The sequence below is a fragment of the Alkalibacillus aidingensis genome (assembly GCF_014595945.1).
Lineage (GTDB): Bacteria > Bacillota > Bacilli > Bacillales > Alkalibacillaceae > Alkalibacillus > Alkalibacillus aidingensis.
Genome location: NZ_JABXWU010000001.1, coordinates 922,747 through 980,417, shown reverse-complemented (window position 1 = coordinate 980,417; position 57,671 = coordinate 922,747). Strand labels below are relative to the sequence as shown.

The following is a 57,671-nucleotide window of genomic DNA, read 5'->3' as shown; positions in this document are numbered from 1 at the left end:
GCAATTACCGTCAATTAGAAGCAGTCTAATTAACGTTCCACCACTTTGTGAAGCAATTACCGTCAATTAGAAGCAGTCTAATTAACGCTACACCACTTTGTGAAGCAATTACCGTCAATTAGAAGCAGTCTAATTAACGTCCCACCACTTTGTGAAGCAATTACCGTCAATTAGAAGCAGTCTAATTAACGTTCCACCACTTTGTGAAGCAATTACCGTCAATTAGAAGCAGTCTAATTAACGTTCCACCCCCTTACGGAAGCCCACAATACCACCTATATTATTTAAGTTGGTCTGCATTTAACGCTTCCAATTCAGGAATGACAAACTTTCCGTCTTTACGGATTAGCTCGCCGTCAAAATACATCTCTCCACCACCATAATCCGCTCTTTGAATATTTACCATATCCCAGTGAATGGATGAGTCATTACCATTGTAGGCATTATCATAAGCTTGTCCAGGTGTGAAATGGAAACTTCCATCAATCTTTTCATCGAATAGAATATCCTTCATTGGATGTTGAATATATGGATTGATTCCTATAGCGAATTCGCCAATATAGCGAGCACCTTCATCTGTATTAAACACTTCTTGAATACGTTCTGTATCATTAGCTTGTGCATCAACTATTTTACCGTTTTCAAATGTAAGTTTAACATTTTCATAAGTAAACCCTTGGTACGGAGATGGAGTATTATAAGTAAGTGTTCCATTAACGGAATCTTTTACAGGCGCTGTATAAACTTCACCATCAGGAATATTCATTTCACCAGCACACTTGATCACAGGAATATCCTTAATCGAGAAGGTCAGGTCAGTACCAGGTCCCTGGATTTTCACTTCATCAGTGTTTTCCATTTTTTCTACTAATGCATCCATAGCTTTGCTCATTTTGGCATAGTCTAACGTACAAACATCAAAATAGAAATCTTCAAAAGCTTCAGTGCTCATTTCTGCTAACTGGGCCATTGATTCGTTAGGGTAACGTAAGACACACCACTTAGTTTTAGGAACGCGAATGTTACGGTGTACATTCATCACAGTTTGACCAAACAGTTTATTTTTCTCACCCGGAACATCTGATAATTCATTGATGTTGTCACCGGAACGGATCGCTATGTACGCATCCATGTCTTCCATAACAGTGGACTCATATTTCTCCCAAGCTTTTAACTGTGTTTCATTGGCACCTTTTAAAAGACTACGCATAATTTTTGGATCCTTTAATTCAACGAATGGATGGCCACCTGCTTCGTATGCTTTTTCAATAATGGCAGAAACTAATTCACGTTGCATGCCAGTGTTTTCAATTAATAACTTTTCATCTTTTTGCAGTTTGACTGAATAATTGACTAGTAGATCGGCTAGTTTATTGATTCTAGGATCACGCATTTTTTTGCCTCCTTTGAAATGTATAACAACTTATGAAACCATTATACTGAAATTATGGCGTAAATTCACTAATAAGTTTGACAAGATTGTCGTCCGGGTATAGATTAAATATAACAAGAGTTGGAAGGAAGTGATCTAGTTTTGAATTTATTACATATCGCTGCACTAATTGCTGCTATCGCTTTTGCTATAGGATTTATTGTTCTTGTTATTTATATCTCGAGAACCTTGAAATCTGTCACCAAAACATTAGATAATGTGGCAAGTACGGTCAAGGGATTTGAGGAGCAAATGGAAGGTGTTTCTAAAGAAACAGAACGCCTACTTAATAAAACAAACCGTTTAGCAGAAGATATAACTGAAAAAACCGAAAAAATGGATGTTTTATTTGATGGTATTAAAGGAATAGGATATACTGTGAACCAATTTAACGAATCGTTACAAAAACTATCTGAGGAAATTCAGGACCAAGCTAATGAACATGCTGCTCAGACTTCACAAACCATTAAATGGGGGGAAGCGGCAATTCATTTGTGGAAAAGATATAAGGAAAAATAATAGGGATTATAAGGAGGAGTTGGAATGAGTAAAGAAAACCAAACACAAGAGGGTAACATTAACAGCAAAGATTTTATGATTGGATCATTAATCGGTGGGATTGTTGGTGCATCAGTAGCCTTGTTATTTGCTCCAAAGTCTGGTAAAGAATTACGCCACGATATCAACACAGGTGCTCAACATGTAAGAGAACGTGCTGATGAGTGGAAAGATGTTGCATATGAAAAGGGAACGGAGCTTTCTCATCAGTTTAAAGAAACAAAAGATCAACTCCAGGAAAAAGTAAATGAATTTAAGGAACAGCGAGAAGGACAAGGCGTTGCTCAAGATGTAGCTGATGCGATTGAGGAAGTAACAGAAGAATTAGAACGTCAAGAGGCAAATCAATTATTTGAACGTTCTCAACAAAACACATAAAATAAACTATAAGTTGTTGGTTGACTCTAACCAGCAACTTTTTATTTGATGAGGAGGTTTTAGAATCATGACAGTTAAACAACTTACTGTAGAAGATGAATTGCAAACAATGGTCGGTCAAGATGAAGCTTTACTTCTAAAACATAGTCTTACCTGTCCAATTAGCGATGAAGCTAAGAAACAGTTTGAAAAATTTACAGAGGAATCGGATATACCAGCTTATATTATTCACATTCAAGAAAATCGTGAATTATCCAATTTAATTGCTGAGCAATTTGATATTAAGCATGAGTCTCCACAAGTTTTTTACTTTAAGAATGGACAAGTTGAATTTCACGCTTCTCATTGGGATGTAACGGCCAAAAAATTAACTGAAGTTACACAATAAAAATATCCCCTTAAGAGATGGACATTAATCTCTTAAGGGGATATTTAATCTTGATTACTGTTTCGTTTTTGGACCTTTTCTAAGGCTTTTAGACGCTCTGGATCCTCTTGGAAGTATTCGACCAGATCACCAATTCTGAATATACTATCCCAGCTTAAATGATGTTCAATCCCCTCAACTTCCTCATAGATACTATGCTCTTCGGTACCGATAATGGCCAAAAACTGTTCAAGAAGCTCATGACGATATACAAGCCTTTTGCCAATCTTCTTTCCTTTATCAGTCAGGACTAACCCACGATACTTTTCGTAATGAAGGTAGTCCATTTGATCAAGTTTTTTTACCATCTTTGTAACGGATGAAGGGTGAACTGATAACCTTTCAGCTATATCTGAGGCACGCGCGTAGCCTTTTTGATCAATTAAGATATAAATTTGTTCAATATAATCTTCCATACTTGGAGTTGGCATGTCTTACCTCCGAAAAAGTTGATTACACCTTATTTTATCAAATTATGACTGATTGAAAAAGAATTAATAGGACAGATTTAAAGATATTGACAATTCACATCATTTGTATTAAATTTTACTTATGCAAATAAATTTGCCTGAGGGCAAAAAGTGTAACCATTAAAAATGAGTGACATAAACATAAGATAGATTTTTTTAATTAAGAATTTGCCTTAGGTCAACTTTTGAGATGACAGAAAGGAAAGATGATTGGTGAAAAAGTTTATGATGATGTTTGCCATTGTGATGATCCTGTTCTTGGCTGCTTGTGGTAGTGGTGAGAATAATGGAAAAGGACAAAATGGTGAAATTGTTATTACAACAACAACGGGCCAAATTGCAGATGCAGTGACGAATGTTGGTGGGGACTTAGTAGAAGTGGAGGCACTAATGGGGCCTGGAGTTGACCCACACTTATATCAGGCAACTCAAAGTGATATTCGTAAACTCGGAAATGCGGATATGATTTTTTATAATGGGTTGCATTTAGAAGGCAATATGGGTGATATACTAGAACAAATAGATAGTGAAAAACCAACAAAAGCTGTAGCTAATGGTCTTCCAGACGACCAACTGCAGCAGGATATGGAAAATCCAAATGAGGTAGATCCCCATATTTGGTTTGATTTAGATTTATGGGCTCTTGTTGTTAACTACATTGCTGATGAATTGAGTGAATTTTCACCAGAGAATGAGGAAATCTTTAGGGAAAATGCGGAAAATTATCAAGAAGAGTTAGAAGAATTAAAAACGTATGCTGAAGATGAACTTGCAACAATTCCTGATGAAAGTCGTATACTAGTTACAGCTCACGATGCTTTTGGGTATTTTGCAACTGCATTTGACTTTGAAGTCATTGGAATACAAGGGTTAAGTACAGATTCTGATTATGGCGTGGCTGATATTCAGGACATTGTTTCTGTATTAGTTGATCACGAAGTCAAGGCTGTCTTTACTGAAAGTAGTGTGTCAGAGCGTGCTATGGAATCAGTCATTGAAGGAGCAGAAAGAAGAGGCCAAGAAGTGACTATTGGTGGGGAGTTATTCTCTGATGCTATGGGTGAAGAAGGTACAGAGCAAGGTACCTATATTGGCATGTTTAAACATAATATTGATGTCATTGTTTCATCATTAAAATAATCTGAAAAAAGAAGGGATCTTATGAATGCTATTGAATTGCAGGATGTCTCAGTAGCTTATCAAAAACAACTCGTACTCCGGGATATTAATGTCAACATTCCTACTGGGAAACTTGTTGGAGTAGTCGGCCCAAATGGTGCTGGTAAGTCCACATTTATTAAATCGATCTTAGACATCGTACCTAGAGTCTCAGGAGATGTAAAAATACTAGGTGACTCTTACCGTAAACAGCGACAAAAAGTCGGGTATGTGCCACAGAAAGAAGAAGTTGATTGGGATTTCCCAACAAATGTTCTAGATGTGGTGCTTATGGGTATGTATAGAAAGCAAAAAAGATGGCATCGCAATAGTAAAGATGATATTGATACAGCGAAAAGTTGTTTAAAAAAAGTGGGCATGGATGGATATGAGAAAAGACAGATTAATGAGCTTTCTGGAGGTCAACAACAAAGAGTCTTTTTAGCGCGAGCTTTAGCACAAGATTCTCCAATATATTTAATGGATGAACCTTTTACAGGTGTTGATGCCGCAACTGAAAAGGCCATCGTTAAACTTCTAGAGGAGATGAAAAAGCAAGGTAAAACAGTCATTGTGGTCCATCATGACTTGCAAACAGTTAGTGAATACTTTGATTGGTTAATTTTGCTCAATCAAAAGGTCTTACATGCTGGTCCAACTGAGAAAGTATTTACCTTAGAGAATATCCAGCAAACTTACGGTGGAAGTTTACAGGTTTTAAATACAAATCAGTCCAATCCATCTGTATTACATTCGTGAGGATGATTTGATGTTTGAATGGCTACAAGATCCAAATTTACAATGGGTACTCTTAGGGACCACTATTTTAGGAATTACAAGTGGAATGATTGGTTGTTTTGCGGTGTTAAAAAGACAAAGTCTGATCAGTGATGCTGTTGCCCATGCAGCATTACCAGGGGTTTGTCTTGCCTTTATCGTTGTTCGAGATAAAGAACTTATTTATTTATTAATTGGCGCTGTAATTGCTGGATATATAGCCACATACTGTATCCAGTATATCGTTCAACACTCTAAACTCAAAGAGGATACTTCAATCGGGGTTGTTTTATCCGTTTTTTTTGGGTTTGGGGTTGTATTATTAACATATATATCCAATAACTTAGCAGGAAATCAAAGTGGCTTAGATGAGTTTGTTTTCGGGCAAGCTGCATCGTTATCAAGTCAGGATGTACAGATTATTTCCATCGTTTCTCTAGTATTAGTCACTGTTTTAGTTTTGTTTTATAAAGAGTTTAAGTTGATCACATTTGATCCCAACTTCGCAAAAGCCTTGGGGCTCTCTTATAATAAGATTAACAATCTACTAATGTTGCTAATAGTCGGTGCTATTGTTATAGGGATCCAAACAGTTGGGGTAGTACTTATGACAGCTATGATCATCATTCCACCAGCTGCAGCAAGATTATGGACGGAAAAATTATCTGTGATGCTTTTATTAGCTGGAACGTTTGGTGGTATAGCCAGCTTATTGGGGACGTATTTTAGCACATTGGCTTTAAGAGTGGCGACTGGACCTGTTATTGTCTTATGTGAAGCAGCGATTTTCTTCCTATCATTATTATTTGCCCCTAAAAGAGGTATTGTTTATAAGAATTGGGTATTTAGAAAATTGAGACGCTCACATAAGAACCAACAAACCACAAGAAAGCATAAGGTGATCTAGATGAGTTATGAAATGTGGATTATATTAACTGGTTCCTTAGTAGGGGTGACTTGTGGGACGATTGGTTGTCTATTAATCATCCGAAAGATGGCCATGTTATCAGATGGAATTAGTCATACTGTGTTACTAGGAATAGTTTTAGCATATTTAATCAGTCAAAGCTTATCATCAATTTATATGTTAATCGGTGCGCTAATAATTGGTATGTTAACGGCGTTTTTAGTACAGTTTTTATACAATCGAGGGATTCATACTGACGCCTCGATAGGAATTGTTTTTACTAGCTTATTTGCCTTAGGAGTGTTCTTAGTTTCCATTTACGCTCGCCAAGTCCATTTAGATATTGATCATGTGCTTATGGGAGAGATTACCTTTGTTCCTTGGAATCGACTCACATTATTTGGTGTGGATCTTGGACCACAAGCAGTATGGATGTTAGGAACAGTATTAGTGATTAATACGGTCATATTGATTATCTTTTACGAACCAATTAAAATCAGTTCATTTGACCCAGTTTTGGCAACGGCATTAGGAATTAATGTTGTGTTCATCCACTATTTATTAATGGGGATGGTCTCCTTGTCAATTGTGGCGTCATTCGAAAGTGTTGGCTCGATTTTAGTTGTAACCATGTTGATCGTACCTGGTGCGACAGCCTATTTAATGACTAAACGACTTAGTACTATGATTGCTGTCAGTGCGATGGTAGGAATTTTAGGGTCAGTAGTTGGTTATGCAATCGCCTATTGGTTTGATGTATCTATTGCTGGTGCTATGTCAGTAGCACTTGGTTTAATTTTCGCGATTGTGTTTATCTTACAATTAATAATCAAAAAAATGTATCAACGCTCACATCGAGGGAAGATACATGTCACATAAGTGGGTTCCGACGAATGCCAAATTCATCTGACGTTCGTCGGAAAATCACTTACATAAGATTAATCATTGGTTAACATTTACTAAACATGACTGATCCAAGCAATTTTTAGTTGATCTCCCTCTTGAATGGGGGCCGAGAAACCAACCTCTTCGTCATTGCGATAAAGTTTAAATCGTTTCCCCTTAACCTCATCTAAATCAAACTCGACAAACCTAAAGATATCCTGAAAGATAAATGGTTCGCTGTCTTTTGGCTTGATTTTAATATCATCATTTGGATAGATGATGTCATCAGGATTAAGAGATTGTCCGTTTCGCTTAATATCATAAGACCACTTCGTTATGTCAACAGGTTGGTTATTGAAAAATATTGTTAGGTTTGTATAAAGAACAAGGTCTAAGCGTTCAGCTAGTTGATCTAGTGTAATATAACGGAAAAGTTGATATGATAATTGATCTCCATCTTCTAATGTTTGATCTAACGTTGTTTTCTGATCATTAAGTGTTAAATCAACTTGTTGTTGGAAGATGGTTAGTGGCTGATTATTATATGTTATTTCAAAAGGCTTCATTTGCTCGATCACATGCTGAAATCCGTTATTTTCTAGAAAGCTTCTAACAGTAACTACATTTGACCAGGAAATGTGATCTCCATCTAATAGCTGATGGTCTAGATGGGTTGGTTGATCATTAACTTTAATTAATGAATCAGCTTGTACTTTTTGATCGATTACCCAAATCGTTTTACCTTGTTGTTCCCCAACTACATCTTTAACTGTATAGCTTGGTGTTTCACCATCAATTCCTGGGATCACTTCTATTTTATCTCCGTGTTTGATTGGGTCTTGGATGGAGGCAGCCTTACCATTCACTTTAATGGTTGGTGCTTTTCCGTATGTGCCAGGAAGAGTGATTTTTCTACTATTAAAATAAACCATCATGGCCATTCCTGGTTTACCATATAATTTTTTGAGTTCCAAACCTGCAGCTAATAAGCAGTCCCCAATCGTTAATTGTTTGACATCAAATAATCTAACCATCCGGTCATTAACCTCCACGCTTATATAGTGGACGGGGCTCTTCTTAGCTGCGATGGCGATCCCAATTGGAGTTACGAACTCAGGGCTCATCGGAAGTTGGTCATGCCCTTTTAACCCTTGAATCGCATCAATCCCCCTAACAGCGACGCGTTGATCAGGTAGCTGTAATTTGGTTGCAATACTTGATGTTAGATTAGGAGTTAAGCTACCACCCCCTACTAACATAACAGCTTTTGGTGATTGGTTATTGAGGTGGAGTATCTTTTTACATATTGCTTCTGCCAGTTGGTCAATAGAATCACGGATGTCTTCTGTGACTTGTTCAATAGTAACTTCAGATTTGAAACCTAAAATGTCCTCTATTTCCATTGAATAATCCCTGACCAGTTGTTTTTTAGCTTCTTCAGCTTGGTGAAAATCTAGTAGATACTGTTCGCTAATGGCTTCAGTGATCTCATCTCCAGCTTTAGGCACCATTCCATAAGCTGTAACTGTTCCCTTATTGGTAATCGCGATGTCACTTGTGCCGGCACCAATATCGACTAACGCGACATTTAATCGGCGCATAGAAGGAGGAATCAATACTTGAATGGCCGCAATTGGCTCAAGTGTTAAAGCTTCCATCTCTAAGTCAGCTCGTTGTAATGCCGAAAGTAAAGATTCAACCACCACTTTAGGTAGAAATGTGGCAATAATATCAACTTTAGCTGTTTCCCCTTGTTGGTCGATTAAAGAGCCAATTTTTTGGTCATCTAAATAATAATGTAAAACAGAATACCCAACACAATAATACTGGGTACTTGAGTCCCCTTGTTCTTCTTCGGCTAATTGATACTGAGCTTCTTGTACTGCAGCTAACTCTAAGTGAAAGATGTCATCCTCATTCATAAGGGGCTGAGTGGCAATATCAACCTCAACTGTGGAAGTTTTAGTTTTAAGTGCGCGACCGGCAGCAGCTACACATACATGGGTTAGGGAACCGTGTTTGCATTCGAGCTCTTCTTTTACCTCTTGAATCAATTTAGAAACAGCTAACACATTATGAATTTGACCATCTAACATGGAACGCTCACGGTGCTCTTTGGCCACCATATCAATAACTTGGTAATGATCATCAGCTTTTCGTAAAATAATCCCGACAATGCTTCTTGTTCCTATATCCAGTGCGAATAATTGATCAGTCATGTTCCTTTCACCTCGACATTTTGTGGTTCTCAATAAGAGATATGGTGGTTCTTACATAGACTTAATGACAATTTCCTAATCGTTCGTTATAATTATAGGTTAAGGTAGATGATTGCATTAAAGGACTAAACTATGTAAATGTGATTGATATACTAAATCCCCCCTGAAAAAGTGAAGTGTGTTCAGTTTTCCAGGGTGGCGACAATAACTATGTGGAAACAGTCTTCATTAAAGATAATGTACCATAAATATAGTTTCATATAAACTAGGAGGCGTATAAGATGAGTAGTTATGATTTGGATCAATTAAGAGATGAGTTAGATAATGTGAATATAAAAATATTAGAATTAATCAATGAAAGAGGAAAATTAGTAAAACAAATAGGTGATATTAAAAAATCACAAGGGATGAAAGCATATGACCCAGTTAGGGAAAGAGAGATGTTGGATCACATTATTGAAAAACATCAAGGTCCCTTTGAATATTCAACGATTGAGCATTTATTTAAAGAGATTTTTAAAGCAGCCAAGGAATTACAAGAGGATGATTATCGTAAAACATTGTTAGTTTCACGCAAGAAGAAGCCGACTGATACGGTTGTTTCTATTGACAATGTTGATGTGGGTAACGGCCATCAACAATTGGTTGTAGGCCCATGTTCAATTGAGTCGTATCAACAAGTTGATGAAGTTGCTCAAGCTGTAAAGAAACAGGGAATTAATCTTTTACGTGGTGGAGCTTTTAAACCTAGAACGTCGCCTTACGACTTTCAAGGGTTAGGTGTAGAGGGTTTGAAGATTCTTCGTCAGGTGGGGGACCAACATGATTTAAAAGTAGTTAGCGAGATCGTGAACCCGAAAGATATCGAAGTGGCTCATCAATATCTGGACGTTATTCAAATCGGTGCCCGTAATATGCAAAACTTTGAGTTGTTAAAAGAAGCAGGTCGATCTGAAAAGCCGATCTTATTAAAAAGAGGTCTAGCCGCTACCATTAACGAGTTTATGAATGCAGCTGAGTATATCATTTCGCAGGGGAATGGAGATATCATCTTATGTGAACGTGGTATTAGAACGTATGAAACAGCAACTCGTAATACGCTAGATATAACAGCTGTTCCTGTATTAAAACAAGAAACACACTTGCCTGTGATGGTCGATGTTACTCATTCAACGGGAAGAAGAGATTTGTTATTACCAGCTGCCAAAGCAGCTCTAGCTATTGGAGCAGATGGGATTATGGCTGAAGTCCATCCTGACCCTGCAGTCGCTTTATCTGATTCACAGCAACAAATGGACATACCCACCTTTGAACAATTTATGGAAGCTTTGAATCTTTAATATTAATCATTAAATAGATTACTGTTTGTGGTGAATTTAAGCTAATGTGGAGCCCAAGACTATTGCAGCACATAGAATATTGGCATATGCTTACAATATGATCAAACAATAACCAACTTAAAATAAGGAGTCGAGAATATGGGAGTAACAATATATGATGTTGCTAGAAAAGCAAATGTATCTATGGCAACCGTTTCACGAGTCATAAATGGGAATACAAATGTTAAACCAACAACCCGTCAAAAAGTATTAGATGCCATTAATGAATTAGGTTTTAGGCCGAATGCAGTTGCACGAGGATTAGCGAGTCGAAAGACAACTTCTGTAGGAGTAATTATCCCTGATATTTCTAACTTGTTCTTTGCTGAGTTAGCTAGAGGTATAGAAGACATTGCCACCATGTATAAGTACCACATTATTTTAAGCAGTTCAGACCAACAGCAAACGAAGGAACTCGATTTATTAGACAATATGCTTGAAAAACAAGTTGATGGCGTTATATTTATGGGGTCCTCAGTTACTGATGAACATATCGAGGCATTTGAACGGGCGAGTGTACCCGTTATTTTAGCAGCTACGGTTGATCAATCTAATGTCCTACCATCTGTCAATATTAATTATCAGCAAGCCATGCAAGATGCGGTTGCCGAATTGGTTAATCAAGAAATCGAATCAATCGGCTTTGTAACGGCACCATTGAACGCTCAAATTAACGAGATGAAAAAGCAAGGATATTTAGAAGGATTAAAGGAACATAACCTCGAACTTGATGAGACAATGATCTATGCAGGTGATGAAAGTTATCAGTCTGGAATGGATGCAGTTAAACATTTTCTTAACTTAGTAGAACCCCCAAAAGCTATTATCGCTTCATCAGATGAAATGGCATTAGGGGTCATTCATGGTGCGCAAGACCAGGGGATTCGAATACCAGAAGATCTTTCAGTTATCGGTTTTGATAATACGAGATTGGCGACTATGGTTCGCCCTACTTTAACAACAGTTGTCCAACCTATGTATGACATTGGTGCTGTTTCAATGCGTTTGTTAACTAAGTTACTAAGAGGCGAGTCGATCGAACAAGAACAGGTAACCTTACCTCACCGAATTATAAATCGGAACTCAACAAAAGAAAAATAATGTCGATATATAGATTAGACAGGTTTATAGAAATAGGGTGAGAAGGAATGAAAAAGAGAGATTTGTTAACACCGATTGGAATCGCACTAGGTTCCACCATGATTTTATTTGGTATATTTTTTAATGATGGTTTATCAGGAGTAAGTTCGTTTGTTCAAGTTAGTTCAATCGTTGTTGTACTTGGAGGACTAACTGGAGCCTTATTAGTGAACTTTAATTCTAATGAAATGAAATTGTGTTTTAAAGTTTTTCGTGAAGCTTTTAAGAAAGATCATCATAACCTAAGGGAACTTATTCAATTATTTATATCTTTATCAGAAAAGGCACGCCGTGAGGGATTGTTATCCTTGGAGAATGAAGTTGAAGAAATGGAAGATAACTTTATAAAGAAGGGTATATATTTGGCTATTGACGGGATTGAGCCGGAAGTGATTAACGATATCATGAATGCTGAAATTGCCGCAATGGAAGAACGTCATCAACGAGGTCGAGCGATTGTTGAAAAGGCTGGTGAGTATGCACCTGCCTGGGGGATGATTGGTACGTTAATTGGTTTAATCCTCATGTTAAATTACTTAGATAATCCCGAAACGATTGGACCAAGTATGGCTGTTGCTTTATTAACGACATTTTATGGGATGGTTTTAGCTAATTTAGTTTTCTTACCTATTGCAGGAAAACTAGTCATCAGAACTGAAGAAGAAGTGTTTATGAAGCAGGTGATTGTTGAAGGGGTCATCGGTGTTCAGTCTGGACAAAACCCTAAAATCCTTGAAGAAAAACTCAGTGCTTTTCTATCAAATGAAGACTTAAAAGAAAAACAACAAGAGGAGCTAGTAGGGGAGACGCAAAATGAAGCGTAAAAAGAGAACACAACCTAAACGATCAGCTCCCGTATGGATGGTTACTTACTCGGATATGGTTACCTTGATTTTAGTATTTTTTATTTTACTCTTTTCCATGTCACAAATTGATGCGGTTAAATTCAATGCCGTTGCAGAGTCTTATCGTGATAATGTGATTTTTGACTTTCTTCCATCAGCAGTACCGTTGGAGAACCCTACTGATCATGAAGATCAAGAGGATAACGGGGGATTACTTGATGAAGAGGATTATGCAGATTTAAGTGACGAGGAATTAGCAGAGGAAATTGCTGAAGACCAGGAGAACTTAGAAGAGTTACATGATGAAATACAAGATTACTTGGATGAACACGAACTAAATGATGTTGTTTCTGCAACCAGAACAGAGCGTGGGATTGTCCTCGTTTTAGAGGAGCGGGTACTATTTGAATCAGGCCGAGCTAGTTTAATAGATGACTTCTTGCCGTTTCTAGATAAAGTAGCTGTTTTGCTGGATAATATTCCAAATGACATCAACGTTGAGGGGCATACCGATGATGTCCCGATGAATAGTTACCGATACCCATCAAACTGGGAATTATCGACTGCTCGAGCTAGTAGCGTTCTCCGTTACTTTGTGGAGGAGCAAGGTTTAGATCCGACACGTTTTAAGGCGACAGGTTATGGAGAATATCGTCCTGTTGCTGAAAATGATTCGGCAGAAAACCGACAAAAGAATAGAAGAGTCGAAATTATAATTCTTGAGTTGAATTATGAACGTCGATAAAATTGATCACAAATAAACCCAGTTAGCGAATTACTTATGAATACGCTGCTGGGTTTATTTTAGTAGATTATTTCTCTCTTTTTTTTAGGCTCTGTTAAAGTTTAGTGTTGATAATAAGAAGATTTTCGCTTAGTTGTTGTATGGTGGGAGCGAAGGTGGCGACTCCTGTGGGAACAGCACGAGCTGAAGATCCACTTGGGAAACGCTTTTCTTCCCAAGTTAGCTGAAGCCGTGCCCACGGAAAGCGTCCACCGGATGCGAATCACCATAACAACAACGGACTTTAACAGAGCCTTTTTTTAAAAAGCTCTATTCATTCATCATTCTTCTTTATACATGTTAAACTATTTCAAAAATAATTCTTCTACACGTTGCTTTAAGTGTTCACGATCGTAATCTGTATATAATTGATTTGACAATCTCATAGGGTCGCCAAAGAAAAAGCGTTCATAGAGAGTTTGCCTTGTACCGAATGCACTCATACATATATCCCGAGCGAGCCTAAAGAGTTTTACTCTACTAATCGCATCTCTATAGTTCGCTTGTAAGTACTGGTCCAAGTCATCTCTTATATCGGATTTGAAATCGTTTTCTGTTGGAATTAATACCATTCCACTTGCCCCCAATAGCTCTAATATTTCTGTCATTCTAGGATAAACTTTGGAAAATGTATTAATAGCTGCAAATAAAGGGTTAATACTAGGTAGCATAACGCCATGCTCATCTTTAGTCGCTTTCTCTTCAGATGAAATCAAAAAAGCCTTCATCGTTTCTAACGCAACAATAATTTCTGAAATTTTACACGGAACATGCTCATAATCACTCGTATTAATCGTATCTACAATTAATTGGGCGACACCTAGAACAAACTCCATTTTCACGACCTGTCGAGAAACAACTTGGTGTAAGGTTAACTGAGTATATGCACCTTTCCTTTTAAATTGGTCAGCGATTTCAACATTATCATAGTAAAAAACTCGTTCCCATGGTACTAGTACTTCATCAAGTACTACAATACTGTCTGGTTCTTCAAATTGAGAACTTAACGGAAAATCAAAGGTAGAGTCTTTATGACAAAAAGGCTCACGGCATATGAATTTTAACCCTTTTGTATTACTCGGAATTGAAAATGAGTATGAATAAGAGGAATCGATGACACCAGGAGTTGAATAGATTAAAATTTCATCCGTCATTCCTCCTTGTGTAGCAAGAAGTTTAGCTCCTTTAACGACAATCCCTTCTTGATTTCTATCCACAATCTTAGCGGCAATAATGTCATCAGTATTCTCTATTATTTTGAAACGACTTCGATTAACTTGAGGATTTATAAAAGTATGGGTAAAAGTCAAGTCTTCCTCTCTTGCCTTTTTGTAAAAGGAATACAAATTGTTAGGAAAGCAATTTTTTTGCCCTTCAAGAAGATGTTTAGATGCCGCAAAGGATGTGAGGATCGTATTCATATAATCAGGGCTACGTCCCATCATGCCAGCGCTGGTTTTAGCCCATTCTTGGGTCATTGAACGTCTTAGGATAAGATCTTCTTTTGTTTTGGGGATTAAAAAGGAAATACCTACTCGGTCATTAGTTTCAGGTGATATGTAGGTCATGGTATCTTTGATTGCTTCTTGATGTTGTATGTCATAGAGTTTAGCCTGACTATTCATAACGCCTTTAAATGCAGGGTGCTCTGATATTTTTCCATCTATTTGATGACCATCAACCCAGACGTCAGGATTTAATTGATCAATTCGCCGAATATAATCTGCCCCTGTTATCACGCCCAACTCAATTCACCTCTCCTAAACAGGTTTTGTAGAAAATTTTAACTCGCTTTAAAAATTATGAGACTTATAATGAAATATGAACCTTGATGTATAAAAAAGAGTCTGGTACCAAACGAGAATAGCCCAGACTCAATAATAAATTATGAATATTTTTGCTCGTTAATTATGGGTGTTAATAGCTTATGAAGTAATAACCGGTTTTTTTCGGTGATTTCTTCCTTCCGTGGAATTGGCTTATATAGGTTATCAGGGTCTTGCCATGTAGACGGTAAGTTAACTGGGCTTTCTTGTTGCCACGTGTTTAACCAATCCTTTGAAAGGTTACCGGTAAGGATGTTACCATTATTGGCTACTTCCCAAACTTGTGCCCATGCACGGGGAACGACTCTCCAGATATCATAACCACCACCACCTAAGGCAACCCATTTTCCATCACAAAATTCGTGAGCAATTTCATGGGCTAATTTAGGAATTTCCTCATACACTTTCATCGTGCAACATAAGTGGGTTAGTGGATCAAACGCATGGGCATCTGCCCCGTTTTGCGTAACAATAATATCAGGTTTAAAATGGTTTGCAATTGCTCGTAGAGATGTTCTATAAACTTCAAGAAAGGATTCGTCTTCGGTAAAAGCATCGATAGGAACGTTAAAAGAGGTTCCGTAACCTTCATTTTGTCCTCGCTCATTGACATTTCCGGTACCCGGAAACAAATATCTTCCTGTTTCGTGAATTGATAGTGTACAGACATTTGGGTCATCATAAAAAATCCACTGTACCCCGTCACCATGGTGAGCATCTGTATCGACGTATAGAACGCGATAATCATATTTACTCCGAATATATTGTATGGCTATGGCTGCATCATTATAAATGCAAAACCCTGAGGCTTTTCTTTTAAAGCCGTGGTGCAGACCACCACCAAAATTAACAGCATGTATGTAATCGCCACTTAAAACGGCATCAACTGCTGTCAATGTCCCACCGACGAGCTGAGCTGCAGCTTCATGCATTTGTGAAAACATCGGTGTATCCTCTGTTCCTATACCAAACTCTAACCCTTCTTCTTCTTTCAATTGGTCTCGACTTGCTAATTGGACTGCCTCGATATATTTACGATCATGAACAAGTCCAATTTCATCCTCAGAAGCGATCCGTGGTGAGAGTACTTGTTTATTATTTAAAGCATCACTTTTCATTAGTAGATCATAAGTTAATTCAACACGCTTTTGGTTAAATGGATGATCATCACGAAATTTATAGTTCTTAAAATTATCGGAATAGACGAAGGCAGCTCTACTCATCATTTTGATAACCCCGGTATATTTGGCCATATCACTTCATAACCATGTTGTTTCAATTCATCGATCAGAGGCATTGGATTCATCGTTTGAACACGTAGGACTATAATTTTCTCTTTAAAACTATCTTGATAGGGGTAAATAAATACAGATGAAATATTCGTATTTCGCTCACTAATAATCCTAGTCACATCAGGTAAAACGCCTACTTTATGTTGAACCTTAATTTCAATTTGTGAGCTTTGTTCGTGTATACCTGTTAGTTGGATGAGTCGGTATAGTAAATCTTTTTCAGTAACAATTCCAATTAATTCATTGTTTTGGGTTACAGGTACACAGGCAATTTCGTGTTCATAAAAAATAGAGGCAATATCTTCGATGAAATCTAGTGGATGTACGGTAATTACAGGTGTTGTCATGATGGTAGATACATCATTTTGAAGGATATCGAGATTTTGTTCTTCTTCTAAAATTGAAGGAGCTGCATCCCGAACATCACGGTCTGATAAAATTCCTATCACATGGGAGTCATCATTGACGACTGGGATGTGACGAATTCGGTGTTTATTTAGCAGCTCAACTGCTTCCTCAATTTTATGAGTAGCATTTAGAGTTATTACTTCTGAGGTCATAATTTCTTCGACTAACATGTCTTTCACCTCTCAATTAAATCCAAAGATCTTTTCTTCCCATAAAACGCATTGAATCAAACTTCTCAATTGAAGACTTGGGTACGTGATCCCCAATCCTAACTAATAAACAATTAGCGGGGTGTGACACGATTTCGGGATCATCTGTGGACATAGGTTTTAATCCACCTTTTCCCATCATTTTCTCCATTATTTTTCGATACTCCCAAACGTTTAGTCCAGTTGATTTCATATCCCAATGCCAGTAATACTCAGTGGTTATAATGATATAATTCTCCATTTGTTTATCCATCATGGATACTTCTAGGATGGTTGAGCCAACTTTCATGCCACGGTAATCATTTGAGACTTCGATGGCACCTAATTCAATTAAATCATCCATCTTGATATGAGACCATCTTTCTAATGGGTCAGGGTGTAAATAAGTTGCATAGCCAACGATTTTATCTTGATCACGGGCGATGATAATTCGGCCTTCTTCAAAGTCTGCAATAGACTTGACAGCTTCAAATTGTTTTTGTGGAGGGCGAAATGCTGTTAAATGTTGATCAAAGTAATAGCTTTCTAATTCTTCAGACGATATAGGCCCTTCTACAATAACACTCTTTCCATGCTTATTTAATTCCTTTTGATGATATGTTTTTGGATGTTTCAATCCGACACCACCTAAAATCCATCATATATAGTTAAATTATAACATGGTAATTGTAGGACTTATATACAAAAAAGCCACTGATTTTGAATAAATCAGTAGCTTTTAATAAACTAGTCAAGAAATGGGATGTCTTGTTCATCATCATCTTCGTCATCAGTTTCATCGTTTTCGTCATCTGCTTCATGTTCATCTTCGTCTTCATTTTCTTCTTCATCATCAACAACATCTTCATCTTCATTTTCATCTTCTTCGTCAGAGTTGTTTCTATCATCATTTGGGTCAGATTCATCCTCATCTTCACCACGATTATCATCACGCTCATCAGAGTCTTCTTCATCATCTTCCTCATCTGGAACTTCAATGGTTCCATAGGTAGCAGGGTCAGATAAGTCGGATTCATGTCCGAATAGACTAACTGCTTGTACGGCGTAAAGTCGATTTTCGGTTGGTAAGTCGAAAGATGTTTCAGTGGTATGATCAACCAACTCATATTCATCTTCCTCAGAATCAGCAGCATAAATTCTATAGCCAATTACCTGACCACTAACTTCACTCCAGCTTAATGTACCACTGCTAATGGTGACATTTTGTGGTGTTTCAGGTTGACCTTCATCTTCGGGTTCCTCGTTTTCAATGACAAATAAATTCGACCATGAATCATTATCTGGAATTAATTTACTTAAATCCTCTATATTGTCCCAACCTTTGTCTTCAATGAATTCATGTCTAATAAAGTATCCTTCTTGTGTAAATTCCTCTGGTGTCCCTTCAACGGCTTCATAGACTTCATCCTCTATTTCAACATATTGACCTGAGACAACACTTTCATCTTCATCGGTCGGAACATCATCAATATTGAATAAATCAGTTGAAACAAGCCCTAGTTCATTACATGCATCACTTGGTAAGTCGCCTGATACCTCGCAATAACTCCGGGTAACAAGGCCACCTGGACTTTCATGAAATCCTTCAGGGGCCATCAGCTCTGGGTTAATCTCAGTTGCGACGTTTGCCAGTTGAGCCCAGAATGTTAAGTTTCGGTTACTATGGTTATGCGTACAGTTTGAACAGTTTAATGTTAGGTCGCCTTGAGTATACTCCAAACTTCTATATCCAATCCAGGAACCTAAAGTGACATTTGGATTGGAGCCAATGAACCATGCATCTCTCCACTCTTGTGAAGTACCTGTTTTTCCTGCCCAATCAACGTTAGGTTGATCTAGATTATAGTTCAGACTTGTTGCTGTACCTGATTCAACCGTGTCACGAAGGATGTCAATAGTGAGATAGGCCGTTTGTGCAGAGAACACTTCGACTATTTCAGGTTCATGCTGATAGATAACATTTCCATCACGATCTAATATACGTTCAATCATATAACCTTCTACAAATTCTCCACCATTTGCAAATGTCGCATAGGCATTTGTATTTTCTTCAACAGTTGAATCTTCTGTACCAAGGATATCTGGACGATACGTATTTTCGTTACTTAAATGGTCAAAGCCCATTTCTCTTAAATAACTTTTTGGATTTTCTCCTTGATCTAAGACATCGCCCATTAATCTAATAGCTGGTACGTTATCTGAATCATATAGTGCTTCTCTAGCACTAATAATTCCTTTTTCTTGAAGTGGGTTGTAGTTCGTCGGTGTGTACCCGTCTTCCTCACCGTCATTAGGATAAGAAACAATGACGTCTGGTATAGGTGAACCTGGTTGAATCAAGCCCAATTCAATAGCTGGGGCGTAACCAAGTAAAGGTTTCATCGCACTACCATTTGATGTATAGTTCCAAGTTGCATAATTAATTTCATTTCGTTCAAAATCACGACCACCTACAAATGCAATGATCCTACCTGTTTGATTTTCCATAAGCATCGCACCAGTTTCAACAGGTACTTCGACATTTCTAGACTCACCAGTTTCAGAATCTGTTACCGTGACGTACCGAGTGGGCTCAAAATATTGGTACTCGGAAGTGACTTCTTGGAAACGGTCGTATATTTCTTTATCGATAGTGGTATGAATCTCTAAACCACTATATCTTAATTCTCGCTCAGCTAACTCTTTATAATAACTCTCGGTATCGGAGTTGTTCTCGTACTCCTCTAATTCGCCTTCATCTTCTGCTAATTGTTTGGCTAGTATGTCTCTGGCCCGACGTTCCACTTCATCATTTAAGTAAGGATACTCTGATCTAATCGATTCTTTTTTATCAGTTAGATTGGCAACGACGTCATAATTGATAGCTTCTTCATATTCCTCTTCCGTGATTTTATCTGCAGAAAGCATTCTATTTAGTACAACTTGCATTCGATAAATACCACGTTCAATTGCTTCTTCAGAACGTAAATTCCCTCCTGATTCAAAAGGGGTGTAAGCATATGGGCTTTGTGGGAGGCCTGCGATATAGGCAGCTTGGGGCAAGTTTAATTCACTTGCGTCTACATCGAATAAACCTTCCGCTGCGGCTTGAATTCCAGCAATATTACGTCCCGAGGAATCTCTGCCAAATGGAATAACATTTAAATAAGCTGATAGAATTTCATCTTTTTCAAAGAAGTTCTCTAATCGTAAGGCGATCATAATTTCTTCAGCCTTACGTTCGAAGGAAACCTCGCTCGTTAAGATTTGGTTTTTTACTAACTGTTGAGTTAACGTACTGCCCCCAGTTTGACTAGAAGAACCGGCAAACTCTTGAAACAATGCACGCATAACTGCTTTTGGTACGATCCCTGGGTGTTCATCAAAGTACTCATCTTCTGTAGCAATAATCGCATCAATTAAAACATCAGAGACGTCTTCTAATGCTACCTCTTCGCGATGAATGTCACTTCGAAGTTCACCCAAGCGAACGTTGTCAGCAAAATAAACTTCGGAAGTCTCTTCATAATTATAAATAAGCTGCTCCATTTCATCTTTATCATCGATTGTGACCCCTTGTACAAGTGAAGCAAAGTATCCTGCCCCTACACCACCCATAAAAAAGACAGTAACAAGGCCAAGCACAAGAAAGAATAGAGTAATGTTCCAAGTTACATCTAATGAAATTCTAGTATACTTTGGGAACTTCCCCCTTTGAAAAAATGCTAGAAATTTATTTTTATTTGAACCATTTTCACTCATTTCCGAACCTCCTAAATGTCGAATATATTATAGCATAATCTAAGTCATAGTCATATCTTTTATAAGTCATTAAATAGTTGCATTTTTTCTGGAATCATGCTAAAAATAGATCATATCCAATTAAATATTTAGATGCTTGGAAGAGTTGAAGTAGGAATATGTCTCAATGCTAAAGAGAGCTGGTGGTTGGTGCGAATCAGTGCAAGACATAGGACGAATTACGGCTTGGAGCATTCTCTGCTGTAATAAATAGAGAACGGTTGAAAAATCGTTAACGTAATGAAGTGGTAGCAAGAAATGAGCTACAACTAGGGTGGTAACGCGAGTCCCTCGTCCCTATGTGGATGAGGGGCTTTTTTATATGTATTAAAACATCAATAACAACCTATAGGAGGAAAAAGGCATGAGTTTATTACAAGAATTATGGGACCGAGGTTTAGTGAACCAAATAACTGATGAAGAAGGTCTTGAGAAACATTTGGATGAAAATCAAGTCGCATTATACTGTGGCTTTGATCCAACTGCTGATAGTTTACACATTGGGCATTTACTACCTGTTTTGATGTTAAAACGATTCCAAGATGCAGGGCATCGACCAATTGCATTGGTTGGTGGAGGTACTGGGTTAATTGGTGACCCCAGTGGACGTAATGAAGAACGTCAGTTGAATGAAGCTTCTGTTGTTCAAGAATGGAGTCAAAATATTAAAGATCAATTATCGAACTTTATTGATTTTAATGACCATGAGAAAGGAGCTATGGTCGTTAATAACTTTGACTGGCTATCTAAGATGTCTGTAATTGATTTATTACGAGATGTTGGTAAACATTTTAGTGTTAATTACATGCTGGCTAAAGAATCCGTAGAGACTCGTATTGAGCATGGTATTTCTTATACAGAATTCACTTATATGTTACTGCAATCACTAGACTTTTTAAATTTATATCAGAAAGAAAATTGTACTCTACAAATTGGTGGTAGTGACCAATGGGGGAATATTACAGCTGGCCTAGAATTAATTCGTCGATCTAGTCAAGAAGGAGAAGAGGCTAAAGCATTTGGCCTGACTGTTCCACTAATAACTAAAGCGGATGGCTCGAAATTTGGTAAAACAGCGGGTGGCGCTGTATGGTTAGACGAGAAAAAGACTAGTCCATATGAATTCTATCAATTTTGGATTAACACAGATGACCGTGATGTGATTAAGTTCTTAAAGTCCTTTACATTTTTGCCACTTGAAGAAATCGCTAAGCTAGAGCAGGAAGTTCAAGATAGACCAGAACAACGTAAAGCTCAGCGTCGACTAGCAGAAGAAATGACAAAGTTGGTTCATGGTGAAGAAGCTTTAAATCAGGCTATAAGAATCACAGAGGCTTTATTTAATGGAGACATTAAGAGTCTGACCAAAGAAGAAATTGAAGTTGGCTTTAAAGATGTTCCTTCATTTGCTCTAGAAGAATCAGAAAAAGGGTTAATCGACTTATTAGTAGAAGCGAATATTTCATCATCAAAACGACAAGCTAGAGAAGATATTAAGAATGGTGCTATTTATATTAATGATGAACGTCAACAGGACCTGCAATATGTTGTTGATGAAAAAGATAGAATTGATGATTCGTTTACTGTTATTCGTCGTGGAAAGAAAAAATATTTCTTAATTCGTCATGTATAAAATTTAAATCTAAGTAGGGGATGCTCTAATAGTCAATTATGCTGACTATTAGAGCATCCCTTTTTCAAAACACTTATACCTTATAAAACTCATCGGATTTATTGACTTAATAATGACTTTTATATTATGATTTGATAGGTTACTAAACTAAAGAAGGCTGATACATAGGTGTTTTTGCTAAAGGAATTCCGAACGGACTGGTTCAAATACCACCTGCCTAATGTTCGTCTTTATCGATAAGACACTTTTACATCTTAGCCTTCTTAAAAACATCTAAGAGGTGAAAATTATGAAAAAAATCATGTTAGGGTTATTAGTCGTCACTCTTTCTATTTTATTAACTGCTTGTGCCGACAGTGAAGAAGTTGACGATTCAAAGGAGCTGGATGTTGACCTTGGTTCATTACCGACTTCTTTAGATCCTCATGCAGCTAATGATGGAAACTCACTTTATGTTATGACTAATATTTATGATACGTTAGTTCAAATGAATACGGATCTAGAAATTGAACCAGGACTAGCAGAAAGCTTAGAACCGATTGAGGATACAGTTTGGGAAGCAAAGATTAGAGAAGGTGTAACTTTCCACGATGGAAATGAGCTTAATGCTGAAGTAGTTAAAGCTAACTTAGACCGAGTTCTGGATCCGGAGGTAGGATCACCACTAGCTTTTCTATTCGATATGATTAGTGACGTAGAAGTAGTAGATGAATATACTGTACATATTCATACTGATTATCCTTTCTCTGCCCTTCCTGCACACCTAGCGCATCCAGGTGGTCATATCATCAGCCCAGAGTCCATTGAAGCGGATTACCAGGCGATGGAAGAAGGAAATGAACCGTTAACAGAAGTCAATCAAAATCCTGTAGGAACTGGATATTTTAAGTTTGAAGAGCGCGAGTCTGGTGACTATATTGAACTCGTCAAGAATGAAGATTATTGGGGAGAAGAGGCGAAGGTAGACTCTATTGTGTTTAAAGAAGTTCCAGAGGATAGTACAAGAATTGCAGAGTTACAAACAGGTGAAGCCGATTTAATCTATCCAGTAAATGCTAGCGATGTAGATATGATTGATGAACAAGAAGATATTTACGTAAAGCAATCAGAAAGTGCAAGTATGTCATATCTTGGGTTTAATGTAGAGCGTGAACCTTTTGACGATGATCGCGTTAGAAGAGCTATAAGTATGGCGATAGATAAAGAAGGGTTAATTGATGGTTTACTTGAAGGAATTCCATTACCAGCAATTGGACCATTAGCACCGACTGTATTCGGTTATAGTGGGGAAGTTGACCCTATCGAACATAATAAAGAAGAGGCAAAACAATTGCTTCAGGAAGCAGGATATGAAGATGGATTCTCAGCCGATATCTATGTCTACGATCGAACAACAGCTGATACAGGTGTCTACATCCAATCAGAGCTTGCAGAGATTGGTATAGATGTTGAAATTGAGCAAGTGGAACAAGGTGCTTACCTGGAATTAACTGGTCAAGGCGAACATGATATGCTAGTAGGAAGCTGGGGAACAGTTACGTTAGATGCTGACTATGGCTTATATCCTATGTTCCATTCAGAAAATGTAGGCGCCCCAGGAAATCGCTCATTCTTCAAAAATGATGAAGTTGATCAATTATTAGAAGACGCACGTCAATCAACTGATGACGAGGAAAGACTACAACTATATCATGAAGCTCAACAATTAATTATTGATGAAGCTCCGATTGTACCACTTTACCATTCGGTTTTACTAGCTGGTTTAAGTGAACAACTTGAAGGTTTTTACCAATACCCAAGTAGTTTTCCATTTTTAAGAGATATAGATTTTAAAGAGTAAGATATAAAAAGCTGCCTCAAAAAGTCATTGTTCTGACTTTTTGGGGCAGCTATATTTTTGAGATATTATTCTATATTACTTAACTGTTGTTCAATTTCATTCATGATTTGACCGGCACGTTCCCAGTCGCCACTTGAAAGAGCTTGTTGGTATTCATTAAACAAGTCAGATACTTCTTGTAAGGTTTCTTCAGCGTTTAGAATAGGTAAGTCAGGCTGTTCAGTGTCTGAGTCATCATCTGGTTCAAGATTATCCCCAATATCACCGATTTCATCACCTAACTCCTCATCATCAATATCTGGCATATTTCCAGGTACTCCAGCTTCGATTAAGGCTAAGATTTGTTCAAGTGACTCTTCGAACGTTGCCTCCATCACGATATAATCACCATATGCCACAACAACCTGTTTGACTTCTGGAAGTGAAGTAGCATTTGAAGACTCGATATAAATCGGTTCAACATACATAACCGTATCCTCTATTGGGATGGTTAATAGGTTACCCCGAATCACTTGTGATCCACCTTGTGACCATAGGTTTAACTCTTGAGATATTCGACTGTCTTGATTAATTCTGTTTTCGATTTGTTGTGGTCCGTATATATTCTCTTGTTTTGGGAAGCGGTAAACAACTAATTCGCCATAATTATCTCCATCGTTTCGTGCTCCCATCCATGCAATCATGTTTTGTCTATTTCTTGGTGTATATGGAGACATTAACACAAACTCTTCATAATCCTCATCAGGTAGTTGCATGGTAATGTAATACGGATCCATCGTTATGTCGTTATCAAAGTATCGTTCAGTCGCAAATTCCCAGCGATCCTCACGGTTATAGAACACTTCTAAGTTCGACATGTGATAAGTTCCATACATGTTAGACTGAATCGTAAACAAATCAACAGGATATCTGAAATGTGCTCGAACATCCTCTGGAATTTCTGTATTAAATAATTCAGGGAAAATATTTATATATGTTTGTAATAAAGGATCGTCTTCCTCGACTACATAAAAGTCAACTTCTCCACTATAAGCATCAACCACTACTTTAACAGAATTACGTATATAATTCTCGTCTTCCTGATGGGGCTCAGAGTAAGGATAGTTACTTGCTGTTAAGTAAGCATCAATCATCCATGCGAGAGAGCCATCTTCTCTTACGAAGACATACGGATCTTGATCGTAATCAAAGAAAGGTGCAATACGATTAACACGATCCATAATATTACGTGTTGCTAGTAACTGGCTTTCGTCATTAAGTTGATCAGAAAATAACATTCTGAGTGATCTTTCATCGATGGCAAATAGTAATCGATTTATACCACTTAGAGAGATTCCAGTATCTTCTTCAAACCTTGTTGTCATGTTTTCGTCACCAGTAGGATAATCAAATTCATCTACTTCTGTATTGACAATTACATTCTGGGAAGATTCTTCACCAAAGTAGATTTGTGGCCTTGATATATCCATGTCTCCACGAGGAGGTAGGTCCTGTAAAATGAACTCTGGTTGTCCTTGTTCAGTGATTTCATTAACATGGCTCATCGCAATACCATACCCGTGTGTATACCGTAATTTTTCATTAACCCAAGTTCGTGATTGGGGTGGTAGGTCAGATGTATTTAACTCCCGTGTTCCAACAAATACTTGTTGGTATTCGCCGTCTATATGATAACGGTCAATATCGACATCATTGAATTGGTAGTAAGTTCTAATTGTTTGTAACTGATTATACACATCTAAAATAGGTCGTGAATCATTAATTCTAACATTATCAATTGTTAACTGATTGCGTTCAATCATATCTTCATCAAGTGTTTGTGAGCCAGGGTGTTCCCGTTCTGTAATGTTATCTAGAGCGTACGCTTCTAACGTGTAGTTTAAATTATGTTCTAAATAGGGCGCTTCACGTTGAAATTCATTAGGTGACACGACATAGTTCTGAACAACAACAGAAACCAATTGCCCAGCCAATGCAATCGTGATATAAAGAGCTACTGGAATAGCCATCCAAATTAAATTACCACGCAGTAGTGCTGTAATAATCATAATAATCCCGATAACGGCTATACCTGCTAGGACATAGGCTTTTGGAATATTTATGACTGCATCAGTATAACTTAATCCATGAACGACGCTCCGTTGAAAGACATTTACTTGGTCAGTTAATAGTGTGCCGTATGGCTCTAATAAATGGTTGGCTGCCAGGAATAGGCCAATTAATGCAATACTAATTCCTAAATGAAGTTGTGCTAAACGACTTTCTCTATACATATTAAATACAGAGTAAGCTAATCCAACGATGATCGTCATGAAAACCGTTAAACCTAAAAGTAGATTAATAACAAACTCTAAGAAAGGTAAAACATAAATATAGAAAGAAATATCAAGATTAAAGTGAGGATCAGTTTGTCCAAAAGATTCGAAGTTTAAAACTTTAAGAGCAGGTTCCCAACCAATTCCTTGAACCATAGATGTTCCGATAACTCCAAATAGTAGTGCGATTAAAAATATAAGTGTGTGTGCAGATTTCTTATTAAGAATGATCCTTGGAATCATCGCGTGATCTAAAAAGTGAATGTAAGCACGATGGATCCAAAATAACGTGGTAAAAGTAACTAGGAAATAAAGAACAAAGCCTATTACCCCTAGTGTAATTCTGCTGAATAATATCGTCGTAAACACATTTTCAAAGCCTACAGATTCCATCCAAATATATTCGGTAATCCAATTGAGGCTTAATAAACCGATAATGACTAATGGAATAAGGATCATACCTATCCATTTCAACGGTTTTAGAAAGCGACGAAGGTTTTGTTTTTGTTTTTTATTTAGTTTTTCATAAAACTCGTCTTCGTTCCCCATATAATCCCCCTTTTTGTTAGAAACATTAAGCACTCGAGAAAAAATCCCTATGAAAGATTATATCAAATCCTTCATAGGGAATATACTATCATTCACTATTTTGACTTTTTGCACACCTGATTTTTTTAACAGATTAATCTAATGATTTTTTAGTTAAGTACCAATCGACCACTTCATACTGATTATCTTGTGCTCTTTTATCAGCTTCTTCTTGTGTTGCAGGTGGTGGAACAATTACCTTATCACCTTTGCGCCAGTTAGCTGGTGTAGATACTTGATGGTTAGCTGTCGTTTGTAGAGCTTCTACTAAGCGAACAATTTCATCCATATTCCGACCAGTTGTTAATGGGTAATAAATGATGGATTTAATAACTTGCTTATCATCAATAACAAAAACAGCACGATTCGCCTCAGTCGTACTTTCATTTGGATGGATCATTCCATACTTTGAAGCAACTTCTTTATTAAGGTCTGCAATAACCGGAAATTCAATCTTTACACCAAAGTTTTCTTCAATGTTTCTTACCCAGGCGATGTGTGATTGGTTACTGTCAATACTAAGTCCTAGAAGCTCAGTATTTAATTGGCGTAGGTTTGGATATATTTCCTGGAACGCAACGAACTCAGTTGTACAAACTGGAGTGAAATCAGCTGGGTGTGAAAATAAAACTAGCCATTTCCCTTTATAGTCAGATAACTTCTTTGGTCCGTGTGTCGTGCTCACCTCGAAATCAGGTGCAGGATCACCGATTCTTGGTAAACTAAGTGGTTGATTATTCTGTTCTGTCATACAATTACCTCCTTAACTTATAATTCCTATAAGTTTAATATGATTTAATTATATGCAATATTCTATCATAATGGACGAAACTTTTGAAATATTTTTATTTTAGATAAGGATTTAGCTTTTTAGTTGTTGGGTGCACTAACCATTAAGGCAAAAATGGTTATAAAGCTCTAAATGTGTGTGAATTAATCTTAATTTTATTGCTTAAAATCATTTGGGAGATATATAATACGGATATATACGTGGTTTACTTATAAGGAGAATGAATCATCATGAATTTAATCGATTTAATTGAAGATATACCTTATCATTCTATTCAAGGCGACATCCAGGATACCGTCATTTATAACCTAACAGATGATTCAAGAACAGCTCGTGCAGGTTCGTTGTTTTTTGCAATTAATGGGTATGATGTTGATGGACATATGTATATTCATCAGGCCATTGATAAAGGGGCAGTTGTGATTATAGGTGAGCAGGAGTTTGAAGATTTACCTGTGCCATATATCAAAGTCCCTAATAGCAGGAAAGCAGTAGGTCAATTGGCTAAAAGGTTTTATGGCAACCCTTTAAAAGGTAAAAAGGTAATTGGTGTAACAGGAACAAATGGGAAGACGACGACCACATCATTACTAAAACATATTTTTGAAGAGAATGGGAAAGTTTGTTCTTTAATTGGAACAAATGGCTATTCCGTTAATGGTGAAAGTCTTCCAAGTCAGAATACCACACCAAGCGCTTTAAGGTTATATGAAATTCTTAAAGATTGTCAGGACGAAATTATTGTGATGGAAGTGTCATCACATGGATTAACTCAGCACCGTTTAGAAGGTGTTGAATTCGACGTGTGTGTCTTTACAAACTTGACACATGAACACCTTGATTATCATGACAATATGCATGACTATTTTAATGCTAAAAAAAAGTTATTTGATCAAATGAAAAAAGATGGGTTAGCTGTTGTCAATGTAGATGATGAGTGGGGAGTTAATCTGTATCACGACTTAAATAAACAGCATAAAAAAGTCTGTACAGTTGGAAGGAAGGATTTAGCAGACATATCAATCTCAGCTACACAAACGGTTAATCAACCTGTAGTCACGTTATCTGAACAAGGTGAGGAAATCGATATTGAAGTACCATTGCCAGGTCTTCATAACCTATATAATGCAACACTAGCCTATGCTGTTGCTAAGAATATACTTGGTGAACGAAAGCAAATTATTAATACCATTAAAACGATTAAAGGAGTCCCAGGTAGGTTTGAAATATTACAACACCCATCAGGAGTAAAAGTTGTGTTGGATTATGCGCATACACCAGATGCGATCTATCATTCGTTACAAACTGCTAAAGACGCAGCTAAGAATAGGTTAATTCATGTCTTTGGTTTTCGAGGAAACCGTGATCGCTCAAAAAGGCGAGATATGATTAATTTATCAAGCCAAATTAGTGATTTTTATATATTAACGATGGATGATCTTAATTCCGTTTCATTTGAAGAGATGTTAAAGGAGTTAAGTGAACTTAACCTAAGTCATGGGCGAGGGAAAGGTGAAGTTGTGCCCGACCGTACTTTGGCGATACAAAAAGCAATTGACATGTGCCGGCCAGGTGATTGGGTCATCATCACTGGAAGAGGGCATGAAGCTTATCAACAGGCTTATGAATTAGGAACAATGTCTGATCGAGAAACAATCATGCCAGAAAATATTTAGAACAGGACTTGTATCTAGCTTATTCATTCATAAAAACGCTCTCTGTGGGGTCTAAGTGGCTTCGTTTTCCCACAGGAGCGTTTTTATATTTACTATGCTAAATGGGTCTAGCTTTGCTTGATTAGTTAGGGTCATACAAAATTGGTGAACCTGGACCTAAGTCGATTCCAAATAACATCCATACGATTAACATCAGCGTCCAAGATATTAAAAAGGCAATTGAATACGGAAACATAACCGCAATAAGTGTTCCGATTTCTGTTTTTTTATCATATTTTTGTGCAAATGCAATAATCATAGCAAAGTAAGTCATTAATGGTGTAATAATGTTAGTGGCAGAATCGGCGATACGATAAGCCATTTGTGTAAGTTCAGGGGAATAGCCTAATTGCATCATGATTGGCACGAAAACTGGTGCAATCATGGCCCATTTTGCAGAGGCACTCCCTATAAATAAGTTGATAAAACCAGCAACTAATATAAAAGCGATAATTAACGGTACCCCTTTTAAATTTGCAGCTTCTAAAAATTCGGCACCATAGACACCTAAAACCATTCCCATGTTAGATTCTCCAAAATAGGCAACAAATTGACCAGCAGTAAAGGCTAGAACGATAAACATCCCCATCGCTGCCATCGTATCTGATAGCTGGTCTGCTACATCTTTGTCATTTTTAATTGCCTTGGTTGCAATCCCATAAAATAGTCCAGGGACGAAAAAGAAGATTAAAATAATCGGAACTAACGATGACATAAACGGTGATTGAATAATTCCACCATCATCTGCCCTTAAAGGTGCGTTTGGTGGAGCAACTAGTAAGGTAATCGCTACTACTGTGATCAGTAAAGATACTCCGGCCCATTTTAATCCCTTTTTCTCTATAGTATCTAAACCACTCATTGATTCACGGTATTCACCTTTATATTCGCCAAGGCGAGGTTCAACAATCTTTTCGGTTACCCAGGAACCAATAAAGGTTAGTAAGAATACCGAAACGATGATAAAGTACCAGTTCATCGCGACGTTCATGGTTTCTGCATATTCCCCATCGATGATCGTGGTTGCGGAAATAGTGATTTCTGCAAGCATTGGATCAGTTGCAGATAGTAGTAAGTTGGCACTAAATCCTGCAGAAACACCAGCAAAGGCCGCAGCTAGTCCAGCAAGTGGGTGACGACCTATAGCTGCAAAGATCGCTGCTCCTAGTGGTGGTAAAACAACATAACCTGCATCAGAAGCTACACTAGACATAATCGCAGCAAATACAAGGCCTGCTGTAATTAATCGTTTTGGAACAGACATGACAAACCCGCGTAAACAGGCACTAATTAATCCGGATCTTTCAGCGATTCCAATCCCGAACATAGTTGCCAAGACGACACCTAAAGGAGCAAATCCGATAAAATTCTCAACCATATTTTCGAATAAATACCTTATTCCATCAGTACTTAATAAATTGGTAACTTCTACGATTTCTCCTTCTTCACCTGGGTGTTCAACACGGATCCCTATACTTGAAAAAACAGCAGAAGCTATAACGGCTAATACAGCGAGTATTGCAAATAACGTAACGGGATGGGGAAGTTTATTACCTGTACGTTCAATGACGTTTAGGAAGCGTTGAAAAAACCCGTTGTTTTTCTCTTTCACCATAAATCCCCTTTCTACAACCTGAGTTATAAATAGGTTATATAAAATTAACTTTATCCAATATGGAAAAATCATACGGAACAACAGGGAACCGAAAAATTTACCAAAAAAAAACACCCTCAAAAAATGAGGGTGTTTTATGAGATCTATGAATGAAATACTGCTTATCTTGAGTACCACTCAACGATTAACGCTTCATTAATCTCAGATGATAGCTCTGAGCGCTCTGGGAAGCGGTTATAAGTCGCTTCTTTCTTGTCCGCATCAAACGTAATATACTCAGGTACAAAGTTGTTAACTTCGATTGCTTCGTTAATGATATCTAGGTTTTGAGATTTTTCACGAACACCAATTGTTTGACCTGGCTGCACACGGTAAGATGGGATGTCGACGCGACCACCATCAACAGTGATATGACCATGAGTTACTAATTGGCGTGCTTGACGACGAGTACGTGCAAGACCTGAACGGTATACAAGGTTATCAAGACGTGATTCTAGTATTGTCATGAAGTTTTCACCATGAACACCTTTCATTTTTGCTGCGTCATCAAAGATACGACGGAATTGACGTTCTGTTAAACCGAACATGTAACGAAGTTTTTGTTTTTCTTGTAACTGAAGACCATATTCAGTTAACTTTTTACGTTGAGTTGGACCATGTTGTCCTGGTGCGTAAGGGCGCTTCTCTAATTCTTTACCTGTACCACTTAGAGAAATCCCGTAACGACGTGATTTTTTCCAAAGAGAGCCTGTGAAACGTGCCACTGAGCATCTCCTCCTTTTATTTTATTTTGCATAAAATAAAAACAGTGTGTTCCATGGCTATGCACATTTTGCTTTCATGTACCATCGCTCCAGCAGCAGAGAGTTACGCGATACACCTCTTAATAGAGGTACAAAATGCAAACATAGTAGGTTCACCTAGGCTGCCATTTATTTTACACAAAGGATATTATAGAATGAATAGACTCATACGTCAAGGATTTATTCTTTAATGTGTTTGATTAAAGTGTCTACGAATCTTTCTAAATAAGTTTTGTCTATCTCATCAAAACGATTTTTTACAGGGGCATCAATATCTAAAACGCCAAAGATCTTGTCGTCAATGATGATTGGAACGACGATCTCAGATTGACTTTGTGCATCACAAGCAATATGCCCTGGAAATTCGTGAACATCAGGGACAAGTTGTGTTGTTTGTTCAGCTGTAGCTGTTCCACAAACTCCTTTTCCGTTTGGAATCCTCACACAAGCAGGTAATCCTTGAAATGGACCTAATACTAACTCTCCCTCTTTCATGAGGTAGAAGCCAACCCAATTGACCTGATCTAAAAACTGATTTAGTAAGGAACTGGCATTAGCAAGATGAGCTGTTACATCATTTTCTCCTTCTAAGAGGCTATCAAGTTGCTTAATTACTTGTTCATAGTTTTCTTCTTTAGTTCCGTGGTAACTTTGTGTTTCAAACATTAATTATACGCTCCTTTAAATTAGACCTTAATTTTAAAAAGGTTTTTTGCTAAAATTATCGAATAATATCCTTTAAGGGGTGATAGGATGACGGATCAAACGACAAAAGAAAAAATTATGCAGGCTGCTGGCGAATTGTTTTACTATAATGGATTTAAGGGTACGTCAATCCGAGCTATTACCGACAAAGCAGATGTCAATGTATCACTTATTAGTTATTACTTTAAAAATAAACAGGGTTTGTTAGAGCATATGACTGTTGACTACTTTGAAGGTTATATAGCTCTTTTAGAAAGTTTAATGGAGGGCCATCCATCTAAAGGTTCACCCGATCACTTTTTTCAAGTAATTGAAGAAATTATACATTATAAGAAACGTCATTTTCAATTCACTTGTTTTATTCAACGCGAATTGTCTTTAGATAATATTTTTATTCGCGAACTATTTTCGACATATGTAGCTAAGGAGACCTTCTTACTAAACTCTTTAGCTGATCAGGTAACAGAAAAGTACAAGTTAAATCGTGTCCAGAAAGAAGCTTTTTATATTCAATTAAAAAGTTTGATTAATGCTCCTTTTACATATGCCAACGATTGGAAGAAGGAGTATCAGTGGGATGATAGTCAAGAATTATTTGTGAAATCTTATATTGAAGTGCTAAAATTATGGTTCATCGAATAAGATTCGAGTGTATATACAAATTTTAGTCATTTTTAGCAATAAAATTGCAAAATATTTATCAAAATTTCACTTAAACATGCTATCATATGGTTAAGTATATTAACGGAATGGTTTAGGTGAGGGGGCTTTCGATGGAATACATAATAGGTCTATTTATAATTATAGTTATTTTTGTTTTAGTCGGAGTGGTTGCACGAAAGAAAATATACAACCGTGTCGACGGGTTAGAGTGGCGAAAAGTCCAATTAATGGAGCGACAAGTAGCTGAGGAGTTAGGGAAAGTAAAACACCTAAATTTAACTGGAGAAACAGAGGAGTTATTCGAGGCTTGGCGAAGCGAGTGGGATGAAATTAATGACGAAGTGTTCACGTTGTTAGAAGAATATCTGCTTGATGCCGAGGAGTTGGCAGAGCGATATAAGTTTGGAAAGGCATCCCGTGTCTTAAATCATGTAGAACAACGTCTTAATAAAGTCGAGCAGACCATTGAGGAGATTTTTGAAGAGGTTGATCGGTTATTACATTCTGAGCAGGATAGTCGAGAAGAAGCTGAAAGAATCCCCCCTCAGATTAGTGAAGTGAGAAAAAAGGTTTTACAAAATGGCTATCAGCTTGGGAAAGCAGAAGTTGTCTTTGAAGTGGAGTTGGATGAGATTCAACAGGAAATGTCTAGATATGAAGAGCTTACGAGTTCGGGAAATTATACAGAGGCAAACTTGTTGATCCATGATGTCAAATCACGTTTAGAAGAGTTGAATCGCAAAGTTGATCATTTCCCGGAATTATATCGCTTATGCAAACACACCATCCCAGATGAATTAGATCAGTTACAAAATGGGTTGAGAGAAATGCGAGAAGAAGGCTATCGAATCCAGCATTTAGGAGCTGATAAAGAAATTCAGGTACATCATGAAACACTGCTTGATTTAGTGGAACAGTTAAATAAAGGAAATGATGAATCAGTAAATGAACAATTGCAGCAAATAAAATCAAGAATGGTTGAGATTTACGATCAGCTAGAAAAGGAAGCGTATGATAAAAACTATGTGCTTCAAAAGGCTGGAGCTATTGATGAAAAACTAGATGAAGCCCACAAGAATTTTACCAAGACTAAGGAAAATGTGATGGCCGTAAAAGAAAATTATCATCTAAAGGATGAAAAGTATGACTTACAATATCATCTTGAAAAATCACTCGATCAGCTAGAAAAAAAGGCAGCTAGAATAAGTACCTTAATTGAAGCAGATGAAGAACAGCCATTTTCAACCATTCGTTTAGAGCTAGAAGAGTGGTTGAATGAATTTGCAGAATGGGATGAACAACGTGCTGAATTTGACGATTATCTCTATAACTTAAGAAGGGATGAGCTTAGCGCACGTGATGATATTGATGAGCTGAAGCAAAGAATTAGTCATGTACGTCAGCAACTTCAAAAAAGTAATTTACCAGGGATACCAAATTATTTACTGGATTTAGTTGAACAAGCTCTTGAATTGATTGAAGAAGCGAATTCACACTTGAATGCTCACCCTCTAGATATTGATGTTTTGTCGGGATCCTTAAAAAAAGCTGAAAAATGTGTGGATCATGCAATTGAACAAACTAACTTAATTATAGACCAAGCTCAATTAGCTGAACGTGTGATCCAATATGCTAACAGGTATCGAAGTCAATATCCTGTTTTAGCAGCAAAGATTTCTGAGTCTGAGCAATTATTTCTCAATTTTGAATATGAAGTAGCTCTAGAACAAGCTGGTGAAGCTTTAGAGGAAATTGAGTCTGGAGCGTTGAAGAAAATTGAAGAAACACAGAGCTTTGCTGTACATAGATAGGAGAGGTGCGAGTTGGAAAAACTTATTCTAGGACTTAGTTCCTTCTTATTTCTTGTTACATGGATTGTAGTGATTGTTTTGTATGTTGATATGAATCAACCTACATTTACTGCAAAGACCAGTTATATTTCCGAGGAAATAATGTTACTTAATAAAGAAAGCTTTAACATTGATCGTTTAGTTAGCCAATCTGCTGATGAGCACCCTGATAATGAGGATGAATCTGATTATAGCTCAGAAAGCGTCCATTCTGCACAAGCCATTAATCAAATGCGCGAAATTGATGACAGTTCATTGGATCTATGGCGTGACTATTTTAAAGATGGTAATGATGGAATATCCATTGACGAATTATATGAAATATTTGAAATCATCGATAAAGAAGCTATCTCTGGATCCTAGTGAGGTAGCTTCTTTTAATGTTATACATTCGTTTTTCCTAATTGAAATAGGCTAGCTTTTCATGGTAAGATAACTTGATGCAATGAAGTTAAGAGAAGGGGTCTTAATTTTATGATATATTTGGATAATAGTGCAACAACCAAACCACATATAGAGGTACTTAAAACGTACCAAACAGTAGCATCAGAATACTTTGCTAATCCGTCTTCAATCCATCGTCTTGGTGGGGAAGTAGAGAAGCTAATTAATAAAGCAAAAGAGCAAGTTGCATCAATTTTAAAGGTTAAAAGCAGTGAAGTTTTTTTTACTTCAGGAGGAACAGAAAGTAACAATCTGGCTATAAAAGGAATTGCTTATCGTTATCAAAATCGAGGAAAACATATAATTACCACTCAAATTGAACACCCTTCTGTTTTAGAGGTGTGTAAATTTTTAGAGGCGAATGGGTTTAAAGTAACTTATTTACCTGTTAATGAGCATGGGGAGATCTCCCTTCAGGATTTAGAAAAGGCACTAACTAACGAAACGATTCTTGTAACGATTATGCATGTCAATAATGAAATTGGAACGGTTCAACCTATTTCAGATATTGCTGATATGTTAATTCAATATCCGAAAACGTTTTTTCATATTGATCATGTTCAAGGTTTTGGTAAATTACCACTTCCATATGACCACAAAGGAATCGATTCAGTAACCATTTCTGGCCATAAAATACATGGTTTAAAAGGTACAGGATGTCTGATCAAAAAGGAGTCTGTATCATTAGCGCCACTATTCCATGGTGGTCAACAAGAACAAGGGAACCGACCTGGAACTGAAAACGTTGCTGGTGCTGTGTCCTTAGCTAAAGCAGCTAGGCTGGCAAAAGAAAGTCAAACAAATTATGATCAATTGTACAGATATCAAGCCAATCTTCGTGAGGTATTAGAGCAGTACGATCAAGTAACGATCAACTCCCCTAAACACGGTGCAGCTCATATCCTAAACTTTTCAGTGAAAGGTTTTAAACCAGAGGTCTTGATCCATGCCTTTATGGATGAGGGAATCGTGGTTTCAACTAAATCAGCCTGTTCATCCAAGCAGAACGAACCAAGTCATGTTCTTCTAGCATGTGGTATTGATCAGAGTGATGCATCAAGTGCAGTAAGAGTGAGTATGAATCTTGACCAAAAAGCAGAAGACATCGAATCTTTCTTACAAACTTTTAATAATATTATACGACAATATGAAAATGTAATGGGGTAATGCTATGATTTATGATCATGTTTTAATACGTTATGGTGAATTAGCGTTAAAAGGAAAGAACCAAAAATTCTTTATTAATAAGTTAAGATCTAATGTACAAAAAGCTTTATCTGATTTTCCTAACCTATCCATAAAAGGTAAACGAGACCACATGTACATTTTGTTAAATGGGCAAGATTACGAAGAAATCATTGAACGTTGTAAAGATATTTTTGGTATTCAATCATTTAGTTTAGCAATAAAAGTGGAAAATGATGAAGAGAAAATTAAAGAAGCTGTATTAGAGGCGATACTTTTAGAAGAAGGTAAAACTTTTAAAATCACAGCTAAGAGACCTAACAAGAATTTTCCTATCCCTTCACAACAAATGAATCAAGTGTTAGGTGGGCATATTTTAAGAAATACAGAAGGCTGGACGGTTAATGTTCACAATCCTGATGTTGAAATTCGCGTTGAAATAAGACACGATGCTACTTATATTACATCTAAGAAAATTCCTGGTAAAGGTGGATTACCTGTAGGTTCAACAGGAAAGTCACTATTGTTGTTATCTGGAGGAATTGACAGCCCAGTTGCTGGGTACTTAACGATGAAACGTGGCGTTCAACTAGAAGCCATTCATTTTCACTCACCACCGTTTACATCTGACCGAGCAAGACAAAAGGTGGAGGATTTAGCTCAAACATTGACTAAGTTTGGTGGAGAAATTAAACTACATTTAATCCCATTTACGGACATTCAACAAAAGATCTTTCAGAATGCACCCGAAAACTACGGGATGACGATTATGCGTCGAGTTATGTTGAGAATTAGTGAGCAAGTAGCTAGACAACGAGAAATTCTTTCGATAACAACTGGTGAAAGTCTTGGACAAGTCGCTAGTCAAACAATGGAGAGTATGCATGCTATTAATGAAGTCACTAATTACCCGATTATTAGACCATTAGTTGCGATGGATAAGGTTGATATTATTAATATTTCAAAACAAATCAACACCTATGATATATCCATTAGACCGTATGAGGATTGTTGTACAATTTTTGTCCCTAAGGCACCTAAAACAAGACCAAGAAGAGAAAAAGTCAATCAATTTGAAGCACCCATTGACTTCACCGACGAGATCGAAAAAGCCATTAATGATATGGAAACCGTCACGTTTAAATCATCTAAGCAAAATCAGGGAGATATCTATGATGAGTTATTTTAATTTACTTCCATGATTTGCATTGTATTATATTAACCTCACCTTCTCACAATAGTTAGCGAGGAGGTGAAAGAAATGGCTACTCGTAACAATAACTCTAACAACTTAGTAGTACCTGGTGTAGCAGCAGCGCTAGACCAAATGAAAACTGAGATTGCACAAGAGTTTGGTGTACAGTTAGGACCAGATTCAACATCTCGTTCTAATGGTTCTGTAGGTGGAGAAATCACTAAACGTCTTGTTCAACAAGCACAACAACAAATGAATCAACAGTAAATTGAATAAATGGTGGTTGAAGCTTAACATTTAGTCGTCTGTAAAAACGATGAACACGTTTTGTTAAGCATCATCAAAAGCGTATGTTTTTACAGTGGATGACTAATGGTGGAAGGGGACAGTGAATGCAGTAGCTGTCCCTTTTCATATTTAATATATTTAAGGGGGAAATCTTAATGGGGAATTTATGGTATGGCGGTACAATTTATACGATGGAAGAAGAAGGGCATCGTGTCAATGCCATTTATGAAAATGATGGGAAGATTATGGCTGTTGGAGAACCAAATGTATTAAGAGAACAGTATCCAATTGAACAAGAATTTAAATTTGATGGTGTTATGCTACCTGGTTTTATCGATAGTCATTTACATATTATCGGTCATGGTGAACGATTATTACGCTTAGATTTAACTTATTCACAATCAAGAGAGGAATTACTTAAGCAAATTGAAACCAAAGTTAAACAATTGGAACCAGGTGAATGGTTAGTTGCTGAAGGGTTTAATGAAAATAATTGGGATAACCCGAAAGTTATTCACCGTAATGAGTTAGATGCAATTAGCCCTGAACATCCAGTTGTCTTAACAAGAGTTTGTCGTCATGCTTTAGTTGCCAATAGCAAGGCAATCGAAATAGCAGGTATTCATAATCAAACTACCACTCCAGAAGGTGGTGTTATTGAATATGATGAAGATGGTGGATTAACTGGATATTTCTTAGATCAAGCTCAAGAATTGATTAAAGAGTATATGCCAGAAGCTGATCAGGCTTACCTTGAAAAAACGATCAACACCTCAGTAAATGATTTACTGTCTCATGGGATTGTAAGTGGTCATACAGAAGATTTAGCTTATTACGGTGGTTTTCAAAAGACTTATGAAGCTTATCAGAACACGGTAGGAACCATAAACAATTTCAGAGCTCATCTTTTAGTTCACCATGAAGTCGTGGATGATTTTAAGCAAGCTGGTTATAACACAGATCAAAGGGATGACTGGTTAGAATTTGGGGCTATGAAAATCTTCTCAGATGGTGCATTGGGTGGACGCACAGCCTATTTATCGCAACCATATGCTGATGATCCAACAACTAAGGGAGTATTGATTCATTCAGATGAAGAACTATATGACCTAATTAAGAAAGCAAGAGCATATAACATGGCCATTGCTGTTCATGCAATTGGCGATGCCGCAGTAGAAATAATAGTGGAAATCCTTGAGGAGATCCCTGCTCCTGAAGGAAAGTACGATCGAATTATTCATGCGCAAATTATGAGGCCTGATATCATCAAACGTCTTACACAGTTACCTGTAATCTTAGATATTCAGCCCACTTTTGTATCATCTGACTTCCCATGGGCTATAGACCGAGTAGGTCAGGATTTGATTGAAACCTCATATCCTTGGAAAACTTTTATCCGTGAAGGGATTTTATGTGCTGGGGGCTCAGATGCTCCAATTGAGGAGGTTGCTCCGATCCGAGGTATCTCAGCAGCTGTTAATCGACAATCATCCTTTGATGGCAACGTTTATTTACCTGAAGAAAGCTTAACTGTTTTTGAAGCAATTTCTTTATATACAACTAAACCAGCAATGGTCATTGGAAAAGAAGACCGACAAGGTAAATTGAAACCAGGTTTCTTTGCTGATTTTGTTATATTAGATCAAGATCCATTTGAAATAAGCGCATCTGACCTTGAAAGGGTTGAAGTGAAGCAAACGGTAGTTGGAGGACACCCTGTTTATAACAAATAAAAATACAGAGTTGAGCCTTGGAGGTTGGGACTTAATTAAGTGAAATAGTGCTTGTTTAAGCAGTACACTTTGTCCCGACTCCTTTTTTATTGCTAATCCTACCAACATTTTCATCTGTGAGTGTATAAATTTCCAATTATTGCTGAACTATAAGTTAAGAAGGCAGGTGAAAATGCTTGGCAATTGCAATAGGTATCCTTTTACTCATTATCGTCCTAATTGTTTTGATCCTTTCGACTAAGGTGACTGTTCAATTTATGCTTACATATGCGAATAAACAGAAGGATCTCTTCATTACAGTGTCATGGTTAAGATTTAACATTTTCGAGCGTACCATTCCAGTAATGAATTTGGATGAAGATTTTAACTTAGATGTTGTTGAAGAAGATAAAATGTTAAATCATCATATGCCTGAAAAAGAAAAAGAGTATAGCTACGACGATTTAAAAGATCAGTATAAAATTATTCAACAAGTTATTGACATTACTAAGGATGTCATTCCTCATTTAAAAAGATTAATTCAATCCTTTCAATTACACCATTTTCATTGGATAAGTGAATTAGGTGTTAAAGCGGCTAATCAAACAGCCATTATTGTAGGTACTCTTTACACACTTAAAAGCTTGGGTTGTCGCTGGATGACGAGTTTAATGAAAAGTGATTTAAACCCTGAATTAAAAGTTATTCCTAACTATCATAAGAGCATTTTACAGTCTGAATTAGAATGTATATTATCGGTAAGAATCGGTCAAATTATGCGTAATGCCCTTGTTTTAGCATGGCAATATAAAAAAATAAAGAGGTGGAACTTAAATGAGTGAACATCCAATTCAAGATATGTTGGTCACAGCAATGGAAAATTTAAAAGACATGATTGACGTCAATACCATTGTAGGTGATCCAATTGAAACTCCTGACAAATCAGCTGTCATTCTAACTGTTTCTAAAGTTGGATTTGGTTTTGCTGCTGGAGGAAGTGAATTCAATCAAGGTAGTGGAGGTCAAGACTCCGATAGCCAATCCTCTAATCTTCCTTTTGGTGGAGGAACAGGTGGTGGTGTATCAATTACACCAATCGCTTTTTTAGTCGTTTATCCTCATGATATTAAAATGATTCATTTAGATGAGGGAACGCATCTTGTGGAAAAATTAATTGATTTAGCACCTCAAGCAGTTGATAAGGTGCAAAATATGATCCAACAGAATCAAAATCAACAAAAACAAAACAATCAGTTTCAAAATCAAAACTTTGCTGGTGGAACCACACCTCCAAATACACCTGAATAACTCATATCTCTATCAAAGTCCACCTGAATTTGCTAAAATATAACATGGAACCTAGAAGACGGAGGGACTTTGATGGAGCAACAAATTAATCAGTTATTTAAGTGGTTAGATGAAACAACACAATTAATTGAAAAGAAAGAAGAAACACCATATATTGAAGCACTTATTGCTTCAAGTCAGCTACTATTCGACCAGGATTTACCTGAGGACTTAGAGCCGAAATATGAACAACAATTACGTAATCAAATCAATCAAATAACTTTTGAAGAGTTTGACCCTGAAGTTCGTCGTAAAGCTATGCAACTAGTTATATTAAAGGGAATGAAGGGTGCAACACAACAACACCATTATATAACCCCTGATACGATTGGAATGTTCATGGGTTACTTAATTCAAAAGTTTATGGAAGGTACCCAGCAATATCGATTATTTGATCCAGCAGTTGGCTCTGGTAATTTGCTGTTAACATTACTTAATCATCAAAAGAACTTTAATATTGAGGCTTATGGAAGTGAAGTCGACCCCACATTAATACGCTTAGCTTTTAATAATATTAATTTACAAGAAAGAGAAGTGGAGCTGTTCCATCAGGATAGCTTAAAACCGATCTTACTGGAACCGGTAGATGTGATAGCTTCTGATTTACCGGTTGGTTTTTATCCTGATGATGAAACAGCTTCTTCTTATGAATTAAAAGCAGAGGAAGGTCATTCATTTGCTCATCATCTTTTTATTGAACAAAGCATCAAATATACCAAAGACGGTGGTTATTTATTTTTTGTCGTTCCAAGCTTTTTATTTGAAAGTGAGCAAAAAGATCAGCTGCAAGCTTATTTAAAACAACATGCGCATATAGTCGGAGTTCTTGAGTTACCTAAATCAATGTTTAAAAATGAGAAGTTCTCTAAGAGTATTCTAGTGCTTCAAAAGCAAGGTGCAGCTACTCAAGACCCTAAAAATGTGATGCTAGCTCAACTCCCGTCTTTTAAAGATGTTCATGCAATGAATAACATCATTAAGCAAATAGAACAATGGTTTAAAAATGATCGTTAAAAGGGGTCGTTGTTCATGGGAGAGGATCGTGTTTTAAAAGCGATACAAAAGTGGGAAAATGAGATTTCATCGTATGTTGCTAATGATTTTGAACAGCTTTACGAGTTATGGATAGAAAACCAGTTTAGTAAGTTGCCTACAAGTTTAAGGAAAAAACTTATTAAGAGTATTGATGATTGGTTTATTTACACCTACACCTTTCTTCAAGGAACAAACACACAAACTGAGGAATATAATCGTGTACTACAATTCGGAAGAACATATGACGAAAGAATTGAGAAGGTTGAAGATTTAAAAACATTATCAATCGAAAAGCTTACGTACTTAGCCAATCAACAGGTGGCAAAGAATCGTGTCTATAGTTTTATCCAAGGTGGTATAACAGGTTCAGGTGGTTGGCTGTTTCTTGGAGCTGATTTACCTTTATTGACCGCTCTTAATTTACGAACATTACAGCTCATCGGAACCTGTTTCGGCTATAATATGAATAATCCAATTGAGATGGTATTAGCCTTGAAAGTTCTCCAAGCTGGGGCTTTGCCAAGGAGATTACAGTATAAGGCATGGAAGGATTTGAAATCACAAGTAAAAGATTATAATTCCATTATGAATCAACAGTCACAGTTGATTGACGAGGAACTTATTGAAGTACCAGCCAAAAATATCTTTAAAACTTTGGCCATTATGATGTTTCGAAAAAAGTTATTTCAGGGGATTCCGATTATTAGTATTGGTATTGGAGCATCCGTAAATTATAAAACTTCTAAAGAAATTTGTGATTTTGCTACTCGTTTTTATCAGTATCGATATATTAAAGAGAAGGGTAGCGATTCTTAATAAATAAATTGGGGGAATCCCCCAATTTATTCATTCTCAGGTCGTACAACAAGTACATCAACTTTAGAGTATCTTGTTATATGTTCTGATACACTCCCGATAAAAAAGCGTTCAACAGTATTCATACCTGTTGCACCACATATGATTAAGTCTGCACCATGTCTTGGTGCTACTTCTTTTGCGATTTTCACTTTAGGTGATCCATGTTCGAGGTCAGTGATGACATTTTCAACACCTGCTTCTTCTGCACGTGTTTTGTATGCACGCAATAATTCAAGGGCATCGTTTTCTACACGATCAGAAACGCTGCGATCATACGCTTCAATTGTGGAATACACTCTAGTGTCAACGACATGTGAAATAATTAATTTTGCATGATTTCTTTTAGCGATGTCAATGGCCTTATAAAAGGCAAATTCCGAAGCTTTTGAACCGTCAACTGCTATAACAATATCATGATATTCAAATGCCAAACAGAACACCTCCTTAACAATGTAATCTTTATTATAACAATAATTTCTGAATATTTACAATAATATGAATATACACTTTGAGCTTGTTTCGTTCATTTCCCAAAATATTCATGATAGAATGGGATTAGTTAATCAGAGGGAAATGGAGGTCCTTTGATGAGACATGTTTTTATTACAGCTGGAACTAAAGGATTAGGTCGTAAAATGACTGAATACTTCTTAGACAATGGCTATTCTGTTACAGCTACTTTTCGATCAGACCGTCAAAAAGCTGAAGCATTAAAACAAGAATTCAAGGAGCATCAATCTCACTTGCATATTACTTATTTAGATACCCTAGATATAGAAAGTATAAACCAAGCCATAGATGAAACGATTGAACGCTTTGGAAGAATCGACTGTTTGGTAAGTAATGCGGGTCCATATATATTTGAACGTAAGAAATTGATCGATTATACTGAAGACGAGTGGAATCATATGGTAAAAGGCAATCTAGATTCATCGTTTTATCTTTTAAAAAAATGTTTGCCTATTATGCGTCAGCAACAATTTGGACGAATCGTCTTTTTAGGTTTTCAAGGTGTTAATCATAGTTCAGGGTGGATTTACCGGTCTGCCTTTGCATCTGCAAAAGTGGGACTCGCATCTTTAATGAAGACAGTAGCACTTGAAGAAGCTGAGCATCAGATCACAGCCAATATGGTCGCTCCTGGGAAAATTGTCGGTGAGATGAAGGAAAGTAGCATTGAAAGTAGTAGGAAGGTCAAACAAACAGAAACACCAATTGGTAGACCAGGCTCTGGTGAAGATATCGCTAGAACAGTAGCTTATCTATGTGAAGATAATTCAGATATGATTACAGGGTCTGTTATTGAAATTACCGGAGGCTTAGATGTTATTCACCAACATTTGTAGAAAATGATACCACAACTATCTACCCACATGTTATAGTAAAAGCGGTTACATAATTTTTAATAATGAATGGATTTGGAGGTTAAATCATGAGAATTGGTATACCTAAGGAAATTAAAAACAATGAAAACAGAGTTGCTTTAACGCCTGCAGGAATTGTTGCTTTAAAGAATGCAGGTCATGAATTATTTGTTGAAACAACGGCCGGAGAAGGTTCTGGTTTTACTGATGAACAATATCAGGAAGCCGGTGCGGTTATAGTATCCACTGCCAAAGAAGCGTGGGAACAAGAAATGGTGATGAAAGTTAAGGAGCCTTTACCTGAAGAGTATGATTATTTCTATGAAGGCTTAATTCTTTTCACTTATTTACACTTAGCTGCTGAACCTGAATTAACTAAGGCCTTAATTGATAACAAAGTTGTGGGAATCGCTTATGAAACTGTTCAATTAGATAATGGTTCACTTCCATTACTAACACCGATGAGTGAAGTGGCTGGCCGTATGGCTTCACAAATTGGAGCACAATTTTTAGAAAAATCCAAAGGTGGAAAAGGTATACTACTAAGTGGTATTCCAGGTGTTTCACGTGGTAAAGTAACAGTTATTGGTGGTGGTGTTGTAGGAACCAACGCTGCTAAAATTGCGATTGGTTTAGGAGCCGATGTGACGATTATAGATTTAAATCCTGCACGCCTTCGTGAGTTAGATGATATCTTCGGTAACCAAATTAATACTGTCATGTCTAACCCATTAAATATTGAAGAAGCCGTTAAGGAGTCTGATTTATTAATTGGAGCTGTACTAATACCTGGAGCAAAAGCGCCTAAGTTAGTAACAGATCGTATGGTAGAACAAATGAAGCCGGGATCTGTTATTGTTGATGTAGCTATTGACCAGGGGGGCATCGTTGAAACAGTAGACCGTATTACCACTCATGATGATCCGACTTATGATAAACACGGTGTTGTTCACTATGCAGTCGCTAATATGCCAGGAGCAGTACCAAGAACTTCAACTATCGGATTGACAAATGTTACCGTTCCTTATGCATTGCAATTAGCTAACAAAGGCTATAAACAGGCCGTTTCTGATAACCCACACTTATTGAAGGGGATTAATACATTAGACGGATATGTAACATATCAGGCAGTCGCAGAGGCTCACGATTTAGACTATAAAGGTGTCAATAATTTACTTTAATTTAGTGGAATGATGGTTTTAAAAGGTTGGAATATAGTTAAGTGAAGGTACACTTAAAGTTAACCACACACTGGGCTAGCAAAGTATATTTCTAAAGGATTTGAATCAGCTATACAGAATATTCTTTAGCTAAATTACTTTGGCTTAGCCTCTTTTTTATCTTCATTAATGCTTGTAATTAGACTAAGGGAATCCTTGATATAGGATTGACCTTAGTTTTTTTTATGTTTTTTAAACCCTCTATTGAATTTTTATGCATTATTATGTATTATTATAAACCATAAATTGATCGGTTATTTGGAGGGATGAAAGATGCATCAAGAAAATCAGAATTGGATTAAATTGACAGAAAGAATTGGTGATTATTTAGCTCCGGGAATGGCTAAGGACCACCCAAATTTGCCAGTCGAAAAGGCAGAGGGGTGTTACTACTACGGTGTTGATGGCAAAAAATATTTAGATTTCACCTCAGGTATAGCAGTTGAAAATGTTGGTCATAGACATCCAAAAGTAGTATCTGCTATTAAAAATGCTGCTGACCATTTAGTTCATGGGCCATCAGGAGTTATTATTTATGAATCTATTTTGAAGTTAGCTGAAGAGTTGCAAAAGGTTCTACCAGATCCATTAGATAATTTTTTCTTTGGAAATAGTGGTACAGAGGCTATTGAAGGTGCAATCAAGTTAGCTAAGCATGTAACTAAACGACCATATGTGATTTCATTTACTGGAGCATTTCATGGTAGGTCTGTTGGTGCCTTAAGTGTTTCTACCTCCAAGAGTAAATATCGTAAATATCTACAGCCATCTTGGTTAACTTATCAGCTACCTTATGCTAACCCGGCTGAATGTCCGGATGAACTAAATTACGATGAATATTTCGCACACAAGCTAGAGAAAGATACTGAATCACTTTTTAAACACCAGGTAGAGCCGGATGAAGTGGCTTGTATGATTGTAGAACCAGTTCTTGGTGAAGGGGGATACGTAATTCCACCAAAAGGTTGGTTAAAGAAAATGAGGGAAATTTGTGACCGACACGGAATTCTATTAATTTTTGATGAAGTACAAACAGGGTTTGGTAGGACAGGTGAATGGTTCGCTGCACAAACTTTTGATGTGACACCAGATATTATGGCTATTGCAAAAGGGATCGCTGCAGGTATGCCACTAAGTGCGACAGTTGCATCTAAGGAGTTAATGGAGCAATGGCCTTTAGGATCACATGCTACTACATTTGGTGGTAATCCAATTGCCTGTTCAGCTTCAATTGCTTCTATAGAAGTTATTAAAGAAGAGCAACTAATTGAACACACAAAAGAGGTTGGTCAGTTTGCCTACAGTTTATTAAATGAATTATCCAATAAACATGATGCTATTAAGGATGTGCGAGGCATTGGTTTAATGCTCGGAATTGAGTTAAAACAAATTGATGTTCGGCCAGTTGGTGACTTAGTCATGGATGTATTAAATAGTTGTCTAGAAAAAGGAGTATTGTTTTATCTTTGTGGCAACGAGGGAGAGGTTATCCGAATGATCCCTCCATTAGTTGTGTCTAAACAAGAAATAGAACAAGGTCTATCTATTTTGGATGAAGTATTGTCAAATATTTAACTGAATAGGGGAGTTTAATATGGAGGAATTAGAACAAAAAGTAGATGTAGGGATTGCAGCTTCAAAGGATAAGTGGAGATTTCTAATACCTGCATTGATTGGTGTCTTGTTATTCTTAGTACCTGTAAAGTTTGATGGCGAATTTACCATTGGTATCGGTATTTTAGCAACAGGGTTACTTAATGTCTTTGAATCATGGATTGCTCATTTTGTCGTATTATTATTAGGTGTTTCCTTCCTGACAACGGTCGTTGCCAAGACGACTAATGGAAAACTGTTTAAGAAAAATGAATTTCTTAATGAGTTATTTATGGTTACTCCGTTTGGTTTAATAATTCGGGGATTCGGTTTTCTGGTAGGGATTCTCACATTGATTGAATTTGGGCCAGAAATGATTATCTCTAGGGATACTGGTGGAGTTGTGTTATATGATTTGGCACCAGTCCTGTTAACTTGGTTTTTATTTGCAGGGTTATTCTTGCCGTTATTAATGCAATATGGCTTAATGGAATTCATAGGTGCTCTATTAAGAAAGATTATGCGTCCGTTATTCACTTTGCCAGGCCGTTCTTCAATAGATAGTATGGCCTCTTGGATGGGTGCTGGCACAGTTGGTGTACTAGTCACTACCAAGCAATATGATGAAGGTTTCTATAACAAAAGGGAGTCTGCAGTAATTGCAACAACTTTCTCCGTTGCATCTATTGCTTTTAGTTTAGTGATCGCTAACATGATTGGTGTTGGGCATTTATTCATTCCATTCTATATAACAGTCGTTGTAGCTTGCTTAGTTGCAGCGATCATTATACCTAGAATCCCACCACTATCCCGTAAAGATGAGACATATTTTGAAGAGGTTGGAAAGCAGATTAATGAATCCAATCCAAGAGGGATCTCACCCGTAAAATGGGGATGGATTCAGGCATTAAACAAGGCTAGTCATGCAAAAGGCCTTAGTGATCAATTTAAAAATGGCATCAAAACAGTGATGGATATTTGGTTAGGTTTAATCCCACTTGTCATGAGTCTAGGAGCAATTGCTTTAATTATTGTTGAGTTTACACCTATTTTCCAAGTATTATCGTACCCATTAATCCCACTGCTAGAGTTAATGAATATTCCAGAGGCAAGTATTGCTGCTCCTGCTATGCTTGTGGGGTTTGCGGATATGTTTTTACCTGCTGTTATTGGAAGTGGCATTGAAAGTGAATTAACTCGCTTTGTGGTCGGTGCTTTGTCAATTACACAAATAATCTATATGTCTGAAATTGGTGTCCTTATTTTAAGGTCAAATATTCCATTAAAATTACACGAGTTATTTATTATTTTCGTTCAGCGAACAGTCATTACATTACCAATCATTGTCCTTATTGCACAATTTATAGTTTTTAACTAGCAAATAACACCTCTGGCAATTTCCCTGCTGGAGGTGTTATTTTATGGTTCTAAAATAATTATTGGGGTAATAACACTAATTTAAATTCCTTCTTAACCTAAAAAAAGAGTTACCAGGTGTAGACATATCTAATTTCTATTTGAGAGACGATGTCTCAATTCAAAATAAGGTTATTATAAAATAATGAGCTCTTTCGGGTATTTAGTTAACGTTTTAGCTCCCTGTTTTGTCATTAGGACATCATCTTCAATTCTAACTCCACCTGCACCAGGTAGGTAGATTCCAGGCTCAATCGTAAAGCTCATTCCAGCTTGCAGTGGGTCTTGGTTGTTTGAAGCCATGGAAGGGAACTCATGTACATCAATACCTAGTCCATGTCCAATTCGATGAGTAAAATATTCTCCATAGCCAGCCTTTTCGATGACATCACGTGCCGCACGGTCAATTTCCCCGAGTGGCGTCCCTATTTGGCAAGCGTCTAATCCAGCTAATTCAGCATTAAGAACAGTATTGTAAATTTCTTTTTGTTCATCAGAGATATCCCCTACTGCTACGGTTCGGGTGATGTCTGAACAGTAGCCATTATGAATAACACCTAGGTCCATTAAGACAAAGTCACCAGATTCAATGACTTTAGTGCTAGGGTTTCCATGAGGAGCAGCAGTTTTGTCTCCAGAAAGAACTAATGTTGAGAATGACATATGACGTATGCCTTCTTTCTTTAAGGCGTATTCAACTTGAGCAATAATTTCTAATTCTGTCTTGCCAGGTTGAATATGCTTGACAGCCGTCTCAACACCAAAATCAGCAAACTTAGCCGCCTCTTGTAGTATACTTGCCTCAGATTCATCCTTTATAACTCTCATCTGGTTAAGTAACAGTTGTCCATCGACCAATTCACTAGTTGGTAAATGCTTCTGTAGGAGTTTGTAGCGTTGAACATTCAAGCTTTCTTCTTCAATCCCTATTGATGAAGGAGTGAACCCTGTTTTCTTAACCCATTCGTTGAATTTCTCCCATGGGTCTTCATGGTCATAATAGGTGATGATCGCTTCTTTCCATCCCGTATTTTTAACGTCTTCAAGTTCAAGAGCAGGCACAACTAACACACGATTTCCTTTTTGGTCTATGTATAAGGCGATGAGGCGTTCATGTGCTTCTGCATAAAGCTGACTAAAATAAAAAATGTTTGCCTTTGAAGTTATAAACATGCTGTCGATACTTCTTTGTTTTAATTCATTAATTAGTTGATCAATTCTATGATTCATTAAATCACCTCTAAAATTCTTATTTGTTATGTGTTATCTTAACTGAAAAAGGGAAATAAATGAATGATGAAGAAGTAATTAATTGAGAAAATTTTAAAAATGGAGGTTTTATGATGAAAGTATCCTACCACGGACATTCTGTTGTTAAAGTTGAAAACAATGACACATCGATCTTGATCGACCCCTTTATAAGTGGAAACGATTCTTGTGATTTGAATGTAGATCAGGTTAAGCCTGATGTAATCCTTTTGACACATGGACATAATGACCATGTTGGTGATACTGAACAGCTTGCTAAGAAAAATGAAGCTTTAGTGGTTGCCCCATTTGAATTAGCAACTTACTTAGGCAATAAAGGTTTAAACACTCACCCTATGCATATCGGGGGTTCTCATCAATTTGATTTTGGAAAGGTAAAGTTCACACAAGCCTTTCATGGTTCAAGTTATAATGAAGATGATGGAACGATCGTTTATACAGGGATGCCAGGTGGAATCTTATTAACGATTAATGGTAAAACCATCTACCATGCAGGTGATACGGGTTTATTCTCTGACTTAAAGCTAATTGGTGATTTAAATGATATTGATTTAGCTTTTCTTCCAATCGGTGATAATTTTACGATGGGACCTGAAGATGCCAAGCTTGCAGCTGAGTGGATTAAAGCTAAAAAGGTTGTACCTGTTCATTATAATACATTCCCACTTATTGAACAGGATGGGCAAGCTTTTGCCAACTCATTACAAGCAGGGGTAGGCCAGGTCATGAATCCTGGAGATGAACTCACACTATAAATCGAGCTGTCCCAAAGGTCTTAATAACTGACTTTTGGGACGTTTTTTTATGGGCTACGCAATATGATGTTCAGCATTGGAAAATTGAAGCAAAATGATACAAGAGGTATAATGGTTTTATATGGCTTAAGAAATAGGTGAAGTAAATATGAGTACTAAACACGAGCAAATACTGAGTTATATTGAATCCCTTCCAGTAGGGACTAAAATTTCCGTGAGAATGATTGCGAAAAATTTAGAAGTTAGTGAAGGAACAGCTTACCGGGCAATTAAAGAGGCTGAAAATGTGGGATATGTTAGTACCATCGAACGTGTTGGTACAATCCGAATTGAGCAGAAAAAGAAAGAAAACATTGAGAAGTTAACCTTCGCAGAAGTTGTCAATATAATCGATGGTCATGTCCTTGGTGGACGTAGTGGATTACATAAAACGCTAAATAAGTTTGTTATTGGTGCTATGAAGCTAGAAGCTATGATGCGTTATACGGAAAAAGGATCTTTACTTATTGTCGGTAACAGAGTGAAAGCTCAGGAAAAAGCATTAAATGCTGGAGCAGCCATTTTAATTACTGGAGGCTTTGATACGACAGACCATGTGAAATCGTTAGCCGATCGTTATGAATTACCAGTCATATCCTGCTCTTATGATTCATTTACGGTGGCTGCGATGATAAACAGAGCCATTTATGATCAGCTAATTAAGAAAGAAATAGTCATTGTCGATGATATTTATACACCAATTGATGAAACCTATGTGTTATACGAAGATGATCAAGTATCGGCTTGGCATGTTTTAAACGAACAAACAAAACATAGTCGCTACCCAGTTTTAAACCGGAAAAATAGAGTTGTGGGAATCGTGACTTCAAAGGACATTATTAATAAACGAATTGACTTAACTATAGATAAAGTGATGACTAAAAAGCCTATAGTAGCCAAGGTCACTACTTCGTTAACAAGTGCGGCACATACAATGGTTTGGCAAGGAATTGAATTAATGCCGGTCGTCGATGAAGAGCATATTTTTCAAGGTGTTATAACTAGACAAGATGTGATAAAGGGGTTACAGAGCAGTCAAAGACAGCCTCAGATTGGAGAAACAATCGACGATCTCGTTCAGAAGCAGTTGTTATTTCATGAGGAAACCAATGAGTTTAAAACGGAAGTGACACCACAGATGACCAATCATCTAGGAACACTTTCTTATGGTGTTTTCGCTTCTTTAGTAACAGAGGTTTGTAATCAATCCTTAAAGAAAGAAAAAACAGGAGACATGGTGATTGAGAATTTATCAATCTTTTACATGAAACCTGTTCAGATTGGTGCATCGTTAACGATCATTCCTCAAGTATTAGAGCTTGGTCGGAAATTTGCTAAGATTGATGTACAAGTGATCTCACATGATGAAGGTGAGTTAGCTGGTAAGGCTATGGTTATGACTCAATTTATCAACCGTTAACGACTTCAGTTTTTAAAATTTCGCCCCTGTAGTGTTTATAAATTTTATAACCATAAACGATTTGTGCAATACCTAAGGCGAGAAAGGCTATACATATGAATAAGGCAAGCTGAGATAGATAATATAAATATTGGTTCATTCCGAAAGTTGAAATAAATAATCCTAAAGCGATTCTTGCTTTACCATTTGTGTAATAAATATATAATGGATTTTTATAATTGGTAATTCGCACTTTGAAATATATATATAGAATAAATGATACAACAAAAATTGAGATAAGTATTAGCAAAATAGAACTCTCCTTTTTTAATCAACTCTTTCGAATCTATTGTAACGATTTTTATCATAAAATGCTAGCGTCATTGTATAGGAAAGGATGTCCATAGTGAAAGAACAAATTATACAAGAGATCAAACAATACCAAACGGTTATTTTACATCGGCATGTGCGACCAGATCCTGATGCGTATGGTTCTCAAGCAGGGCTTGCTGAGTTAATTAAAACGACCTATCCTCAAAAAAATGTTTATATTGTAGGTGAGGAAGATCCATCTTTAAACTATCTTTCGAGGCTGGATGATATTTCAGATGCTCAATATGAAGGAGCCTTAGTCATTGTTTGCGATACTGCAAATGAAGAGAGAGTTTGTGATCAAAGGTACCGTAAAGGTGAGCAAATCATTAAAATAGACCATCATCCTAATAGGGAGCCATATGGAGATTTAATGTGGATTGATACGGATGCCTCTTCTACAAGTGAAATGGTTTATGAATTATACTTAGCAGGAAAAGAAGAGGGTTGGAAATTAAATGCTCACTCAGCACGACTTTTGTATGCTGGAATTGTAGGCGACACGGGAAGGTTCCTTTTTCCAAGCACAACAGAAAGAACATTCAATGCTGCTCAAGAATTAGTGCAATATGATTTTGATCGCAAAGAATTATATGACAGCATGTACCAAGTGTCTTTAAATATTGCTAAATTCAAAGGAGAGTTGTTACAGGCTTTAGAGCCAAGAGAGAGTGGCTTAGCTGTATTTAAGATCACTAAGGATATGCTAAAGAAATATCAAGTGACTGCAGAGGAGACGCATGCATTCGTAGGAATAGCTGGTGATATAGCAGGGGTATTATCCTGGGTATTTTTTGTGGAAGAAGAAGATGTCATTAGAGTGCGACTTCGTTCAAAGGGTCCTGTTATAAATGAGGTTGCAGCTAATTATAATGGAGGTGGCCATCCAATGGCTTCTGGTGCCCGTGTTGACACGTGGGATGAAGCAGAGGAGCTTATTAAGGACTTGGACCATGTTTGTCAGCAATATAGTTGAACCAAAAAACCTCCCATAAGTGATAGCTTATGGGAGGTTTTGCATATAAGTATTAATTCTTTGGAATGAACCAACAACCAATATCTGTTTGATCGACATGGATATCTAAATTGTGTGAATTAATTCTGCGTCTCATTAGTCGGATGAGTTCATCTGTTTCTGCGTAAGCGGAATATCCGTTAAGCAATTGGTCTAGTTTTTGATTTGCCATTCGTTGCTTTTGGACAACAAACATATTACTCACCTCTTTTTATAATAACTTCATGATCCACTGACAAAACACCTTCATAATATGTTTAAGTTGGGATATGATTTATTAGTTTGTAATCTTATTATAACCCAAAAAACGTGAAAAATAGCTAATTTGAAAATTTTTTCATAAAAAAGTCATATTTCACTTCAAGAATTTCCAACATTTCTTAAGCACAATAGGTGAAAGCGACTTATCAAATAATTGCATATTCATTAATAAATACACGTTTTCATCAATTACCTAGTTGAAGGCTCATACCTAGGAGTAGCCTTTACCAAATGGTTGATTATAATTATCTATATGCTATGATAGGTTGTTTAAGTGCTAGAAACATGGATCACAAATGAAATAATTAATGTAGGTGAGATGGTTATATGGTGAACCTCTAATTCATAATCAATATCTCTAACGTTATAGACTTTATTTTCGACAGAGCGAATTAAAAAGTCACGTTGTTCAGAAATAGATTCAATATTTCTCCCCATCACTGTTTGTAATTCATCTTGTACACGTTCGTTTAATTCATGCATAGTAAATCGATCAAGGTCTAAATCATCTGCATTTTCCCACTCAATTTCAATGTCTTGGACAGTCAATCGCTGTTCATTAGCTTTATTTAGATCATCCTTATCTTGCTTAAGTAATTCATTTTCTTGCTGTACTTGATTGAGTTCATTCCTTAATGTTAAATTCTCTTCAATCCACCTTTCAGTATGTTGTCCGTATACATAAAGGAAAAATAAATAACCGATGACAACTCCCGTTAAGATACCAATATAAAATGCTTGCCATGTCGTCTTTTTGTAAAAAGGGGGAATGTGCATATCACAAATCCCCTTGAGTAATCCAACTAATTAACATTAAAGCTGATTTGACACCACCCATTGCCGAGATAATCAGCATGATCTGTTTAAATAAATCAACCGTAGAAGCTTCAAAGATTCCTTTTTCGAAAGTTGAAATGGCATCAAATGTGCCACCAATTGCAGCGACGATCGCCCAAATTCTTAATTTCTTTGCTGCTATTAGCATCTCTGTAATAGGAGGTTGTCCGGTTAAATAAGCGCTTAAACTTCCAAACAGCGCACCACCTGTTAAAACACCAAAGGCTATAAAAAAACATTTGATGACCGCACTAAAAAATCGTTCTTCCATGTTTATCAACCTTTCACACTGAGGTTGTCTTATGAAAATATATGATTTCTCAAGGTTTTATATGTGAAAGATTTCAAGTTCCCTTTTTGTCATATATAATAAATTTAGGGATTGAGAAAAGATTTGTTATGCTGAAATGGAAATGAAGGTGGAATTAATGAATTTTGTTCATCTGCAAATACATAGTAGTTATACCTTAATGAACAGTACGATTGATTTAGAGCAACTTGTTCAATCAGCGGCAAATCTAGGCTTTGAATCAATTGCTTTAACGGATCATGAGGTATTGCATGGTGTATATACATTTACAAGGTTGTGTGAACAATATCAAATTAACCCAATTGTAGGGATGACTTGTGATGTTCAACTTCCAGAGGAAAAAAGACCGATAAGAATGATCCTGTTAGCTAAAGATGAAGTTGGCTATCAATCCTTAGTACGCTTATCCAATAAGAAGAATATTGAAAAACACCCGATCATGCTTGAAGATATTGCAGAAGCGAGACAACTCGTTCCCATTATCTCCTTTTACCACACGTTTATGGAGGAGCTTATTTATCTAGAAGAGCATGATTATCTAATGCAGTTAATGGATCGAATCCATTCATCCTTGCCATATTGGTTAATCAATGTCCAACCAAGTCGTAATCAAGATCAAGTACAAGCATGGTTACATAGAGAAGGAAGTGAATTCCGAGATCAGGCTGTTATAACTGATGATGTTCGATATCTGAAGGAAGAGGATAGAATAGGTTATGAGGCACTTCGGGCTATGCAAGATGGACTTCATATAAGCGAGTTATCACTAAAGGAATTGCCCGGAACACATTTAAAAACTCTAGATGACTATGGTGAAACGATACTAGATCAGTGGAATGAGGCTTTTCAGAGAACTATAGAAGTTGCTGCTAGATGTCATTTCTCTATGTCTGCAAAGTGGTTCACTCTTCCACAATACCCTAGTCAAGATGGGTTAACTTCTAAGGAATTGCTAGAAAAACTTTGTGTTCAGCAACTTAAACTTAAGTATCATGATCAAAATATAAAGCAAGCGAGACAAAGGTTGAACCACGAACTTTCAGTAATTAATCAAATGGACTTCGCAGACTATTTCTTAATTGTTTGGGACCTAGTTCGTTATGCTAAAAGATCAAATATCCTAACTGGTCCAGGCCGTGGTTCAGCAGCTGGCTCAATTGTGGCTTATCTTTTAGATATTACTGAAGTGGATCCGATTGAACATCAATTATTATTTGAACGTTTCTTAAACCCGGAACGTCAAACGATGCCAGATATTGATATTGACTTTTCTGATTATCGTAGAGACGAAGTCATCCAATATGTTAAAGAGCGATATGGTTCTGATAGGGTTTCGCAAATTATTACCTTTGGAACTTTTCAAGCTAAATCAACCATTCGAGAGCTCAGTAAAGTTTTTAAGATAAACCGTGAAACGCTGACATTTTTATTAAAAGAGTTATCACAACACCAATCATCAATTAGACGTGCTATTTCAGAAAACAGCAAGCTAAAAAAATATATTAAACAATCTGATCAACTAATTAAAATGTTTCAAGCTGCCTTGGTGATCGAGGGAACCCCACGCCATTATTCAGTTCATGCCGCTGGAGTGATTATAAGTAACCAGACATTATTAGAGAAGGTACCGATGTTTAATGGCACAGAAGGTGTGCTACTCACGCAATTGCCGATGAATGATTTAGAAGCTTTAGGGCTATTGAAGATGGATTTTTTAGGATTGAGGAATTTAACCCTACTTGAAAGAATGATTCAGCAAATTAAAGAACGGGAAGGGTATAGTATTAAGCTAGATCAAATTCCCAAAAATGACCCTGAAACATTTAAATTATTGCAAAGAGGCTGGACAACTGGTGTCTTTCAATTAGAGTCTGATGGTATGAAGGGAGCTCTTCGCGTCATCAGACCTACATCATTTGAAGATATTGTTGCTGTAAACGCGCTTTATCGTCCGGGTCCGATGCAATTTATTGAAACATTCGCAAACAGAAAACACAATAAAGAGTCTATTAACTATATTCATCCAGATTTAAAGCCTATCTTAGAAGAAACGTATGGTGTTTTAGTTTACCAAGAACAGATCATGCAAATTGTACACCATTTAGCTAAATTCTCATTGGGACAGGCTGATTTACTAAGAAGGGCGATTAGCAAGAAGGATGCTCATGCCATTCAAGAGATGAAGCAATCTTTTATTGATGGTTGTCTGAAACACGGCTATAAGTATGAAGTGGCGATTAAGATTTTTGATTGGATTGAACGATTTGCTGATTATGGCTTTAATAAAAGTCATGCGGTTGCCTATTCGATGATTTCCTACCAAATTGCTTACTTTAAGGCAAATTATCCAAGTTACTTTTATGCCG

At 36.9% G+C, this 57,671-nt stretch carries 52 protein-coding genes and 1 other annotated feature (1 of these 53 running past the window's edge); of the genes, 33 read left to right on the top strand and 19 right to left on the bottom strand.

The annotated features are described in order from the left end of the window. Positions 1–280: 280 nt before the first annotated feature. Positions 281–1,393 (bottom strand): aminopeptidase, encoded by a 1,113-nt coding sequence (locus HWQ49_RS05050; protein WP_188206460.1) that lies wholly within the window; start codon positions 1,391–1,393, stop codon positions 281–283. 141 nt (positions 1,394–1,534) lie between these two features. On the opposite strand from HWQ49_RS05050, the gene HWQ49_RS05045 reads away from it, so the two are divergent. The 3 genes from HWQ49_RS05045 (at position 1,535) to ytxJ (ending at position 2,756) form a co-directional block, all read left to right on the top strand. Beyond that, positions 1,535–1,951, top strand: a complete 417-nt coding sequence (locus tag HWQ49_RS05045; RefSeq protein WP_188206459.1) for a DUF948 domain-containing protein — start codon at positions 1,535–1,537, stop codon at positions 1,949–1,951. Positions 1,952–1,975: 24 nt separating this feature from the next. Then, positions 1,976–2,368, top strand: coding sequence for a YtxH domain-containing protein (locus HWQ49_RS05040; protein WP_188206458.1), 393 nt, complete (start codon positions 1,976–1,978; stop codon positions 2,366–2,368). A gap of 67 nt (positions 2,369–2,435) precedes the next feature. Continuing rightward, entirely contained in the window at positions 2,436–2,756 is a 321-nt protein-coding gene (ytxJ, locus tag HWQ49_RS05035) for a bacillithiol system redox-active protein YtxJ (protein WP_188206457.1), read from the top strand. A gap of 44 nt (positions 2,757–2,800) precedes the next feature. Here the strand turns inward: ytxJ and mntR are convergent, their stop codons facing one another. Then, positions 2,801–3,226 (bottom strand): transcriptional regulator MntR, encoded by a 426-nt coding sequence (mntR, locus tag HWQ49_RS05030; protein WP_188206456.1) that lies wholly within the window; start codon positions 3,224–3,226, stop codon positions 2,801–2,803. Between the two features lie 252 nt (positions 3,227–3,478). On the opposite strand from mntR, the gene HWQ49_RS05025 reads away from it, so the two are divergent. From HWQ49_RS05025 to HWQ49_RS05010, 4 genes are read left to right on the top strand one after another with little or no spacing between them, the layout of a single operon-like run. Further along, positions 3,479–4,405, top strand: coding sequence for a metal ABC transporter solute-binding protein, Zn/Mn family (locus tag HWQ49_RS05025; RefSeq protein WP_317450906.1), 927 nt, complete (start codon positions 3,479–3,481; stop codon positions 4,403–4,405). A 21-nt stretch (positions 4,406–4,426) separates the two neighbouring features. After that, entirely contained in the window at positions 4,427–5,182 is a 756-nt protein-coding gene (locus tag HWQ49_RS05020) for a metal ABC transporter ATP-binding protein (RefSeq protein WP_188206455.1), read from the top strand. A 10-nt stretch (positions 5,183–5,192) separates the two neighbouring features. Then, positions 5,193–6,107: a metal ABC transporter permease gene (locus HWQ49_RS05015; protein ID WP_188206454.1), complete on the top strand. Its 915-nt coding sequence runs from the start codon at positions 5,193–5,195 to the stop codon at positions 6,105–6,107. Next, a complete protein-coding gene (locus tag HWQ49_RS05010; RefSeq protein WP_188206453.1) occupies positions 6,108–6,986 on the top strand; it encodes a metal ABC transporter permease in 879 nt (292 codons plus the stop codon). Positions 6,987–7,066: 80 nt separating this feature from the next. Here HWQ49_RS05010 and pilM read toward each other — a convergent pair whose 3' ends face one another. Continuing rightward, entirely contained in the window at positions 7,067–9,211 is a 2,145-nt protein-coding gene (gene pilM / locus HWQ49_RS05005; RefSeq protein WP_188206452.1) for a cell division protein FtsA, read from the bottom strand. Positions 9,212–9,492: 281 nt separating this feature from the next. On the opposite strand from pilM, the gene HWQ49_RS05000 reads away from it, so the two are divergent. The 4 genes from HWQ49_RS05000 to motS all read left to right on the top strand — a co-directional run bounded on the left by HWQ49_RS05000 (position 9,493) and on the right by motS (position 13,320). Next, positions 9,493–10,551 carry a bifunctional 3-deoxy-7-phosphoheptulonate synthase/chorismate mutase gene (locus HWQ49_RS05000; RefSeq protein WP_188206451.1) on the top strand — a complete coding sequence of 353 codons (1,059 nt, stop codon included), beginning with the start codon at positions 9,493–9,495 and terminating at the stop codon, positions 10,549–10,551. Positions 10,552–10,689: 138 nt separating this feature from the next. Next, positions 10,690–11,691, top strand: a complete 1,002-nt coding sequence (gene ccpA, locus HWQ49_RS04995; RefSeq protein ID WP_188206450.1) for a catabolite control protein A — start codon at positions 10,690–10,692, stop codon at positions 11,689–11,691. Positions 11,692–11,738: 47 nt separating this feature from the next. Next, positions 11,739–12,554: a flagellar motor protein MotP gene (gene motP / locus HWQ49_RS04990; protein ID WP_188206449.1), complete on the top strand. Its 816-nt coding sequence runs from the start codon at positions 11,739–11,741 to the stop codon at positions 12,552–12,554. After that, positions 12,544–13,320, top strand: coding sequence for a flagellar motor protein MotS (motS, locus tag HWQ49_RS04985; RefSeq protein ID WP_188206448.1), 777 nt, complete (start codon positions 12,544–12,546; stop codon positions 13,318–13,320). Before motP ends, motS begins: the two co-directional genes overlap by 11 nt. 344 nt (positions 13,321–13,664) lie before the next feature. Here motS and hpaB read toward each other — a convergent pair whose 3' ends face one another. The 5 genes from hpaB to HWQ49_RS04960 all read right to left on the bottom strand — a co-directional run bounded on the left by hpaB (position 13,665) and on the right by HWQ49_RS04960 (position 20,835). Then, a complete protein-coding gene (hpaB, locus tag HWQ49_RS04980; protein WP_188206447.1) occupies positions 13,665–15,104 on the bottom strand; it encodes a 4-hydroxyphenylacetate 3-monooxygenase, oxygenase component in 1,440 nt (479 codons plus the stop codon). 140 nt (positions 15,105–15,244) lie between these two features. Beyond that, positions 15,245–16,411, bottom strand: a complete 1,167-nt coding sequence (locus HWQ49_RS04975) for an acetoin utilization protein AcuC (protein WP_188206446.1) — start codon at positions 16,409–16,411, stop codon at positions 15,245–15,247. Further along, positions 16,408–17,055 carry an acetoin utilization AcuB family protein gene (locus HWQ49_RS04970; protein WP_188206445.1) on the bottom strand — a complete coding sequence of 216 codons (648 nt, stop codon included), beginning with the start codon at positions 17,053–17,055 and terminating at the stop codon, positions 16,408–16,410. Before HWQ49_RS04970 ends, HWQ49_RS04975 begins: the two co-directional genes overlap by 4 nt. A gap of 16 nt (positions 17,056–17,071) precedes the next feature. After that, positions 17,072–17,710 carry a GNAT family N-acetyltransferase gene (locus tag HWQ49_RS04965; RefSeq protein WP_188206444.1) on the bottom strand — a complete coding sequence of 213 codons (639 nt, stop codon included), beginning with the start codon at positions 17,708–17,710 and terminating at the stop codon, positions 17,072–17,074. Positions 17,711–17,820: 110 nt separating this feature from the next. Continuing rightward, positions 17,821–20,835 (bottom strand): transglycosylase domain-containing protein, encoded by a 3,015-nt coding sequence (locus HWQ49_RS04960; protein ID WP_188206443.1) that lies wholly within the window; start codon positions 20,833–20,835, stop codon positions 17,821–17,823. 128 nt (positions 20,836–20,963) lie between these two features. Beyond that, positions 20,964–21,176 (top strand) — a binding site (T-box leader). 62 nt (positions 21,177–21,238) lie between these two features. On the opposite strand from HWQ49_RS04960, the gene tyrS reads away from it, so the two are divergent. Continuing rightward, the gene (gene tyrS / locus HWQ49_RS04955) at positions 21,239–22,507 is read left to right on the top strand and encodes a tyrosine--tRNA ligase (RefSeq protein WP_188206442.1); all 1,269 of its coding nucleotides are present in this window, start codon (positions 21,239–21,241) and stop codon (positions 22,505–22,507) included. 289 nt (positions 22,508–22,796) lie between these two features. Continuing rightward, on the top strand, positions 22,797–24,347 hold the full coding sequence (locus HWQ49_RS04950; protein ID WP_188206441.1) for a glutathione ABC transporter substrate-binding protein: 1,551 nt from the start codon (positions 22,797–22,799) through the stop codon (positions 24,345–24,347). 65 nt (positions 24,348–24,412) lie between these two features. Here the strand turns inward: HWQ49_RS04950 and HWQ49_RS04945 are convergent, their stop codons facing one another. Continuing rightward, positions 24,413–27,211: a UPF0182 family membrane protein gene (locus tag HWQ49_RS04945; protein ID WP_188206440.1), complete on the bottom strand. Its 2,799-nt coding sequence runs from the start codon at positions 27,209–27,211 to the stop codon at positions 24,413–24,415. A gap of 133 nt (positions 27,212–27,344) precedes the next feature. Then, the gene (locus HWQ49_RS04940) at positions 27,345–28,001 is read right to left on the bottom strand and encodes a peroxiredoxin (protein WP_188206439.1); all 657 of its coding nucleotides are present in this window, start codon (positions 27,999–28,001) and stop codon (positions 27,345–27,347) included. Positions 28,002–28,270: 269 nt separating this feature from the next. Here HWQ49_RS04940 and HWQ49_RS04935 point away from each other — a divergent pair, with 269 nt between their 5' ends. Further along, on the top strand, positions 28,271–29,716 hold the full coding sequence (locus tag HWQ49_RS04935) for a UDP-N-acetylmuramoyl-L-alanyl-D-glutamate--2,6-diaminopimelate ligase (protein WP_188206438.1): 1,446 nt from the start codon (positions 28,271–28,273) through the stop codon (positions 29,714–29,716). A gap of 121 nt (positions 29,717–29,837) precedes the next feature. Here HWQ49_RS04935 and HWQ49_RS04930 read toward each other — a convergent pair whose 3' ends face one another. The 3 genes from HWQ49_RS04930 to HWQ49_RS04920 all read right to left on the bottom strand — a co-directional run bounded on the left by HWQ49_RS04930 (position 29,838) and on the right by HWQ49_RS04920 (position 32,839). Beyond that, positions 29,838–31,370 (bottom strand): AbgT family transporter, encoded by a 1,533-nt coding sequence (locus tag HWQ49_RS04930; RefSeq protein WP_188206437.1) that lies wholly within the window; start codon positions 31,368–31,370, stop codon positions 29,838–29,840. 161 nt (positions 31,371–31,531) lie between these two features. After that, positions 31,532–32,134: a 30S ribosomal protein S4 gene (rpsD, locus tag HWQ49_RS04925; protein ID WP_188206436.1), complete on the bottom strand. Its 603-nt coding sequence runs from the start codon at positions 32,132–32,134 to the stop codon at positions 31,532–31,534. Between the two features lie 219 nt (positions 32,135–32,353). After that, positions 32,354–32,839 (bottom strand): GAF domain-containing protein, encoded by a 486-nt coding sequence (locus HWQ49_RS04920; protein ID WP_188206435.1) that lies wholly within the window; start codon positions 32,837–32,839, stop codon positions 32,354–32,356. Positions 32,840–32,926: 87 nt separating this feature from the next. On the opposite strand from HWQ49_RS04920, the gene refZ reads away from it, so the two are divergent. The 11 genes from refZ to HWQ49_RS04865 all read left to right on the top strand — a co-directional run bounded on the left by refZ (position 32,927) and on the right by HWQ49_RS04865 (position 43,413). Continuing rightward, positions 32,927–33,520 (top strand): forespore capture DNA-binding protein RefZ, encoded by a 594-nt coding sequence (gene refZ / locus HWQ49_RS04915; RefSeq protein WP_188206434.1) that lies wholly within the window; start codon positions 32,927–32,929, stop codon positions 33,518–33,520. A gap of 131 nt (positions 33,521–33,651) precedes the next feature. Next, the gene (locus HWQ49_RS04910; protein ID WP_188206433.1) at positions 33,652–35,352 is read left to right on the top strand and encodes a septation ring formation regulator EzrA; all 1,701 of its coding nucleotides are present in this window, start codon (positions 33,652–33,654) and stop codon (positions 35,350–35,352) included. A gap of 12 nt (positions 35,353–35,364) precedes the next feature. Beyond that, entirely contained in the window at positions 35,365–35,754 is a 390-nt protein-coding gene (locus HWQ49_RS04905) for a hypothetical protein (protein ID WP_188206432.1), read from the top strand. 111 nt (positions 35,755–35,865) lie between these two features. Further along, positions 35,866–37,002 (top strand): cysteine desulfurase family protein, encoded by a 1,137-nt coding sequence (locus HWQ49_RS04900; protein ID WP_188206431.1) that lies wholly within the window; start codon positions 35,866–35,868, stop codon positions 37,000–37,002. Positions 37,003–37,006: 4 nt separating this feature from the next. After that, a complete protein-coding gene (thiI, locus tag HWQ49_RS04895) occupies positions 37,007–38,209 on the top strand; it encodes a tRNA uracil 4-sulfurtransferase ThiI (RefSeq protein WP_188206430.1) in 1,203 nt (400 codons plus the stop codon). Between the two features lie 72 nt (positions 38,210–38,281). Continuing rightward, positions 38,282–38,482: an alpha/beta-type small acid-soluble spore protein gene (locus HWQ49_RS04890; protein WP_188206429.1), complete on the top strand. Its 201-nt coding sequence runs from the start codon at positions 38,282–38,284 to the stop codon at positions 38,480–38,482. A 176-nt stretch (positions 38,483–38,658) separates the two neighbouring features. Continuing rightward, complete coding sequence (locus tag HWQ49_RS04885; protein ID WP_188206428.1) at positions 38,659–40,236, top strand: amidohydrolase; 1,578 nt, start codon at positions 38,659–38,661, stop codon at positions 40,234–40,236. A gap of 176 nt (positions 40,237–40,412) precedes the next feature. Next, the gene (locus HWQ49_RS04880) at positions 40,413–41,057 is read left to right on the top strand and encodes a DUF2953 domain-containing protein (protein ID WP_188206427.1); all 645 of its coding nucleotides are present in this window, start codon (positions 40,413–40,415) and stop codon (positions 41,055–41,057) included. Next, the gene (gene ytfJ, locus HWQ49_RS04875) at positions 41,050–41,523 is read left to right on the top strand and encodes a GerW family sporulation protein (protein WP_188206426.1); all 474 of its coding nucleotides are present in this window, start codon (positions 41,050–41,052) and stop codon (positions 41,521–41,523) included. Before HWQ49_RS04880 ends, ytfJ begins: the two co-directional genes overlap by 8 nt. A 72-nt stretch (positions 41,524–41,595) precedes the next feature. Then, positions 41,596–42,576: a class I SAM-dependent methyltransferase gene (locus tag HWQ49_RS04870; RefSeq protein WP_188206425.1), complete on the top strand. Its 981-nt coding sequence runs from the start codon at positions 41,596–41,598 to the stop codon at positions 42,574–42,576. 15 nt (positions 42,577–42,591) lie between these two features. Next, positions 42,592–43,413 carry an EcsC family protein gene (locus HWQ49_RS04865; protein WP_188206424.1) on the top strand — a complete coding sequence of 274 codons (822 nt, stop codon included), beginning with the start codon at positions 42,592–42,594 and terminating at the stop codon, positions 43,411–43,413. Positions 43,414–43,439: 26 nt separating this feature from the next. Here the strand turns inward: HWQ49_RS04865 and HWQ49_RS04860 are convergent, their stop codons facing one another. Continuing rightward, entirely contained in the window at positions 43,440–43,886 is a 447-nt protein-coding gene (locus HWQ49_RS04860; RefSeq protein ID WP_188206423.1) for a universal stress protein, read from the bottom strand. A 156-nt stretch (positions 43,887–44,042) separates the two neighbouring features. On the opposite strand from HWQ49_RS04860, the gene HWQ49_RS04855 reads away from it, so the two are divergent. The 4 genes from HWQ49_RS04855 (at position 44,043) to HWQ49_RS04840 (ending at position 49,010) form a co-directional block, all read left to right on the top strand. Then, positions 44,043–44,801, top strand: coding sequence for an SDR family oxidoreductase (locus tag HWQ49_RS04855; RefSeq protein WP_188206422.1), 759 nt, complete (start codon positions 44,043–44,045; stop codon positions 44,799–44,801). An 86-nt stretch (positions 44,802–44,887) separates the two neighbouring features. Then, a complete protein-coding gene (ald, locus tag HWQ49_RS04850) occupies positions 44,888–46,000 on the top strand; it encodes an alanine dehydrogenase (RefSeq protein WP_188206421.1) in 1,113 nt (370 codons plus the stop codon). Positions 46,001–46,312: 312 nt separating this feature from the next. Then, positions 46,313–47,614 carry an aspartate aminotransferase family protein gene (locus HWQ49_RS04845; RefSeq protein ID WP_188206420.1) on the top strand — a complete coding sequence of 434 codons (1,302 nt, stop codon included), beginning with the start codon at positions 46,313–46,315 and terminating at the stop codon, positions 47,612–47,614. Positions 47,615–47,633: 19 nt separating this feature from the next. Then, on the top strand, positions 47,634–49,010 hold the full coding sequence (locus HWQ49_RS04840) for a YjiH family protein (RefSeq protein WP_188206419.1): 1,377 nt from the start codon (positions 47,634–47,636) through the stop codon (positions 49,008–49,010). A 173-nt stretch (positions 49,011–49,183) separates the two neighbouring features. Here the strand turns inward: HWQ49_RS04840 and HWQ49_RS04835 are convergent, their stop codons facing one another. Beyond that, a complete protein-coding gene (locus HWQ49_RS04835; protein WP_188206418.1) occupies positions 49,184–50,278 on the bottom strand; it encodes a M24 family metallopeptidase in 1,095 nt (364 codons plus the stop codon). A 113-nt stretch (positions 50,279–50,391) separates the two neighbouring features. Between HWQ49_RS04835 and HWQ49_RS04830 the strand changes: the two genes are divergently transcribed. Both HWQ49_RS04830 and HWQ49_RS04825 read left to right on the top strand, forming a co-directional pair. After that, positions 50,392–51,072, top strand: a complete 681-nt coding sequence (locus HWQ49_RS04830; protein ID WP_188206417.1) for a metal-dependent hydrolase — start codon at positions 50,392–50,394, stop codon at positions 51,070–51,072. 148 nt (positions 51,073–51,220) lie between these two features. After that, a complete protein-coding gene (locus HWQ49_RS04825) occupies positions 51,221–52,531 on the top strand; it encodes a DRTGG domain-containing protein (RefSeq protein ID WP_188206416.1) in 1,311 nt (436 codons plus the stop codon). Here the strand turns inward: HWQ49_RS04825 and HWQ49_RS04820 are convergent. Beyond that, a complete protein-coding gene (locus HWQ49_RS04820) occupies positions 52,521–52,820 on the bottom strand; it encodes a YtpI family protein (protein WP_188206415.1) in 300 nt (99 codons plus the stop codon). The genes HWQ49_RS04825 and HWQ49_RS04820 overlap by 11 nt on opposite strands. Before the next feature lie 96 nt (positions 52,821–52,916). Between HWQ49_RS04820 and HWQ49_RS04815 the strand changes: the two genes are divergently transcribed. Then, on the top strand, positions 52,917–53,858 hold the full coding sequence (locus HWQ49_RS04815; RefSeq protein WP_188206414.1) for a DHH family phosphoesterase: 942 nt from the start codon (positions 52,917–52,919) through the stop codon (positions 53,856–53,858). A 52-nt stretch (positions 53,859–53,910) separates the two neighbouring features. Here the strand turns inward: HWQ49_RS04815 and HWQ49_RS04810 are convergent, their stop codons facing one another. The 3 genes from HWQ49_RS04810 to HWQ49_RS04800 all read right to left on the bottom strand — a co-directional run bounded on the left by HWQ49_RS04810 (position 53,911) and on the right by HWQ49_RS04800 (position 55,266). Next, a complete protein-coding gene (locus HWQ49_RS04810; RefSeq protein WP_188206413.1) occupies positions 53,911–54,093 on the bottom strand; it encodes a hypothetical protein in 183 nt (60 codons plus the stop codon). Between the two features lie 335 nt (positions 54,094–54,428). After that, a complete protein-coding gene (gene ytrI, locus HWQ49_RS04805) occupies positions 54,429–54,935 on the bottom strand; it encodes a sporulation membrane protein YtrI (protein ID WP_188206412.1) in 507 nt (168 codons plus the stop codon). Position 54,936: 1 nt separating this feature from the next. Further along, positions 54,937–55,266, bottom strand: coding sequence for a YtrH family sporulation protein (locus tag HWQ49_RS04800; RefSeq protein ID WP_188206411.1), 330 nt, complete (start codon positions 55,264–55,266; stop codon positions 54,937–54,939). A gap of 157 nt (positions 55,267–55,423) precedes the next feature. Here HWQ49_RS04800 and dnaE point away from each other — a divergent pair, with 157 nt between their 5' ends. Then, positions 55,424–57,671, top strand: partial view of a DNA polymerase III subunit alpha gene (gene dnaE / locus HWQ49_RS04795; RefSeq protein WP_188206410.1) — the 5' portion only. The gene runs 1,097 nt beyond the window's last position; the window shows 2,248 of its 3,345 coding nt (coding positions 1–2,248); the start codon lies at positions 55,424–55,426; its stop codon lies beyond the right edge, outside the window.

What these genes read in the sequence shown, in the direction of transcription:
- HWQ49_RS05050 (WP_188206460.1), bottom strand. Translation starts at nt 1,393, where the DNA reads ATGCGTGATCCTAGAATCAATAAACTAGCCGATCTACTAGTCAATTAT.
- HWQ49_RS05040 (WP_188206458.1), top strand. Translation starts at nt 1,976, where the DNA reads ATGAGTAAAGAAAACCAAACACAAGAGGGTAACATTAACAGCAAAGAT.
- ytxJ (WP_188206457.1), top strand. Translation starts at nt 2,436, where the DNA reads ATGACAGTTAAACAACTTACTGTAGAAGATGAATTGCAAACAATGGTC.
- mntR (WP_188206456.1), bottom strand. Translation starts at nt 3,226, where the DNA reads ATGCCAACTCCAAGTATGGAAGATTATATTGAACAAATTTATATCTTA.
- HWQ49_RS05020 (WP_188206455.1), top strand. Translation starts at nt 4,427, where the DNA reads ATGAATGCTATTGAATTGCAGGATGTCTCAGTAGCTTATCAAAAACAA.
- HWQ49_RS05015 (WP_188206454.1), top strand. Translation starts at nt 5,193, where the DNA reads ATGTTTGAATGGCTACAAGATCCAAATTTACAATGGGTACTCTTAGGG.
- HWQ49_RS05010 (WP_188206453.1), top strand. Translation starts at nt 6,108, where the DNA reads ATGAGTTATGAAATGTGGATTATATTAACTGGTTCCTTAGTAGGGGTG.
- pilM (WP_188206452.1), bottom strand. Translation starts at nt 9,211, where the DNA reads ATGACTGATCAATTATTCGCACTGGATATAGGAACAAGAAGCATTGTC.
- HWQ49_RS05000 (WP_188206451.1), top strand. Translation starts at nt 9,493, where the DNA reads ATGAGTAGTTATGATTTGGATCAATTAAGAGATGAGTTAGATAATGTG.
- ccpA (WP_188206450.1), top strand. Translation starts at nt 10,690, where the DNA reads ATGGGAGTAACAATATATGATGTTGCTAGAAAAGCAAATGTATCTATG.
- motP (WP_188206449.1), top strand. Translation starts at nt 11,739, where the DNA reads ATGAAAAAGAGAGATTTGTTAACACCGATTGGAATCGCACTAGGTTCC.
- motS (WP_188206448.1), top strand. Translation starts at nt 12,544, where the DNA reads ATGAAGCGTAAAAAGAGAACACAACCTAAACGATCAGCTCCCGTATGG.
- HWQ49_RS04975 (WP_188206446.1), bottom strand. Translation starts at nt 16,411, where the DNA reads ATGATGAGTAGAGCTGCCTTCGTCTATTCCGATAATTTTAAGAACTAT.
- HWQ49_RS04970 (WP_188206445.1), bottom strand. Translation starts at nt 17,055, where the DNA reads ATGTTAGTCGAAGAAATTATGACCTCAGAAGTAATAACTCTAAATGCT.
- HWQ49_RS04960 (WP_188206443.1), bottom strand. Translation starts at nt 20,835, where the DNA reads ATGAGTGAAAATGGTTCAAATAAAAATAAATTTCTAGCATTTTTTCAA.
- tyrS (WP_188206442.1), top strand. Translation starts at nt 21,239, where the DNA reads ATGAGTTTATTACAAGAATTATGGGACCGAGGTTTAGTGAACCAAATA.
- HWQ49_RS04950 (WP_188206441.1), top strand. Translation starts at nt 22,797, where the DNA reads ATGAAAAAAATCATGTTAGGGTTATTAGTCGTCACTCTTTCTATTTTA.
- HWQ49_RS04945 (WP_188206440.1), bottom strand. Translation starts at nt 27,211, where the DNA reads ATGGGGAACGAAGACGAGTTTTATGAAAAACTAAATAAAAAACAAAAA.
- HWQ49_RS04940 (WP_188206439.1), bottom strand. Translation starts at nt 28,001, where the DNA reads ATGACAGAACAGAATAATCAACCACTTAGTTTACCAAGAATCGGTGAT.
- HWQ49_RS04935 (WP_188206438.1), top strand. Translation starts at nt 28,271, where the DNA reads ATGAATTTAATCGATTTAATTGAAGATATACCTTATCATTCTATTCAA.
- HWQ49_RS04930 (WP_188206437.1), bottom strand. Translation starts at nt 31,370, where the DNA reads ATGGTGAAAGAGAAAAACAACGGGTTTTTTCAACGCTTCCTAAACGTC.
- HWQ49_RS04920 (WP_188206435.1), bottom strand. Translation starts at nt 32,839, where the DNA reads ATGTTTGAAACACAAAGTTACCACGGAACTAAAGAAGAAAACTATGAA.
- refZ (WP_188206434.1), top strand. Translation starts at nt 32,927, where the DNA reads ATGACGGATCAAACGACAAAAGAAAAAATTATGCAGGCTGCTGGCGAA.
- HWQ49_RS04910 (WP_188206433.1), top strand. Translation starts at nt 33,652, where the DNA reads ATGGAATACATAATAGGTCTATTTATAATTATAGTTATTTTTGTTTTA.
- HWQ49_RS04900 (WP_188206431.1), top strand. Translation starts at nt 35,866, where the DNA reads ATGATATATTTGGATAATAGTGCAACAACCAAACCACATATAGAGGTA.
- thiI (WP_188206430.1), top strand. Translation starts at nt 37,007, where the DNA reads ATGATTTATGATCATGTTTTAATACGTTATGGTGAATTAGCGTTAAAA.
- HWQ49_RS04890 (WP_188206429.1), top strand. Translation starts at nt 38,282, where the DNA reads ATGGCTACTCGTAACAATAACTCTAACAACTTAGTAGTACCTGGTGTA.
- HWQ49_RS04885 (WP_188206428.1), top strand. Translation starts at nt 38,659, where the DNA reads ATGGGGAATTTATGGTATGGCGGTACAATTTATACGATGGAAGAAGAA.
- ytfJ (WP_188206426.1), top strand. Translation starts at nt 41,050, where the DNA reads ATGAGTGAACATCCAATTCAAGATATGTTGGTCACAGCAATGGAAAAT.
- HWQ49_RS04870 (WP_188206425.1), top strand. Translation starts at nt 41,596, where the DNA reads ATGGAGCAACAAATTAATCAGTTATTTAAGTGGTTAGATGAAACAACA.
- HWQ49_RS04865 (WP_188206424.1), top strand. Translation starts at nt 42,592, where the DNA reads ATGGGAGAGGATCGTGTTTTAAAAGCGATACAAAAGTGGGAAAATGAG.
- HWQ49_RS04855 (WP_188206422.1), top strand. Translation starts at nt 44,043, where the DNA reads ATGAGACATGTTTTTATTACAGCTGGAACTAAAGGATTAGGTCGTAAA.
- ald (WP_188206421.1), top strand. Translation starts at nt 44,888, where the DNA reads ATGAGAATTGGTATACCTAAGGAAATTAAAAACAATGAAAACAGAGTT.
- HWQ49_RS04845 (WP_188206420.1), top strand. Translation starts at nt 46,313, where the DNA reads ATGCATCAAGAAAATCAGAATTGGATTAAATTGACAGAAAGAATTGGT.
- HWQ49_RS04840 (WP_188206419.1), top strand. Translation starts at nt 47,634, where the DNA reads ATGGAGGAATTAGAACAAAAAGTAGATGTAGGGATTGCAGCTTCAAAG.
- HWQ49_RS04835 (WP_188206418.1), bottom strand. Translation starts at nt 50,278, where the DNA reads ATGAATCATAGAATTGATCAACTAATTAATGAATTAAAACAAAGAAGT.
- HWQ49_RS04830 (WP_188206417.1), top strand. Translation starts at nt 50,392, where the DNA reads ATGAAAGTATCCTACCACGGACATTCTGTTGTTAAAGTTGAAAACAAT.
- HWQ49_RS04825 (WP_188206416.1), top strand. Translation starts at nt 51,221, where the DNA reads ATGAGTACTAAACACGAGCAAATACTGAGTTATATTGAATCCCTTCCA.
- HWQ49_RS04810 (WP_188206413.1), bottom strand. Translation starts at nt 54,093, where the DNA reads ATGTTTGTTGTCCAAAAGCAACGAATGGCAAATCAAAAACTAGACCAA.
- ytrI (WP_188206412.1), bottom strand. Translation starts at nt 54,935, where the DNA reads ATGCACATTCCCCCTTTTTACAAAAAGACGACATGGCAAGCATTTTAT.
- HWQ49_RS04800 (WP_188206411.1), bottom strand. Translation starts at nt 55,266, where the DNA reads ATGGAAGAACGATTTTTTAGTGCGGTCATCAAATGTTTTTTTATAGCC.